Genomic DNA, 57,671 nt, shown 5'->3' with positions numbered 1-57,671 from the left:
GCCGGTCGGCGCATATGGCGCGCCGCCAAAGCGGTCGGTGCGGCGCGCGGCAATGTCGAACGGCTCGCGTCCCTTGGTCGGGGTCGTCACTGTGCCACGCCCGAAGGGGAGCAGGAAGGTCTTGGGTTCGGCCTCAAGCAGCGGCCCGCCGCGCGTATCGAGCCGTCCGCTCATTTCGTCTTCGAGCGGATAGCCTTCACGCCGATCCTCGCGGCGCAGGTAGAAAATGAGACAGAGGAAGAACAACACGAAGGCGTAAAACACCACCATCGCGACATCGATGCCGGGGGTCAAAGTGGGATGCATGGTCGTTCTCCCTTTCTCTCAGGCCGGGAATTCAGCGAGGCCGAAGCGCTTTTGGCTGGTATCGGTGACGGGGCGGACGAGCGGCCCGAGCACGACCAGCGTGGCGAGCAGCAAGACGATTTCGAGCGCATAGACCGCGCCGTATCCCGTGGCCGGATTGGCCAGCGTCGCGCCCATGTCGCGCGCCACCGCAGCGGCGGAAACGAGATCGCGCACCACCGCGCCGATCGCGATGGCCGCGCCACCGCAGGTTGCCTGCACCGCGCCCCAGGCCCCGAGCGCGAGGCCGGTGCGACCGTCCAGCTCCTCGCTGTCCGAAATCGCCATCGCCGCCGTCAGCGTGCCGACCGAGAACAGCCCCCCGCCAAAGCCGATGATCGTTGCCCCAATCGCCAGCAGCGCGGTCGCGTGAAGCGGGGCCGAGAAGATGACGCAGAGGAACGCCGCCACCCCGGCGACGCCGCCAAAGCCCGCCAGCCGGTGCGGCTCTCCGCCCGCCGCCAGGCTGCGCGCGGCGAGCGCGAAGCCGCTGAGCATACCGACCGCCCACAAGGCGGTGAGCGAGGTCGTCGCACCGACCGACAGGCCGAGGATCTGTCCGCCAAAGGGTTCGAGCAGCACGTCCTGCATCGAGAAGGCGGCAGCGCCCAGGCCGGTCGCGGCGAGCAGTCGCAGCGTGCGCGGGCGCTTGACGAAGATCGCCCACACTTCGCCGAAGCTCGGCCGGTCGGGCTCGGGCGCGGTGCCGCCGCGCCGCCGTGCTTCCTGCTTCCACAGAGCGGTGATGTTGAGCACCACCGTCAGCAGGCCCGCGCCCTGCACGATCTGCACGAGGTGCGTCGGGGTGAAATGGTCGAGCAGCCGCCCGATCACGATCGCGCTGACCATCATCCCGAGCAGCAGCATGACATACAGCAAGGCGACGACGCGCGGGCGGGTTTCGGGCGGTGCCAGATCGGTGGCGAGCGCGAGCCCCGCGGTCTGCGTGGTGTGCATCCCGGCGCCGACCATCAGGAAAGCGAGTCCTGCGCCGATCTGGCCGATGATCGCCGGACCATGGCCAAGCCCCGTCATCACCAGCAAGGCGAAAGGCAGCAGCGCGAAGCCGCCAAACTGCAGCAGCGTGCCGAACCAGATATAGGGCACGCGCTTCCACCCGAGGAGCGACTGGTGATGGTCCGACTTGAAGCCGATGAACGCCCGCAGCGGCGCGAACAGCAAGGGCAGCGACACCATCGCGGCGACGGCGGAGGAGGCCATGCCAAGTTCGACGATCATCACGCGGTTGAGCGTGCCGGTGAGCAACACCGCCGCCATGCCGACCGACACCTGGAACAGCGACAGCCGGAGCAAGCGCGCGAGTGGCAGGTCGGGGGAGGCCGCATCGGCGAAGGGCAAGAAGCGCGTGCCCAGGCGATTCCAGAAACTGCCGCTCTTGAGTGCAGCGAGCTTGTCCGCAGCGCGGGTGACATCGGTGCGCGGGGCCAGCGAGACTTTCAAGGCGGCGATGTTGCTCATGCCGGGATCAGCTCCAGCGCATGGCTTTTGTAGAAACCCGCCGAAACCTTGCGGTCGCGCCCGAGCTTTGCGCCGGGAACGGCGTTGCGCAGCAAGGTGCGCAGCAAGCGGTCGCGCACCGGCAGGATCGCGGGCGAGCGGTCGGCGCGCGGGAATAGCCGGCCGATGCCGAGCATCGCCATCAGCAGCGGCGTTTGCGGCGCGAAGGTGAAGGCGACCGAGCCGCGCGTGCGCTCGGCCAATTGCTGCACCACGGTGACGATGTCGAACGCGCGGTAATGGATCAGCGAATCCATCGCGACGACATGGTCGAACTGGCCGAGCGTGGGGTCGAGCATATCGCCGACGCGCCAGTCGATCGCCAAATCTGCCGGTGCCCGATTGCGCGCGATCTGCACCAGGCTGGCGGCAACATCGATCGCCACCACACTCGCGCCGCGCTCGGCCGCCGCCACCGCCAGCGCGCCCGTGCCGCAGCCCGCATCGAGCAGCCGCAGCCCGCGCATGTCGGCGGGCAACCACGACAGCAGCGTTTCGCGCATTTCGGTGCGCCCCGCGCGCACCGTCGCGCGAATGCCGCTGACCGGCGCATCCGAGGTCAATTGCGCCCAGGCGCTGGCGGCGGTGCGGTCGAAATAGGTTTCGAGATTGCCGCGAAACTGGGTGTAGCTGGCCGTCGTCATCACTCGAACCCCAGAAACTCGAAGATTTCGCGGTCCTTCATCGGCTGCGCGTCGAGCGGCTCGCAGCCCGCCCACATCTGCGCGGCGAGGCGCTTATATTCGAGACAGGCGGCGTCGACCTCGGGGGTCGAGTCCATCTCGAACAAGGTACATTTCTTGAGGCGCGAGCGCCGGATCGCATCGAGATCGGGGAAATGCGCGAGCCGCTTGAGGCCGGTGGCGGCATTGAAGCGATCGATCTCGTCGGTCGCCGCCGATCGGTTGGCGATCACGCCCGCCATGCGCACGTCGTAGTTCTTGGCCTTGGCCTTGATGGCCGAAACGATGCGGTTCATCGCGAAGATGCTGTCGAAATCGTTGGCGGCGACGACCACCGCGCGCTCGGCATGTTGCAGCGGGGCGGCGAACCCGCCGCACACCACGTCCCCCAGCACGTCGAACAGCACGACGTCGGTCTCTTCGAGCAAATGGTGCTGTTTGAGCAATTTGACCGTCTGCCCGACGACATAGCCGCCGCAGCCCGTGCCTGCTGGCGGCCCCCCCGCCTCGACGCACATCACGCCGTTAAAGCCTTCGAACATATAATCTTCGGGCCGCAATTCCTCGGCGTGGAATTCGACCGTCTCGAGCACGTCGATCACCGTCGGCATCAGTTTCTTGGTCAGCGTAAAGGTGCTGTCATGCTTGGGATCGCAGCCGATCTGCAGCACGCGCTTGCCGAGCAGCGAGAAGGCGGCAGACAGGTTGGACGAGGTGGTCGATTTGCCGATCCCGCCTTTGCCATAGACCGCGAACACCTTGGCGGTGCCGATCCGGTCCTTGGGGTCGAGCGCGACTTGCAGCGAACCTTCGCCGTCGAGGCCGCGGGCGGGTGGGTCGAGCAGTGCCATGGTCAGATCCTTTATGCCGCCACCGCGACGATGCCCTCGAGACGATCCTCGAGTTCATCGCTGGCGACATGGAGTGCGGCGAGCGTCGCCGCGTCGGGAGTCCAGTAATTGCGTTCGCTCGCCTCGATCAGGCGCCCGGCGACGCGCGCGGCGGCCTTGGGGTTAAGCGCGGCGAGTCGCTCGCGCATGTCGCGGTCGAGCACATAGGTTTCGCCGATGCGCTGATAGACCCAGGGGTCGACCTCGCCGGTCGTCGCCGACCAGCCCATCGTCGTGGTGACGCTGCCCTCGATCTGGCGCACCCCTTCATAGCCGTGCCGGAGCAGGCCCTCGGTCCACACCGGATTGAGGATGCGCGTGCGTGTTTCCAGCGCGACTTGCTCCTGCAAGCTGCGCACCTTGCCAGCACCCTGCGTCTGATCGCCGATATAGACGGGCGCGGTCTGCCCGCCGCGCGCGCGCGTCACCGCGCGGCTGATGCCGCCCAGCGTATCGACATATTGGTCGATGCTGGTGATGCCGAGTTCGACGCTTTCGAGATTTTGATAGGCGCAATCGACCGTCTTAAGCGCAGCGGTGAGCACGGCGGCCTGGCGGACCGGGGGGCCTTGCACGCCATAAGCAAAGCCCTTTTGCCGTTCGAAACTGTCGGCCAGTTCGTCGGGGTCGGTCCAGGTGCCGGTGTCGATCATCAGATTGACGTTGGCACCGTAAGCCCCTTCGGCATTGGAGAAAACGCGCAGCGCTGCGGTCGGCAGATCGCCGCCCTGTTCGGCCAGATGCGCGAGCGCGTGGCGGCGGATGAAGTTCATCGCCTCAGGCTCATCGGCCTCGGCGGCGAGCAAGGCAGCTTGCGCCAGCATCCGGGTTTGCAGCGGCAGCAAGTCGCGGAACACGCCCGAGAGGGTGACCACGACATCGATGCGGGGGCGTCCGAGCGCCTCAAGCGGGATCAATTGCGCCCCGGCGAGCCGATTATAGCTGTCAAAACGCGGCTCTGCGCCCATTAGCGCCATCGCCTGCGCGATTTGCGCCCCTTCGCTCTTCAGATTGTCGGTGCCCCACAGCACCATCGCCACCGTCTCGGGCAAATGCCCCGAATCGGCGAGGCTGCGCTCGATCAGTCGCTGCGCCTGCGCGGCACCATCCTTGACGGCATAGGCGCTGGGGATGCGGAACGGGTCGAAGCCATGGATGTTGCGCCCGGTCGGCAGGATCTCGGGCGAGCGCAGCAGGTCACCGCCGGTTACCGGATGGATATAATGGCCGGACAGCGCGCGGACGAGGCCATCGATCTCGCCATTGCTGGCGAGCGCACGGTCGAGCGCGGCCATGTCCTTCAGCAAGGGCGTCTCGGGCTTGATCGCGCCGTCGACCAAGGCGACGATCGTATCGCGCGGCAGCGGTTCGCCGCGGGCTTCGGACGAGGCCGCGATCATATCGATCCGCTCCGCGCGCGTCGCCGCTTCGCCCGCGACGTGCAGCCCTTGCGGGATCAGCTCGCGCTCGATTTCGTAGAGCTTGGCGGCGAGCGTCGGCACGTCGCCGTCGAGATCGAGCGCTGCCGCCTGATCGCGGATCAGTTCGGCGAGGTCGCGCAGTTCATCGCTGTCGGGCGGGGCGGCACGCCAGCGCTCGACCGAGGCTTTCAGCGCGGCCAGGCCCTTATAGACGCCCGAATTGGTCAAGGCCGGGGTGAGATAGGACACCAGCGTCGCGCCCGAGCGGCGCTTGGCCAGCACGCCTTCCGACGGGTTGTTGGCGGCGTAGAGATAGATATTGGGCAGGTCGCCGATCAGCCGGTCGGGCCAGCATTCGGCGCTCAGCCCGCTTTGCTTGCCGGGCATGAATTCGAGGCTGCCATGCGTGCCGAAATGCAGCACCGCATGCGCGCGGAAATCCTCGCGCAGCCAGCGATAGAAAGCGGCAAAGGCGTGCGTCGGGGCGAAGCGGCCCTCGAACAGCAAGCGCATCGGATCGCCTTCATAGCCAAGTGCTGGCTGCAGGCCGACGAAGACATTGCCGAATTGGCACCCAAGGATCTGCGCCGCGGTGCCATCGGCTTGCAGCTTGCCGGGTGCTGGCCCCCAATTCGCCTCGATCTCGGCCAGCCAGGTTTCGCGCGCGACGATGCTGTCGGCGGTAACACGGGCATGGACGTTGGCTTCGGTGCCATAGCGCGCGGCATTGCCGTGCAGGATCGCGTCGCGCAGCGCATCCACGCTGGCGGGCACCTCCACACTATAGCCTTCGCGCGCCAGCCGCTGCAGCGTCGCGTGGAGCGAGGCGAACACGCTGAGGAACTGCGCGGTGCCCGCCGCCCCGGCATTGGGCGGGAAGTTGAACAGCACGACGGCGACGCGCTTCTCGGCATTGGCAGCGCGGCGCAAGGCGATGATTTTGGTGGTGCGCGCGGCGAGCATTTCGGCGCGCTCGCTGCAGCTCTGCATCGCACGCACTTCGCTTGCCGCCGGGAAGGTGCAGCGGCGCTGGCAGCCGGTGCAGGGCGTCGCGCTGCCATCCGAACGGCCACCGAACACCATTGGTACAGTGCCGCCGTCCAGCTCGGGAATCGCGATCATCATCGTCGATTCAAGCGGCAGCAGGCCCTGGCGGTTCGCCCCCCACGCCTGGAGCGTCTGGAACTCGACCGGATGCGCCGCGATATAGGGCACGTCGAGCGCGGCGAGCGTCGCCTCGGCGGCGGCGGTGTCGTTATAGGCAGGACCACCGACCAGGCTGAAACCGGTGAGGTTGATGACGGCATCGACCGTGGTCACGCCATCGCGGCGGAACAGCGCGTCGATCGCGGGGCGGGCGTCGAGACCGGCGGCAAAGGCCGGGATCACGTCGAGCCCGCGCGCCTCCAGTGCGGCGATCACGCCGTCATAATGGCCGGTATCCTTCGCCAGCACATAAGAGCGCAGCATCAGTACGCCGACCGTGCCCTTGGGCGCGCGGTGGCGCGGCAGCTCGGTCACGGTGTGGGCGATGCGATCGGGCAAAGCCGGGTGATAGACGCCGATTTCGGGGTAATCGCGCGGGGCCTGCGCCTTCATCGTGCCGCGCAAGGCCCGGCGCGGGCCATCGGCATAGCGGTCGATCAGGCCGCGCACCATGTCAACGACATTGTCGTCCGACGCGGCCAGCCAATATTGCATCGTCAGGAAATAGACGCGCACGTCCTGCGCGGTGCCGGGAACATATTTCAGGATCTTGGGTAAACGCCGCAGCATCGCCATCTGCCCCGCCCCGGAACTGGCACCGGGTTTGCGGCTGCCGCGCAATTTCTTGAGCAGCGCCATCAGCCCGGTCGAGGGCTTGTCCATGCGATAATCGCCCATGCGCGTCAGCTTGACGATGTCGCCCGCCGACATCAGCCCGATCATCGCGTCGCACGCTTCCTGGCGCGCCTGTAATTGCGGCAGCACCGCGCGGATGTGATCCTCCAGGAACAGCATCGTCATGAGCACGATGTCGCCGCGCAGGATGTCGGCGCGCGCGGCGGCCAGCGCTTCGGGCTTTTCCTCCCAATCGGCTGCGGCGTGGAAGCCAATCGTCACCCCCGGATTTTCGCGCGCGAGCCGCGCCTGCGCGCGCAGGACGGCGCCCGAAAGATGGTTGTCGAGCGTCACGATGACGACACGCACCGCAGTGGCGGCGGACGGGCGGGCGGGGGCGGGCGCGCTATCGGGCATAATGCGCCTTCGCGTCATAGAGGGTGTCGAGCGTGATCGCGCGGACGCCGATCTCGGCGGCATATTTCTCGGTATTGCGGCGGGCCTTGCCGCGCACGAAGAACGGGATTTTGAGCAGTTCGCGCTCGGCCTCGGGGGACCAAGTCCCCCTCCCGCTTGCGGGAGGGGCTAGGGGAGGGGAACCGTTCGCCTCTTCCGGCGAAGGGTGGAGGGAGATTGCCACCGGAGACGTGGTCGCTTGGGGCACGCCCCCTCCACCGGCTTCGCCGGTCCCCCTCCCCGTGCCGGGGAGGATTGCAGAGGCACCATGCCCCAAATGGCTTGCGCCAGCGGCGTCGGAAAATTCGAAATCGTCGCGGAACATCGTCAGCAGATGTTCCTCCAGCCCCATCACCAGCGGGTGCACCCAGGTGTCGAACAGCACGTTCGCCCCTTCAAACCCCATTTGCGGGCTGTAGCGCGCGGGGAAATCCTGCACGTGGACCGGGGCCGAGATCACCGCGCAGGGAATGCGCAGGCGTTTGGCGATGTGGCGCTCCATTTGCGTGCCCAGCACCAGTTCGGGCTGCAGCGTGGCGATCGCCTCTTCGACTTCGAGATAATCGTCGGTGATCAGCGGTTCGAGCCCATGGTCCGCCGCGGCGGCGCGCAGATCGCGGGCGAATTCGCGATTGTAGCAGCCCAGGCCGACGACTTCGAAACCGAGTTCGTCGCGCGCGACGCGGGCGGCGGCGATGGCGTGGGTGGCGTCGCCGAAGATGAAGACGCGTTTGCCGGTGAGATAGGTCGAATCGACCGAGCGGCTCCACCAGGGCAGGCGTGAGCTATCCAACGCGGCGGCGGGATCGACGTCGGCCAGCGCGGCAACCTCGGCGATGAAGTCGCGCGTTGCATTATGGCCGATCGGCACGGTGCGCACGGTCTTCTGACCGAACTGCCGCTCCAGCCAGCGGCAGGCGGTGTCGGCGATTTCGGGATAGAGGCAGATGTTGAAATCGGCGTCACCCAGCCGCGCCAAGTCTGCCGGAGTCGCGCCGAGCGGCGCGGTGACGTTGACCTCGATGCCAAGCGTGGCGAGCAAGCGCGTGATCTCGGCCACATCGTCGCGGTGGCGAAAACCGAGTGCGGTCGGTCCGAGCAGATTGACGCTGGACCGCCGACCTTCGCGCGGTGGCCGCGCCCCGGTATCGGCAAGCGCGCGCACCAATTGGTAGAAGGTCTCTGCCGCGCCCCAATTCTCCTTGCGCTGATAGCTTGGCAGTTCGAGCGCGATCACCGGGATCGGCAAGCGCAGCGCTTCGGCGAGGCCAGCGGGATCGTCCTGGATCAATTCGGCGGTGCAGGAGGCACCGACCAGCAGCGCCTGCGGGGCGAAGCGCGCATAGGCGTCGCGCGCGGCGCTCTGGAACAGGTCGGCGGTGTCCTTGCCGAGATCGCGCGCCTGGAAGGTGGTGTAGGTGACCGGCGGGCGCTTGCCGCGCCGTTCGATCATGGTGAACAGCAGATCGGCATAAGTATCGCCCTGCGGCGCGTGCAGCACGTAATGCACGCCCTCCATCGCGGTGGCGATGCGCATCGCGCCGACATGCGGCGGGCCTTCATAGGTCCACACGGTCAATTGCATCGCGGCCTCCGCGACAGCAGGAAGCGGGCGACGGTCATACGCGCAACACGTCGCGGCGACGCAGCGGCCGCGCGAACAGTTCGGCGAGATCGCCCGCCTGGTCGAAGCCGTGGATCGGCGAGAAGACCAGTTCGATCGCCCATTTGGTCGTCAGCCCTTCGGCTTCGAGCGGATTGGCGAGGCCGAGGCCGCAAATGGTGAGGTCGGGCCGGGCCGCGCGGACGCGGTCGAGTTGGCGCTCGACATCTTGGCCCTCGCTGATCACCGTCGTGCGCGGCAGCAGCGCCAGTTCCTGCGCGAGGTGGCGGCGGTGCAGATAAGGCGTGCCGACTTCGAGCGGCACCATGCCGAGTTCCTGGGTGAGAAAGCGCGCGAGCGGGATTTCGAGCTGCGAATCGGGCAGGAAGAACAGCGTCTTGCCGACGAGCCGCTCGCGGCAATGCGCGATCGCGCGCTTCGCCCGTTCGCGGCCCGGCGCAATCACCGCGCGGAAGTGCATTTCGTCCACGCCAAAGGCGCGGGCGGCGGCGTGCAGCCAGTCGGTGGTGCCCTCCGCGCCGAACGGGAACAGCGCATCGAGTCGTACAGCACCACGATCTTCCAGCGCGCGCGCGGTCTCACCCAGAAAGGGTTGTGCCAGCAGGAAGCGGGTATTGGGGCCGACTGGCGGCATAGCGTCCGCGCGCCGCGCCGGGAGCGCATGGACGGTGGCGATGCCGAGCTGTGCGAACAGCCGCTGGAACTGGTCCTCCACCACATCGGGCAAGGTGCCGACGATCATCAATTCCGGCGCAGCGCCCGGCGCGGTGGCGGGCAATTCGGGGACAAGCGCGGCGAGGCAGGCGTCTTCGCCTTCGGTGAAGGTGGTCTCGATGCCGCTGCCCGAATAATGCAGGATGCGCCGTGCGCCATTTTGCGCGGCCGACAGCCGCTTTGCCGCGCGGCCGAGATCGAGCTTGATCACCTCGGACGGGCACGAGCCGACCAGGAACAGCAAGGTGATGTCGGGGCGGCGATCGAGCAGGCGCGCGACGATCCGGTCGAGTTCGGCATTGCAATCGACCATGCCGGCGAGATCGCGCTCCTCGATGATCGCGGTGCCGAAGCGCGGTTCGGCGAACACCATCACCCCCGCCGCCGATTGCAGCAAATGCGCGCAAGTGCGGCTGCCGACGACGAGGAAGAAGGCGTCCTGCACCTTGCGATGCAGCCAGATGATCCCGGTCAGCCCGCAAAACACTTCGCGCTGCCCACGTTCGCGCAGCACCGGCGCGCATTCGGGCGCGGTCGGCAGCGCCAGGGGCAGCGCGGGGGTCATGCTGCCATCGCCATGCTGCGGGTGGGCTCGGCTGCCTGCAGCCGGGCGGCGCGCAGCTTGAGCAGGAATTGCGTCGCGTTGACCGCATAGGTTGCATAAGCGGCGAGCGCGAGCAGCATACGGCCGCGTTCGGTGCCAAGATCCCCGATCAGCATGACGAGATAGGCGGTGTGCAGCGCCAGCACGAGCATGCTGAACACGTCCTCCCAAAAGAAGGCCGGCACGAACAGCCATTTGCCGAACACGACCTTTTCCCAGATCGAGCCGGTGACCATGATCGTGTAGAGCGCGATCGTCTTCACCACGATCGACACCGTCGCCGCGAACGCGCCTTCGCCGGTTGCGAGATAGCGCAGCACCAGCGCGGCACTGACCAGGAAGATGAGGAATTGCAGCGGGGCGAGCAGGCCTTGCACCAATGTCCAGCGAGTCGAGTCGCGGCGGCGGCGTTGCTCGGGCGTGTAGAGCGGCGTGCCCGGGTTACGCGGGGTTTTGCTGTCCGATGGATCGATTGTCCGCATCGTTCGGGTCCGCCTCTCTGCCAGGGAAGGTAGGTCCGACCGCGTTTAAGTGTCAACAAGATTTGACGTAAAATAAAATGGACACATGCTGCAGCGCGGCATCGTTAGTGCGTTGCCAGACGCTTTCAAGAGGCATACGGTGCGAGTCGCCGGATCAGCCAAACGATGGTGATCCATGCCGTAACTGCGTGTTCAACCAGACCGGGAGGGTCGGGCATGGCTTCGGTGATGAGGATCGACCACATTGGTGCCAGCGCCCATCCACAGCGCCGGACCGGTCCCGGTCGGGAATCGGCACCGGCGCATGATCTGGCAGGCTTTCGCCATCGCGCCGACATGGAATATGCCCGATCGCTGACCCGTTTGATCGAGAGCGAGATCATCCCCCGCCTGCTGGTCGCGCATAGCAACGGCGCGCACGGGGTGCCAGCCGACCCGCGTGGCGGTGCCGTGCTGCCCGATGACGTCGCCACCTTTGCGCCGCTCACGTTGCAAGTCGAGGCGGACGAGCTGCTGGAACATGTCGATCGCTTGATCGCGCGGGGCGTGTCCCACGAAACGCTGCTGGTCGATTTGCTCGCTCCGGCGGCGCGGCTGCTGGGGGAGTTGTGGGAGGATGACCGCTGCGATTTTGTCGATGTGACGATGGGCCTTTGGCGGCTGCAACAGGTCGTCCATGAGATATCGGGCCGATCGGCCTACGGGCTGCAGCAAGGGCCCGGCCCGGTGCGTCGGGCCTTGTTTGCCTCGCTGGAGGGGGATCAGCACAGCTTCGGCACGGTCGTGATCGACGAACTGTTCGGCTCGAACGGCTGGACGACGCACCGCATCAACGAAGCCTCCACGTCCGAGTTGATGGACCGCGTCCGTAGCGAATGGTTCGATCTGGCCGGATTGACGATCACCTGTGACTGTCATATCGCGCCTTTGCCTTCTATCGTCCGCGCCCTCCGGGTGTCTTCGCGAAACCCCAGGATTTGCGTGATGGTCGGGGGGCGGGTGTTCATCAACAACGCTGAGCTGGCCGTGTCGGTCGGCGCGGACGGAACGGCACCCGACGCGAGGATTGCGCTAGGGGTCGCCAGCGATTTGGTCGACGCCGTCGCGCGGGAGGCGGTTTCGCCAATGTCCGGTTGATCTCGCTATGAGGTCTCGCGGTCCTGGGTGGGAGCCGTGGGGCATAGGACGTATTGGAGCATGAGCGGTTCGTCGATGAGCGATCGTCCCCCCCTTGGCGCACCGGATGCTTTTGACAACCCTGCCTTGCTGTCTGACGCGCTGTCTCCCCAGGTCGCTGTTGCGCTGCTTGCCGCTGTGGGCGACGTTGCGCTCGTGCTGGATGGTGATGGGACGATCCGCGATGTCGCGGTCGCCAATCCGGATTGGCTGCGACAGGGGTTTGGCGATTGGCAAGGCAAGCGCTGGGATTCGCTGGTCGGGGTAGACAGTACCGGCAAGATCACGGAAATGCTGGCCGATATTGGCGATGCCGGACCGCGGCGCTGGCGGCAGGTCAATCATACGACGCCCAATGGCGATGTGCCGATCCGGTATCTCGTGATGAAGATTGGTCACGACGGTGGTGCGATTGCGATCGGGCGCGATATGCGCGCCGCCGCCGCCATCCAGCAGCGGCTGCTGCAGACCCAGCAATCGCTGGAACGCGATTATATCAAGTTGCGCCAGGCAGAAGCCCGGTATCGCTTGCTGTTCGATCTGGGCAGCGAACCGGTGCTGATCGTCGATGCCACCACCCGCCGCATTCGGGAGATCAATCCGGCGGCGCAGCGCTTGCTCGGCGCGGGCGACGGCGAATGGGTGGATCAACCCGTCGGCGCAATCGTACAACCCTCCGATCGGGATGGCTTTATCGCGCATCTCGGCGCGGCGAGCGCCAGCGATGATCTGGTCCCCTTTGCGGCGCGGCTTGCGGGCACCATGGCCGAGGCGCGGATGTGTGCACGGCTGTTCCGTCAGGGGCGCGCGGCACTCTTGCTGGTGCGCATCCTTTCGGCGGAGTCGGTCCGGACGGGCACCGATCACGCGGCGGCGCTTGGCGACGTGGTCGAGCATATGCCCGACGCCTTTGTGCTGGTCGATGCCGATCTGAACATTCTCGTCGCGAATGCGGCCTTTGTTGAACTGTCGGGTGCAGCGTCGGTGCATCGGGTGACCGGGCAACCGCTGGCGACCTGGCTCGGTCGGCCCGGCATTGATCTGCAGCTCATCCTGGGCCAGTTGCGCGAGCATGGCTCGGTGCGCAACGTCGCCACCATTCTGCGCGGCTCCGCCGGTGCGCGGGAGGAGGTCGAAGTCTCGGGCGTGGCGGCCCCGCGCAGCGAAGGCGATTGCTATGGCTTCACGATCCGCAATGTCGGGCGGCGGTTGCGCAGTGTCGCGACGCCGGAGCGCGATCTGCCGCGGTCGGTCGAACAATTGACCGAATTGGTCGGTCGCATGTCGCTCAAGGACATTGTGCGGGAATCGACCGATTTGATCGAGCGGTTGTGCATCGAGGCGGCGCTTGCCTACACCTCGGACAACCGCGCCTCAGCGGCGGAGATTTTGGGGGTAAGCCGCCAAAGCCTCTATTCGAAGCTGCACCGTCACGGGTTGGGAAATTTGGTCGCCGGCGGCGAGTGACCGAATTGTCGGCGACGACTGTCAAATAAATTTGACGGCATAAAGTGTCAAGTATAGCCTTATGGGATGGCGCGCGCGACGACTCATCCGCTGGCACTGGTCCCCGTTCCGCGCTTGCGCGACGTTGCCGAACTGCTCAAGCCGATCACATGGTTTCCGCCGATCTGGGCGTTTGTGTGCGGCGTCGTTTCCTCGGGCGTTCCCATCGGGAGCCGCTGGCCGTTCGTGCTGGCGGGGATGCTGCTGGTCGGGCCGCTGGTGTGTGGCACCAGCCAAGCCGTCAACGATTGGTTCGACCGCCATGTCGATGCGATCAACGAGCCCAATCGCCCCATTCCCTCTGGTCGTATCGCCGGGCGCTGGGGGCTGTGGATCGCGCTGATCGGGACGGCGGTCGCGCTCGCGGTTGCGGCGGGCACGGGCCAATGGGTGCTGGCGGCGACCTGTGTCGGCCTCGTCTTTGCCTGGGCCTATAGCGCGCCGCCGTTTCGCCTGAAGATGAGCGGCATATGGGGGCCGGCTGCCGTCGCGCTGACCTATGAGGGGCTGACCTGGTTTACCGGCGCAAGCGTGATGGCGGGGGCACTGCCCTCCGCCTCCATTCTGACGATCCTGATTTTGTACAGCGCGGGCGCGTTCGGCATCATGACGCTCAACGATTTCAAAGCGGTCGAGGGGGATCGCGCGATGGGCATCCGCTCGCTGCCGGCGATGCTGGGCGTCGACCGCGCGGCGCGGATCGCGTGTCTGGCGATGGCGCTGCCACAAATCCTCGTCATCGCGCTGCTCGCGTCTTGGGGGCATGCGATCGTCGCCGGCGTCGTGGGGGGATTTTTGATCGGACAAGTGGCGCTGATGCGGCGATTGCTGCGCGATCCGCTGCAGTTCACGCCGTGGTACAACGCCACGGGCACCAGCCTGTATGTGCTGGGCATGCTCGCGGCGGCCTTCGGGCTTGGCGGGGTCCTGGGGCTGTGACCCCGCGCGGCCTGAGCTGGCTTGGCATCGCACGGCTCGGGCTGGTGCAAGCCGCGATCGGTGCGATCGTGATGCTCGCGACATCGTTGCTCAACCGCGTGATGGTGGTGGAATATGCCCTGCCTGCCGCCCTCCCGGCCGGGCTGGTGGCGTGGCATTATGCGGTGCAGCTGTCGCGCCCCTTATGGGGGCATGAATCGGATAGCGGGCGTCGCCGGACGCCGTGGATTATCGGCGGGATGGGCGTGCTGGCGGCGGGTGCGATGCTGGCGGCCGAATCGCTCCGCGTGATCGTCGCGCACGGCTGGGTGGGGTATGCGCTGGCGATCCTCGCTTTTTCGCTGATCGGCGCGGGCGTGGGTGCCGCGGGAACGTCGCTGCTGGCGCTGCTCGCCGCGCAGGTTGCGCCCGCCCGGCGCGCGGCGGCGGCCTCGCTCACCTGGATCATGATGATCGCCGGAATCATTGTGTCCTCGGCGGCGGCGGGCCACTGGATCGATCCCTTCTCGCTGGCCCGCCTTGAAGGCGTCGTCGCTGGCGTCGCGGGCATGGCCTTTCTGCTGTCGACGGTCGCGGTGCTCGGCGTGGAACGCGGGGATGCGGCACGCGTCGCCGCAGGGCCCCCGTCTCCGCCATTCGCGGTGGCGCTGGCGGAAATCTGGGTCGATCCGGAACACCGGCGTTTCACGATGTTCGTGTTTCTCTCGATGCTCGCTTATTCCATGCAGGATTTGATCCTGGAGCCGTTTAGCGGCCTGCGCTTTGCCATGACGCCGGGCCAATCGACGCAGATGTCGAGCGTGCAGCATAGCGGCGTGTTGCTGGGCATGGTGTTGGTGGGCGTTGGCGGCAGTGCGTTCGGCGGGCGTGACGCGGCCACGCTCGCACGCTGGATCGTCGGCGGGTGCATCGGGTCGGCCTTGGCGTTGACCGGGCTGGTGCTGGCGGCGCGCTACGGGCCGGGTTGGCCGATTGTCGGTACGATCTTTTTGCTCGGTTTTGCCAATGGCGTCTTTGCCGTGGCGGCGATCGGCCGGATGATGGCGCTGGCCGGAGACGGTGGATCAAGCCGGGCCGGGCTGCGGATGGGCGTGTGGGGCGCGGCGCAGGCGATTGCGTTCGGGCTGGGCGGGCTGACCGGTGCAGTCGCGGTCGACGCGGCCGAAGCCCTGACCGGATCGGTTCCGGAAAGCTTCATGCTGGTCTTCGGGGCCGAGGCGTTGCTGTTCCTGTTGGCCGCCGCCCTCTCGCTGCGCGCGCCGCCACGCGTCGCCCATCTTGGTGGGGAGGTTGTGATATGACGATCGCGGACTTTGATTGTGTCGTCGTCGGCGGCGGCCCGGCCGGTGCCACCGCCGCCACGGATCTGGCGCGCGGTGGCCACCATGTGCTGCTGCTCGATCGGGCGGGGCGGATAAAGCCCTGCGGTGGGGCAATCCCGCCGCGCGCGATCGCCGATTTCGCGATTCCCGACCATTTGCTGGTCGCCAAGGCCAGCGCCGCGCGGATGGTCGCGCCTTCGGGCAAGACGGTCGACATGCCGGTCGGGGACGGCTTTGTCGGGTTGGTCGATCGCGAGGTGTTCGACGAATGGTTGCGCGCGCGCGCGGCGCTGGCTGGTGCTGAACGCCGCAGCGGTACCTTCGTCCGGATCGAGCGCGAAGCCGCTGATGTCGCGACCGTTGTTTATCGCGACGCCCGCGGTGCGGATGAGCGCCGGGTGACGACACGCTGCGTCATTGGTGCCGATGGTGCGCGCTCGGGAGTGGCGCGCGACGAGGTGAAAGGGGGCGGCACCGTACCGTGCGTGTTCGCCTATCACGAAATCATCGCGGCACCCGCGACCGGCGCGGGCGAGCGCGTCGATTTCGCGCCAGAGCGGTGCGATGTCTTCTATCAGGGCAAGCACTCCCCCGACTTTTACGCCTGGGTTTTCCCGCATGGCGCGACTGCCAGCATCGGGGTGGGCAGCGCGCAGAAAGGCTTTGCACTGCGCGAGGCGGTTGCGGCGCTGCGCACGCAGACCGGCCTTGATGGCTGTGCGACGCTGCGGCGCGAGGGGGCCCCGATCCCGCTCAAGCCGCTCAAGCGCTGGGACAATGGTCGCGATGTCGTGGTGGCAGGCGATGCCGCAGGCGTGGTGGCACCGGCCTCTGGCGAGGGGATCTATTATGCAATGGCGGGCGGCCGCCATGCAGCCGAAGCGGTGACGGTGTTCTTGGCGACCGGCAAGGCCTCCGCGCTGCGCCTTGCCCGCAAGCGCTTCCTGCGGGCGCATGGCCGCGTGTTCTGGATCCTCGGGATTATGCAATATTTCTGGTATTCCAGCGACACGCGCCGCGAACGCTTCGTCAAGATCTGCGAGGACCCCGATGTCCAACGGCTGACCTGGGACGCGTATATGAACAAGCGCCTGGTCCGCGCCAAGCCGGGTGCGCATTTGCGCATCTTCTGGAAGGATATGCGGCATTTGCTCGGGCTGGCATCGGCGTGAGGGCGGGGGCACCCATGCTGCATCGCTCCTGGGGGTTGCCGATTGTCATTGCCGCCCTGATGGCTCTGGTCGTCGCGGTGATGGGATCGACGATTACCGAAGTCGGGCCCTGGTATCGCACCCTGCTCCAGCCGCGCTGGGCCCCGCCCGAGGCGGCCTATAGCGTCGCCTGGACCGCCATCTATGTGTGCACGGCGATGGCGGCGGTGACGGGGTGGCGCGCAATGCCCGATCGATCGGGCGCGGACTGGATGATCGGGCTGTTCGCGCTCAACGGCTTTCTCAATATCCTGTGGAGCTTTTTGTTCTTTCGCCTGCATCGGCCGGATTGGGCGGCGGTCGAGGTGGTCGGCCTGTGGGTGTCGATCGCGGTCTGGATTTATCTGGTGTGGCCGCGCTCAATGTCTGCCGGGCTGTTGTTGCTCCCCTATCTGGGATGGGTGACCTTTGCAGGCTATCTCAACATGACGATCGTCCGGCTGAACGGACCGTTCGGCTGAACCCGCTGGCCACATGGCTGTTCGCGCAGGGCCATGCGGTCGACATCATTCTTGTGATCCTGCTGCTGGAAGGGGGCTGGCTGATGCGGTCGCGTGGCTGGTCGGCCGTTGCGGTTGCGCTGCGGCTGGTGCCGGGGGCGTGCATGGTGCTTGCGGTGCGCGCGGCCTTGACCGGGATGCCATGGCCGTGGGTCGCGTTGCCACTTGCGGCGTCCTTTCCGGTGCATGTCGCGGATCTGGTGCGTAGCCGTCGCGCATGAAAAAGGCCCGGCATCGCTGCCGGGCCTCGGGTTGATCGCGCGCGCAGGGTTCAGGAATTGCTCTTGAGATAGGCGATCACATCGGCGCGCTTTTGCGGATCGGTTGGCCACCCGGCGAAGGTCATCTTGGTGCCGGGCACAACGCGCTGCGGATTTTCCAGATATTGGAACAGCTTTTCCTCAGTCCAGGTGATGCCGCTATTCTTGTTGGCGGTCGAATAGGTAAAGCCCGGAATGCTGCCGGCCTTGCGGCCAACCACGCCGTGCAGCGATGGCCCGATCTTGTTCACGCCGGCTTCGATCGCGTGGCACGTCTTGCACGTGATAAAGTCGGTCTCGCCCTTCTTGGCGTCGCCGGTATAGGCGGCGAGCTTCACCCCGGCGATGGTGTCGGTATTGTCGGCGGCGACGGCGGCAGGCTTTGGCGCTGCCGGTTCCGCTGCGGGTGCGGCGGCTGGCGTGGTCGTCGCGGCAGTGGTGGTGGTCGTCGTCGTGCTGCTGTCGCTTTCGGCTTTCTTGGCGCAGGCCGTGAGCGCGAGGGTGGCGCATGCCACGCCAAAGGTCACGCGGCCGAGACGCTTGATGGGTCCTGTTTGCATCAGTCCTGCTCCTGCTTTTTATCGACTCTCCCGAACGCACATTCGACACTATCGTGCCATGACTGTCCAGAAAAATTGACACCGCCGACGGCCCGGTCGCGCTTTCGCTCCTCCGTCCAGAGCGGTTTAGAGCGCGGTAAACCGGAAGTCGCGAAAGCGCGCGGTACCGGTGCCCGCTGCATAAAGGCCGGGCCTGAGCATCAGGAAGCCGCCACGCACATTGTGGTGATAGCCCGACACTTCCATCCCGCGATCGAAGCGCGTCCAATGGCGTCCGCCATCGCCACTGGTATCGAAGGTGACGATGTGGCGATCATTGGTGACGCGCAGCCGCATTTGGCGCCCGTGCGGATTATGCGGGCGACCGCGCTCCTGCCCATATTGATGCGTGACGAAGCGCTGCTGATCGAAGCCGAGGCCGCAATAGAGTTTGTCGTCATAAAAGAGGATAAGCCCGGCGGTGGTGCCGGGATCGATTTCGATGTCGCAGTCGAAGCGATAGCCGGTGTCGCCCGCGATCAACAGCAAGGGTGCCGAATCGACCGGTGCGGTACCGCTGGCGGTGAGCGTCAGCGTGCGGTTGGCGAGCGACAGGCGATCGGCCTCGTTCGGGCGCGGGCGGAAGAAGCTCCAGCGGGTGCCGAGCGCGAGCGTCTGGAAATCGTCGGACAGCGCCATGCCGTGCGGCACCGCGCTGCCGCCCCTGGGCTTGGCGAGCGGGCGCGACAGATCACCGCCGGTCATTTTGAACCAGCCATCGGCGGTCCAGGCGACGGGATCGAGCAGCGTCTGCCGCCCGAGCGTCCAATAGTCCTTCTCATAGCCGTGATAGAGCGCCCACCAGTCACCCGCCGGCCCTTCGACCAGCGAGGCGTGACCGCGCGACCACCAGCGCTCGGACCGGTCGCGCGTGCGCACCAGCGGGTTGGCGGGGCAGTCTTCCCACGGCCCGTGGATCGAGCGTGCGCGGGCGGCGATCACCATATGGCCGGTCGGTGGCCCGGCGGTGCCGCCGACGGCGGTGATGAGGTAGAAATAGCCGCCGTGGCGGACGATCTTGGGGCCTTCGGGCGAGAAACCCTCGACCACCCAGTCGCTCGGATACCGCCACGGATCATAGACATGTTCGGGCGTGCCGACGGTCGACAGGCCATCGGCGGACAGGCGCACGCGGTCGCCGCCCGACAGGAACAGCCAGCGCGAGCCGTCCTCGCCGACGACATGGCACGGATCGATATGCGCGTGCAGGCCGAGATCGATCGGCTCGCTCCACGGCCCTTCGATGCGATCGGCATGGATCACCCAGATCGAATTGGGCGAGGCTTTGGTCGGGATATAGAGGAAATAGCGCCCGTCATGCTTGGCGAGGCTCACCGCCCAGACCGAGCCGATGTTGCGGTGGAGCGCGGGGCCGATCGGCCGCCAGTTCACCAGATCGCGCGAATGCCACAGGATCAGGCCGGGATAGGAATCGAAGCTGGAGAAGGTCAGGTAATAGTCCTGCCCGTCTTTCAGGATGGCGGGGTCGGGCCGATCGCCCGACAGCACGGGATTGAGGAAGCGCCCGTCGCCAAGATCGGCGATGCGTTGCTGGTCCAGCTCGCGCCGATACGCGGCGGGGGTGTCGGGTGCGGCGGCGGTGCTGGTGGGGAGCAGCAATGCAGCGCTGCCGCCAGCGGCGGCGAGCGCGTCGCGGCGCGTGAGGCGCATCAAACCCTCCGGGCGCGGCGCGCCAGTGCGCCGCTGCGCATCCGACCGTGATCGAGCAGCAGATGGTGATAGCGGGCCAGCGCCGTGCCCGATCGCCCGCGCGCGCTGTCTTCGATGGCGAGCGCGAACAGCATTTCTGCAGCGCGCGTCATCGGCTCCTGCACGATCCGCGCGAGATCGGCGTCGAACGGCGCGAAATACGCGGGTTCGCCCTGCCAGGCGACCAGCCGCGCGCGTGCCTCGGGCAGCGACAGGCCGTGCAGATGGATAGCGAGATCGACCAGCGCGCGCCCGATGCGGAACAGCCGCCAATGGAGATAACCGAGTGCGGCCAGCGGATCGGCGGCGTAGAAGCCCGCATCGGCAACACGGCGTTCGGTATAAATCGCCCACCCTTCGGCAAAGCCCGGCGCATAATCGAGCCGCAGCGGGTGCGGATCGGCAGCGGCCTCCAGCGGCAGTTGCACCATATGGCCGGGGAGCAATTCGTGCGCGACGACGCTCGGCAGCGTGAACGCCGGGCGATCGGCGAGGCGCTGAAGATCGGGCACATAGCCGCCGGGCTGCGTGGGCGTGGGTAGCGTGCGATAGCCGTAATGGGCGGCGGTGCGGTCGGCGGCGGTTGGCGGATTGGCGGCGACGTTCAGGCACCAGGGCGGCACCGCGCCGACCAGGGCCGGGACATGCGCGCGCATCACGGCCAGCCAGCGGTTCATATCGGCCACAGCGGCGTCGGGGCTGGCATAAGCCTGGCGCGGGTCGCGCCACAAAGCGGAGAAGCGCGCGCCGGTGGTGGCCCCCGCCACCCCCAGTCGCGCGAACAGCGCATCGGCGCGGGCGGCGCAGCGGCGGCGTTCGGTCTCCAGTTGGCCCTCGAGCGCGCGCGGATCGAGGTCATCGCCGAACTTGCGGCGGAGCAGCAGGAGGGCGTGCTCCGGGTTGCGCGGTGGCCCCTTGGCGCGCGGGTCGACCGCGAACCGCCGCACAATCTCACCGTCGATCGCCAGCCCGGCGCGGGCGGTGTCGAGGTCGAGCTGCGCGGCGAGGGGCAGGCCCTTCCGGTCAAATCCCGCCAGCAGCGCCAGCGCTGCCCCCGGATCGTGCGGCATCGCCGCCGCCGCATCGAGCGCGGCGCGCAAGGGCGCAGGGGAGGAGGCCCGCACACCGCTGGCGAGCGCCAGCGCCGCGCCCCCGGCGAGCAGCGCCCGCCGCGTCGTCATGGCGTGCGATCGGCGATGGCGACGGCGTTGTTCTGCTGGGTGACTTCGGCGGTGCCATCGCCCTGTTCGACGCGCACGAGCAGGTGTTCGGGATCGATGCCTGCGGGCACGGCCAGCGTCACGCGCGCGGTTTTGGGAGTGAGGTCGCTTGGCGCGGGGAGCGGCGGCACCGGGGCGGTGGCGATCACGCGGTTTCCCTGCCACAGCGCCACGCGCCCCGCCGGTGTCGGCACCGCGCCCAGGCTATGGACGGTGACCGTGACGCGCTGCCCCGCAACGGCCACATCGTCGCGACCGATACCGAGGTCAGGGCGGGTCTCCACCGGGGTGGCGGGTGCCACCAGCGCAAAGTCCAGCACGGTTTCGCCGGGCGCGAAGGTCAGCGGGATCGCGGCACTGCGCTCGAGCGGGATCGTTATGGGCGACGACACCGCGCCGCGTGCGACCGTCATCGACCAGCTTCCGGCGGTGACGTTCCACGCCGTCATCGTCGCGGCTTGCGGGCGGTCGCTGGTGTTATAGGCAATCACGCGGAAGCGGTCGCGCGTCGCACCGGGCAGCAGGATCGCGACCTGTTCGGCAGCACCCGGCGTGGCAAAACGCCAGCTTACCGTATTGCCGGGCCAGGTCTGGTTGCGCTTCAACGCGATGCCGCCGAGCCGTTCGCGCTGGAGGATGTCGCTCGGCTGTTCGACGCGGTCGCTCCACCAATGGCCTTCGGTGTACATCGCCATGTGCTGCATCTTGTCGGCGATCGCCTCGCCGTGCAGCGTGGCCAGCACGGCGAGGTCACCCGTCGCCGACCAGGCGGCATAGCGTCCGAACGGCTCCTCGCTCTTTGCCGCACGCGCGCCCAGTGCCGCTCCATCGGGCAAGGCGGTGAAGGCGTTTTCGTTGAATTCCGCCAGCCCCGCCGGACTTTTGGCGACGCGCGCCTCGATCGGGCGCAGATATTTGGCGTCGCCGGTAAAGCGCCATGCCGCCCAGCTTGCCTGGAGCGGCGTGCTCACCCCGCCACCATCGCCAACGCGCTCGGCATCGCTGCGCCAGTTGATCTCATTGGGGTAGGACCACGCGCCATCGGCACCCTGTTTGCCGTGCGCCATCCAGCCGTCGATCACGCCGGTCACCAGGGCGCGCGCGGGTGCGCTGCCATTATACAGGCCGAGCAGGATCGGCGCGTGCAGCACGGTGAAGCTATAGGGTTTCTGCCATTCCCACGCCCCCTCGCGGTACATCGTGCGCCCGCCATACCAATTGCTCGCGAAATGCAGATGGCCGGCCGGGTTCTTCAGGATCACGCCTTGCAGCGCCTTGGTGGTCGTCATCAGCCGCTCGATCGAGCGCGGTTCGCCCCAGTTGAGATAGAGCCGCTCGGCATCCGAGTTGAGCCCCTCCTCATACGCGTGAAGCTCGTCGGTCGTGATATAGCCGAGGCCGTTTACCCGCATCCCGTTTTTGTATGCGGCATCGGCGAGGGCGCGCAGCGAGGCGTTGATCTTGTCAGGCTCGACCCCCATCAGCGCGAGGCCGGGCCATTGCTGCGTCAGATCGGTATCATCGGAAATACCGCCGCCAAAATCGCCATAAGGCACCTGGCGATGGTCGATCCACCAGGTGACGAACTGGCGGACCAGCTTCAAATCCTCAAGCTGGCGGAACGCCCAGAGCGGCACGCCGGGTGGCGCGGTCGGCTGGGTGACGGTGGGCATGTTTTCGGGGCGGTAATTGATGTCGGCCCAATATTGGCGGGCCGTCACATTGTCAGGGTCGACGCGCAGCAGGTCGGTAATATCGCCGAACAGGCGCGCATAGAGCGCTTCGCGCTTGGAGGCGGTATGCTCCTCGACCAGAAAGCCCCAATTGTCCTTCACCTGGTTGAGCCGGTCGGCGATATGTTCGGGCAGCGCCGCCGCACGATCCTTGAACACCAAACGGATTTTCGCACCGTTGAGCGCGGCGGCATCGAAGCTGGGCAGGGCCGAGGCGATGCTGAGATAGAGGCTGTCATTCGACAGGATGCGGTCGCGCAGATCGAGCCACAGCGTGCGCGGCGTGCCTGCCGGCACGCTGACCGACAGGTCGATCAGGTCGCGCGCGGGCCAGATCGGGTCCTTGACGCGGAGGTTGAGCGGGATCGCGCCGCTTCCCTTAAGCGCGGGCAGGTCGATCGCGATGCCATCGAGCCCGTCATGCAGATTCTGCCAGCCATAATCGAAGGCGCGCGCCAGCGGCTTGTCGGCATAGGCATCGCCCAGGCTCGCCGGGATCAGGATGTGGACGATCGGCAGGCCGCGCGTCCGTGTCTGCGCTGGCGCGCCCGCCCCCGCTGCCGCGGCGCCGACCGCCGCCTTGATGCCGGAGCTGGGCAAGGCGACGACCATGCTGCGCTCATCGGGGGCATACCGACCAGCGATGAAGGATTCGAGGGTGGCGAGCGCGGCGATCCGGGTCGAGGCGGTGGCGTCCACGGTGTAGGAGAGTTTGAACGATCCCGCCGGTTCCGCGCCCGGCCTCACGTCATAGGCCCATAGCTCCTGGATCGGCTGCTCCTGCACCGTGTTGACGAAGCTGAGCGTGCCGCCTTGCCGCTCGGGTATCGCGCTGACGCTGCGGACGGTGCCTTGCGCGCGGGTGGCGAGCGTTGTGGTTTGTCCACCGTCCGACCATAGCAGCGATCCATAAGCCGCGCCGCGAATTTCAACGCGGTTGAAGCGTTCGCCGGGCGGCACGGTCAGGTCATAGCGCTTGCCGCCTTCGACATAGACGTTCCAGTCGGGCAGCTCGAAATAATCGTCGCGGCCGGGCAGTTTGGAGCGGTTATAGACGCCGGGCCAGGTCGTCTCGGCGATGCCGTCGACGCCCTTCCACATCCATTCCTTCAAATCCTTGGCGTCGGCGAACTCTACCTTGCGCACGGTGGTGACGGGGGCATCGAGCACGGGCGGCACGCCTGTGTCCCAGCCATAACGGTGCAGCCAGGCGGTGCGGCGGGCGGGGGCGTCCTCGGAAGGGGCGGGGGCCGGATCACGCTTGTCGGCCAAGGCGGCCATGTCGCTGGCGGCCAGCATCCGGTCGTACACGCGAATCTCGTCGAGATCGCTGCCGCGCATGAAATGGTAGCGGCTCTGCACTTGGTGGGGGGATAGCACGCGCCCGGCGAGGCCGAACTGATCGAGCCCCGAATCGAGATCGACGACCTGATCCTTGCGCGCGACTTCGCGGCCATCGACGAAGAGCCGAACGCCCTTGGTCTCATCCCAGGCGAAGGCGATGTGCTTCCACGCATCGGCGGCGGGCGTGCTGTCGATCGTCCAGGAGACGCGGATGCGCGACAGGTTGGCGTCGGTGACGAAGGCGTCGAAGCCGTGGCCGTTCCAGTCGATCCGCAGGAAGGCCATGTCCCAACTGCTGTGATCGGCAAAGCCCGCGCGGAAGATCACGAAGGGCGCGACGCCGAGCGGTTCGCGTGGTCGCCAGAAGAAGCTGAGCGTGCCGCGCTGCGCGCGCATATTGCCGGGTGCCTTCCACGCGACATAGCCATCATCGGCCCAGCGCGCCGCGCCGCCGATCGCGCCATCGGGCACGACGCTGACACCGCTGCGGAAATTGGGCACGGGATCGCCTGCGGCAACGTCTGCGGTCAGGCTCTTGTCGGCGGAGACGCGGAACAACAGGCCATTGGCATCCTGCGCGCAAACGGGTGTCGCGATGGCAATGGCGAGCAGGCTCGCCAGCCCGAGCTTACAGCGCATCGACACGCGCCAGTCGCGGTGAGAGCAGATGGATAACGCCGACGGCGATGAGATACACGCTGCCCGCGACCGCGAAGATCAGCGTGTAGCTGCCCGTCGTCTGCAGGATGTAACCGGTGAACTTGGCCATCCCCATGCCGCCAATCGCGCCGACCATGCCGCCAATGCCGACCACCGACCCCACCGCCTTGCGCGGGAACATGTCGGATGGGATTGTGTAGAGATTGGCCGAAAACGCCTGATGCGCCGCCGTCGCCAGCCCGACGATCGCCACTGCTGCCCATAGATTGGCGATATATTGCGCAAAGAAGATCGGCATCACCAGAAAGGCGCAGACCAGCATCGTCGTCTTGCGCGCGGCATTGGCCGACCAGCCGCGCTTCATCAGCCGTGAGGAGGACCAGCCCCCGGCAATGCTGCCAAAGTCCGAGATCAGGTAGATCACGACCAAGGGCGGGCCGAAGCTCTTCAAATCGAGATGATAGGCCTTGGACAGGAAATCGGGCGTCCAGAACAGGAACAGCCACCAGATCGGGTCGATCAGAAATTTGCCGAGCGCATAGGCCCATGTCTCGCGATAGCCGAGCAGCCGCGCCCATGCGATCTTCTGTGCGGGGTCGGCGGGGTCGCTTTCGATATGGGCGAGTTCGGCAGCGCTGAGGCGCGGCTGTTCGCGCGGGCGGCGGTAGATGGCGATCCAGGCGACCAGCCACACCAGGCTGGCGACGCCAGTGACGATGAATGCCATCCGCCAGCCAAAGGCGAGCGTGACAGCGGGGACGATCAAGGGCGTCACCACCGCGCCGATATTGGCCCCGGCATTGAACACGCCCGTCGCCAGCGCCCGCTCGCGCGCAGGAAACCATTCCGACACCGCCTTGATGCCTGCCGGGAAATTGCCCGATTCGCCCAGACCCAGCACCGCACGTGCTGCCGCAAACTGCAAGGTCGATCCGGCAAAGCCGCACAAGGTATGGCCGAGCGTCCAGATGATGAAGGCGATCGAATAGCCGATGCGTGCGCCGACCCGGTCCACGATCGAGCCGAAGCTGATATAGCCGATCGCATAGGCCGCCTGGAACCAGAAGACGATGTCGGCATAGGCATTTTCGTCCCAGCCGAATTCGCTCGAAATGTTGGGCTTGAGCAGCCCGATCATCTGCCGGTCGACGTAGTTGATCGCGGTTGCGGCAAAGAGCAGGCCGCAAATCACCCAGCGATAGCGCCCGACCGCGCTTGCGTCGGCCGTTTTGGTCCCGCTTGCACCCGTGTCGATCGGAAGTTCGGCCGTCGCCATCATCTCTCTCCTGTCGGCGGCCCTGTTTCGAACCTTTGCCGGATCCTAATCGCGGTTATTGCGCTGCGATGCTACACGCCACCATCAGCCGGTCGTCGAAAATGGCCGCGATTTGCGCGCCGATTTCAACCTGGTGAACCCCGCTGACCGCACCCGTTGAAATCCACTGGCCCGGGGTCAGCGCGATGCCACGCTGCGCCATCAATTCGAACAGGAAGCGCGCGGCACCAAATGGGCCGTCAAGCATCGTCGCGGCGGTGGCGATTCCGGTCGACGCGCCGTCGATGGTCAGCTCGACCGGCCATTGATTGAGGTCGAGGTCGCGCCAGTCGGCAATATCGGGGCCGATTACCAGCCCGTTATTGTTGCCGAAATCGGAAATGGTGACACCGGGGCCATGGTCATTAATGCCGCCAAAGGGCGAACTAGCGATCTCGATGCCGACACACACCCGATCGATCAGCGCGGTCGCTTCGGCCAGCGTATAATGGGTTTTGGCAGGATCGGGTGCAGCGCCGATCCGCAGCAGGAATTCCGCCTCGGCCGCCGCGAATCCACCGGCATAGACGGTCATTGCGCGTGGGGTTTCCCCGGCGTCGAAGGTCTGGTCGGCGAAGATCGGCCCGGCAAGGCGGTCGGCCCCCTCCAGTGGCGGGTTGATCCGCCCGACCTTCCAGCCGGCGATCACGCGGTCGGCGAGCGCGATGGCGGCGTCCTGCATCGCATAGGCTTCGGCAAGCGCGGCGGGCATGGTACCGGGGTAATCGACGAGTGCAGACGCGCTGCGCCGTGCGCTGACAAATTCGGTTGCGACTCGCGCGATATTGTCTTGACGTTTCTTGGCCGGCACGTGGCTTTATCCCCTCATGGACCGCTAAGACGATCTCCACGACTGGGTATGGGAAACCGGTGTCATTGACAAGAGGCTGATCGCGGGTTGGCGCGATCAGCCGGGAAAGGCGCTCGCCCAATCGCCCTCAAACGCCGCCTGGGCGGCGCGCGCGATCGACCGCGTCGCGTCCGAATCGTGCGCCAACGCCTCGGAAAACCCCAATTTTGCCGCGATCAGCCGCGCCAGCACCGCGTGCGCGTCGCCGGTTGCTGCGCAATCGGCGAGGGCGGTGCCCGCCGGGTCGAGGATCGGCACGCCCGCCCGTGCGCGCTGCATCAAAAAGGCGATCCAGCAGCCGAGCGCGGCCAGCACATGGCGCGGCAACCGGCCCTGCGCGCGCTGCGCGGCCAGCGTATCGCCGAGTCGATAGGGGATCTTCTGGCTGCCATCGGCGGCGATCTGCTCCAGCCGGTGGACGATCGCGGGGTTGCGGAAGCGGGCCAGCACCGCCGCACGATAGCCATCGAGATCGAGCCCGGCGACGGGCGGCAAGGTGGGGATAATGTCGTCGCGGATCATCGTATCGATGAAGTCCGCCAGCGTGGCATCACCCATCGCATCGGCCACGCTGGCATGGCCACGCAACAAACCGGCATAAGCCAGCGTCGAATGCGACCCGTTGAGGATACGCAGCTTCGCTTGTTCATAGCCGGCAACATTGTCGGTCAGCGTCGCTCCGGCGCGACCCAACGCCGCGCAGACCGGATCGCCCAGATCCTCGATCACCCACTGCGTGAACGCTTCGCGCTGCACGGCGGCGCGGTCTTCGACGCCCAGCACGTCCGCGACATCGGCATAGAGCGCGTCGTCCGCCGCAGGGGTGATCGAATCGACCATCGTGCCGGGCACGCGCACCTGCGTGGCGATCCACGCCGCCAGCTCCGGCGTCTGCGCCTCGGCAAAGCGGATCAGCGCGGCCCGCACTTTGGCTCCGTTATTGGCGAGGTTGTCGCACGGCATAACCATGAACGGTGCTATCCCGCGCGCGTGGCGCGCGGCGAGCCCAGCGACGATCCACCCGATCACGCTGCGCGGCACGGCGGGAGCCGCGAGATCGTGCGCGATGTCGGGATGCGTCAGATCGAGCGTGCCGCCTGCGGCGAGGCAATAACCCTTCTCGGTCACCGTCGTCGTCACCAGCCGCACCGCCGGGTCGGCGAGCAGCGCGAGCGTCTGCTCCGCGTCGTCGGGGCCCAGAAAGCGGCTATGCGCACCGATGATGCGATAGGCAGGCGTGATGTCGCGGACGGCGAGCGTGTACAGCCCTTGTTGCTCGGTCAGCGCCGCCACCGTTGCTGCGCTGCGCAGCGACACCGCAGCAATGCCCCAATCGGGCTCGCTGTCGAGCAGCGTATCGATATACGCCGCCTGGTGCGCGCGGTGGAACGCGCCGGGGCCGAAATGGACGATCCCGGTGGTTGGCGGCGCGGTGCGATTGGGGCGAGTCACGCGTGCTGGTACAAGATCGAGCGTGCCATATCCCAAACGCGTCATAAGGTTACGCCCCGCTTCCAGATTGCGATTTCGCGTTCACCATTACGCTCGGCAGCGGTCGCCGCGCCAGACGCAATCGCGCACACGTGCATGGCCAGCGCCTGCGCCACCGGGTCGAAGCCGTGATCGAGCACTTCGCCCGCGTCGAAATCGATCCAGCCTGGCTTGCGCGTGGCGAGTGCGCTGTTCGAGGCGATCTTGAGCGTCGGCACCGGGAAGCCGAGCGGCGTTCCCCGCCCGGTGGTGAACAGAATGGCGGTCGCCCCTGCGGCGGCCAGCGCGGTGCAGGACACGGCATCGTTGCCCGGTGCCTCGAGCACGGTGAGCCCCCGCCCGCCGACGCGCGCGCCATAGGGTATGACATGCGAGACCGGTGCGCGTCCGGCCTTTTGCACTGCACCCAGCGATTTTTCTTCAAGCGTGGTGATGCCCCCCGCAACATTGCCGGGCGAAGGATTCTCCGACACCGGTTCGCCATGGTCGAGGAAATAGCGTTTGAAATCATTGACCATCGTAACGATGCCGTCGAACACGCTTTCATCGACCGCGCGGTCCATCAGCAGGCGTTCCGCGCCAAACATTTCCGGGATTTCGGTTAGCAACACGCTTCCGCCCGCCGCGACCACGCGCTCGCTGATGCGGCCGACCAGTGGGTTGGCGGTGAGGCCCGACAAGCCATCGGACCCGCCACATTTCACCCCGAGCACCAGCCGGTCGAGCGCGACGGTGCTGCGCTGGCTGCGGGCGAGCGCGACCAGTTCGGCGACCTTGGCCAGGCCCTCGTCAATCTCGTTCCCGGCCAATTGCGTGACGAGCGTGCGGATGGCGGGGCGGCGCGCTTCGGGAATTTCGCGCAGCAAGGCGTCGATCTGGTTCGATTCGCACCCCAGCCCGACGATCAGCACGCCGCCGGCATTGGGGTGGCACGCGAGCGCCGCCAAAATGCTGCGCGTCCCGTCAAGATCGTCGCCAAGCTGCGAACAGCCAAAGGGATGGGTGAAGGCGTGGACGCCATCGACAATGCCATCCGCGCCATCGCCGACCAGGGCGGCATTGGCCTGTGCGGCGATGCGCGTGGCGGTGCGCGCGACGCACCCGACCGTCGGCAAGATCCAGATTTCGTTGCGCGTGCCAACACGCCCGTCGGCGCGGACATAGCCTTCAAAAGTCGCTGTTTCCTCGGGTTCGCGCGTTGGCGCGGGGGCCTTTGGCGTGAAGCGATAGGCGAGCGTCCCGTCGAGCGCGGTCGCCAGATTGTGCGAATGGACGTGCGCGCCGACTGCGATGGCGGCGGTGGCGGTGCCGATCGGAAAGCCGAACTTCACCACCGGCGCGCCCGCCACGATGGGCATGATCGCAATCTTGTGGCCGCTTGGCGTATCGGTCAGCGCCGAGGTGCTGCGCCCGTCGAAGGTGACGGCATCGCCCGCCAGCACGGGCTCGACCAAGGTTACGACGCTGTCGTCGGGATGCACCAGAAGGGCTTTTGCCACGCGCGTCGCTCGCTTGTTGGTAACCGGTATCATCGCTCTGCCCCAGCCGACCGGCGCTTGGCAAGGGGCGCGCGATATCGCGGCGGTGCGCGCCCGGACTAGCCAAGCCCGCCATCCTGGGGTTAAGCCGACCGCATGAAAAGCACCGGTCAACCGACGATCAACGATGTTGCGCGGATCGCGGGCGTTTCCAAAAAGACCGTCAGCCGCGTCATCAACCGCTCACCCTTGCTCAACGACGACACCCGGCGGCGCGTCGAGGATGTGATCGGCGAACTCGGCTATATTCCCAATCCGCAGGCGCGTGCGCTCGCGCTGCGCCGCAATTTCCTGATCGGGCTCGTCCACGACAACCCCAATGCGCAAATGGTGATGAATGTGCAGCAGGGGATTTTGGAGGCGCTGCACGGCACCGAATTCGAACTGGTGGTGCGCCCGGTCGATCGCGGATCGGCGACGATGCTGGTCGACCTGCGGCACTTTCTGGAACGCCAGCGCTTGTTCGGGCTCGTCCTGCTGCCGCCGATCAGCGAGAATGACACGATCGCCAAATTGTGCGCGGAAATCGGCTGCCGCTATGTCCGTATGGGGTCGGCCCCGCTCGACGATAACGATCATATGGTTGCCTCCAATGATTGCGAGGCGGTGCGCGCCGCGACCGAATATCTGATCGATCAGGGGCACCGCCGGATCGGCTTGATCGCCGGGCCGCATGGCTTCCGTTCGGCGCGCGAGCGCCGTTTAGGCTTTGAGGAAGCGCTGAGCAAAGCCGGCATCGCGCTCCCGCGCAGCATGATTGCGGATGGCAATTATACCTTCGAGTCTGGCTTGACCGCAGCCGAGCGGTTGCTCGACCTGATGCCGCGCCCGACCGCCATCTTTGCCAGCAATGATGAAATGGCGGCGGGCGTGATGCATGCCGCACGGCAGCGCGGGCTCGATATTCCGAAGGATCTGTCGATCGTCGGCTTCGACGATACGCCCGTCGCGGCGCATGTCTGGCCGCCGCTTACGACGGTACGCTGGCCGATCGCATCGATGGCGCGCTCGGCCGCGCTAAAGCTGACGGCGGGGCTGGACGGGGAAGCGATTGTCGAGGAACCGTCGCTGTTCCTGTCGACGCTGATTCGGCGCGGTTCGGTGGCGGCACCGAGCGCCTAGCGGGCGTCGATTAACGGGCTTGCGACGCAAGCTGACACCGGTTACCAGAGCCCGCATAAAACAGTGCGGGGAGGGAGAATGACAATGGCACGGCCGCTCGACCTGAACCCCGATCGCCTGTTTCCGAGCGATCCAACGACGCGGGCCATTGCGCGCACGCTTTACGCGGAAATCGCGGACCTGCCGATCGTCAGCCCGCATGGCCACACCGATGCCGGGTGGTTTGCCGACGACACCGCCTGGACCGACGCGACCGCGTTGCTGCTCGCGCCCGATCATTACATTTTCCGGATGCTCTACAGCCAGGGCATCGACCTCGACGCGCTCGCCATTCCGCGCCGCAGCGGCACGCCCGCGACCGATCCGCGCGCGGCATGGCGGGTGTTCGCGCAGAACCTGCATCTGTTTCGCGGTACGCCCTCGCGGATGTGGCTCGACCATGTCTTTGCCGAGGTGTTCGGGTTCGAGGTGGCGCTCGGGGCTGATACTGCCGACCTGTATTTCGATACGATCGCCGAGAAGCTGGCCAGCCCGGCCTTCCGCCCGCGCGCGCTGTTCGATCGCTTCAAGATCGATTTTCTGGCGACGACCGAGGGACCGCAGGACGATCTGGGCGCGCACCACCGCATCCGCGCCTCGGGCTGGGGCGGGCGCGTCGTCACGACCTATCGCCCGGACGGCGTCATCGATGTCGAGCATGAGCACTTCGCGGGCGCAATGGCGCGCTTTGCCGAGCTGACCGGCGAAGATGTCTATAGCTGGAAGGGCTATCTCGCCGCGCACCGCAAGCGCCGGGCGGATTTCCGTGCGGCGGGCGCGACCGCGACCGATCACGGCCACCCGACCGCCGCGACCGCCAATCTGTCCCCGGTCGAAGCCGAAGCTTTGTTCGGCAAAATCGTCGGTGGCCGCTGGACCGCCGCCGATGCCGAGCTGTTCCGCGCGCAGATGCTGACCGAAATGGCGGCGATGTCGGTCGAGGATGGCATGGTGATGCAAATCCACCCCGGCTCGTTCCGCAACCACAATGCCGGGCTGTTCGCGAGCCATGGCCGCGACAAGGGGGCCGACATCCCCATGCGCACCGATTATGTCCATGCGCTGAAGCCGCTGCTCGATCGCTTCGGCACCTCGACCGAGCTGTCGATCATCCTCTTCACGCTCGACGAGAGTGTGTATGCGCGCGAACTGGCCCCGCTGGCCGGGCATTATCCGTGCCTGAAATTGGGGCCATCGTGGTGGTTCCATGACAGCCCCGAGGGGATGCGCCGCTTCCGCGAGATGACCACCGAGACGGCGGGTTTCTACAACACCGTCGGCTTTAACGACGATACTCGCGCCTTCCTGTCGATCCCGGCGCGGCACGATGTCGCCCGGCGCGTCGATTGCGGCTTCCTGGCACGGTTGGTGGCCGAGCATCGCCTTGCGGATTGGGAAGCCGCCGAACTGGCGCAGGAGCTGACCAGCGGCCTCGTCCGCCGCGCTTATCGTATCGATTCCCCCGAAATCGCCGCCAAAGCGGCCTGACCCCCGGAGAGCCCCATGTTCGACCGCACTTATTACGCCACGCATCCCGACATGATGGAATGCGTTTCCAACGACGAATTGCGCGATCGCTATCTGATCCAGGACCTGTTCCGCGCAGGGGAGTGCGTGCTCAATTACACCCATGCCGATCGGTTCGTGATCGGCGGCGTGGCCATTGCTGATGCTGCGGTGAAACTGCCCGACCAGACCGAGCCGGCTTCGGCTGCCGGACACCCGTTCCTGGAGCGGCGCGAGTTGGCGGTGGTCAATGTGGGTAGCGCGCAGGGCACGGTCACGGTCGATGGCGAGGTGTTCACGCTCGGCAATAAGGATTGCCTGTACGTGACGATGGGCGCGAAGGACGTAGTGTTTTCCGGCGAAGGCGCGCGTTTCTATCTGGCGTCGTGCCCGGCGCACAAGGCGTTCGCGACGCGCGTGATTTCGGTTGCCGACGCGACCAAGCTGGAGCGCGGCAGCCTGGAGGAATCGAACGAGCGGACGATCTACCAGATGGTCATCCCCGGCATTTGCGACAGCGCGCAATTGGTGATGGGGCTGACGGTGCTGAAGCCGGGTTCGGTGTGGAACACGATGCCGCCGCACATTCATGAACGCCGCAGCGAAATCTATTTCTACTTCGAACTGGATGGGCCGAACGACCGCGTGTTCCATTATATGGGCGAAGGCGAAGCGTTGCGCCACATCGTAATGGCCAATGAGGAAGCGGTGATTTCCCCGCCCTGGTCGGTGCATATGGGCTCGGGCACCAAGGCCTATGCCTTCATCTGGGCGATGGCGGGCGAGAACCAGGATTATACTGACATGAGCGTGCTGGATATTTGCCAGCTGGCGTAACGCCCCCTCCCGCGCGCGGGAGGGGCTGGGAGGGCATCGTCGCAGGTCCTTCCCAATTCCCTCCCCTAACCCCTCCCGCAAGCGGGAGGGGAAAGGAATGAAACATGACCAATCCCTTCGATCTCACCGGCAAGGTTGCCGTCGTCACCGGGGCCAATACCGGCATCGGCCAGGCGATTGCGGTGGCGCTGGCGGCGGCTGGCGCGGATGTGGCCTGTGTCGGGCGGACACCGGCTGAGGACACCGCGCAGCAGATCCGCGCGCTGGGGCGTCGCGCCGAGATCATTTCCGCCGATCTTTCCACGATCGAGCCTGTGCAAAGGGTTGTGGATGAGGCTGTGGATAAGCTTGGCGGGCTCGATATTCTCATCAACAATGCCGGCATCATCCGCCGCGCCGATGCGGTCGATTTTACCGAGGACGATTGGGATGCAGTGATCGACACCAATCTCAAATCGGTGTTCTTCCTGTGCCAGGCGGCGGGGCGGCACATGATCGCGAAAGGCTCCGGCAAGATCGTCAACATCGCGTCGATGCTGACCTTTCAGGGCGGCATTCGCGTGCCAAGCTATACCGCGTCCAAGAGCGGCATTGGCGGGCTGACCAAGCTGCTCGCCAATGAATGGGCGGGCAAGGGCATCAACGTCAATGCGATTGCGCCGGGCTATATCGCGACCAACAATACCGCGGCTTTGCAGGCTGACGAGACGCGCAACCGCTCGATCCTCGAGCGCATTCCGGCGGGCAAATGGGGCGATCCCTCCGATCTGGGCGGCGCGGCGGTGTTTCTGTGCAGCCGAGCGGCGGACTATGTGCAGGGGCATATTCTGGCGGTCGATGGCGGGTGGCTGGCGCGATAAGGGAGCCTCATCGTCACCCCGGGCTTGTCCCGGGGACCACCGCGCCGCAAGCGTGCGACCGATTTGAGGAGTGGACCCCGGCACAAGGCCGGGGTGACGCGAGAGGGTAGGGTAATGACGTTTCTGGCCTTTGGGGAAATCATGCTGCGCCTCTCGCCGCCGGGGCGTGAGTTGCTGTTGCAGACGCCCAAGCTGGACGTGTGGGTGGCCGGGGCCGAGGCCAATGTCGCGGGTGCGCTCGCCCGGCTTGGCCATGACGTCGCCTTCGCGAGTGCCGTGCCCGACAATGATCTGGGCCGCGCGGCGCTGACCTATTTGCGCGGCGCGGGCGTCGATACCGCCGGCATCCAGCTTCGCGGTGATCGCATGGGGCTGTATTTCGTCACCTCGGGTGCCGGCTTGCGCGCGACCGAAGTGATTTACGACCGCGCCGGATCGTCCTTTGCCGAAATGCCGAGCGATGCCTGGGATTGGGACACATTGCTGCACGGCGTCGACCGGTTGCATTTGTCGGGCATTACCCCCGCGCTCGGGCCGGTGCCCGCTGCCAGCGCGATCGCCGCGGCGCAGGCGGCGGCGGCGCGCGGGATTGCGGTGTCGTTCGACGGCAATTGGCGCGGCAAATTGTGGGAGCGTTGGGATAGCGATCCGCGCGGCATCCTGACGCACCTCGTCGCCGAGGCCGATTTGCTGTTCGGCAACCACCGCGACATCGCGCTGCTGCTCGGCCGCGATTTCGGCGGTGAGGGCGAGGCGCGGCGGCGCGAGGCGGTGGACGCGGCCTTCGCGGCGTTCCCCAAGCTCCAGACGATTGCGTCGACCGCGCGGCATGTCGAGCATGTCGATCTTCATCGGCTATCGGCGCGGGTCGATACCCGCACGGACTCGGCGCAGACCGAGGAGGTGGTGCTGGCCGGGATCGTCGACCGGATCGGCGGCGGGGATGCGTTTGCGGCAGGCGTGTTGCACGCACTGCGGCGCGGCGGCGACAGTGCCGAGGCGGCCCGCACCGGGCTTGCGCTGGCCGCGCTCAAACATTCGTTGCCGGGCGATGCGAGTCTGTTCCGCCAGGCCGATATCGATGCCTATCTCGCAGGCGGGCTGGATGTCCGGCGCTGAGCTGACCCGCCGCGCGCTGCTCGGCAGCGGCGCGGCAGCGCTGGCCGCCGCCGCCACACCGTTGCGCGCGGCGCTGGCCCCGCCGGTTGCGTGCTCGGCGGGGCGCTTCTTCGGTACGGCAGAGGCGAACGGGATCCGCGCCTATCGCGGCATCCGCTACGGGCGGGCCGAACGCTTTCGCGCACCGGCGCCGTTCGTATACGGGCCTGCGCCGCATCCAGCCGACACCTTCGGCCCGGTCGCCCCGCAAGCGGGCGGCACCTATGGCCTGCAAAGCGAGGATTGCCTGTTCCTCAACATCTGGACGGCGCGGCCGGATCGCGCGGCCAAGCTGCCGGTGATGCTCTACATCCATGGCGGGGCCTATTCGGGCGGCAGCGTGACCGATCCGCTCAACGATGGTGCGGCGCTGGCGGCACGCGGCGATGTTGTGGTGGTGACGGTCAATCACCGGCTCAACGCCTTTGGCTACCTCTATCTCGCACGGCTCAATCCGCGCTTTCCCGATAGCGGCAATGCCGGGCAGCTCGATCTGATCCTGGCGCTGCAGTGGGTGCGCGACAATATCGCGGCGTTTGGCGGCGATCCGGGGCGGGTGATGGTGTTCGGCCAATCGGGCGGCGGGGCCAAGATCGCGACGATGCTGGGAATGCCCGCGGCCAAGGGGCTGTTTCACCGCGCCGCGACGATGAGCGGGCAACAAGTCACCGCCTCCGGCCCGCTCAACGCGACCGCACGCGCGCGCGCCTATCTCGCTCGGCTCGGCGTGGATGCGGGCGACCTGTCGCCGTTGCTGACGATGCCGCAGGACCGCCTGGTGGCCGCGCTTGACGCTATCGACCCCATCCTCGGCGGTGGCGTTTATTTCGGGCCGGTGCTCGATATGAAATGGCTCACACGGCATCCCTTTTGGCCCGATGCCAATCCGCAAGGGCTCGGCATCCCGATGATCCTGGGCAATGTCCGCGATGAGACGCGCGGCTTTCTCTCGCCCGATTCGGACAAGGTGCGCGGGCTCACCTGGGACAATGTCGCCGCGCGGATTGCGCCCGAATTGCGCATCGACATCCTGCCCGAATGGGTGGTGGCGCAGTATCGCGCGCACTTCCCCGATTGGTCGCCGACCGAAGTGTTTTACGGCGCGACCACCGCCGGGCGGAGCTGGCGCGGGCAAGTGATCGAGGCGGAATCGCGCGCGCAGGCCGGGGCTCCGGCCTTTGTCTATCAGGTCGATTTCACGTCGCGGCTCGACCCTCGGCGCGGTGCCTTTCACACCATCGACATCCCGCTGGTGTTTGGCACGATCGGCGCGAAGGGCTCGCACACCGGCACCGGAGCGGATGCGCAGGCGGCGTCGCAGGCGATGCAGAACAGCTTCGTCGCCTTTGCGCAAACGGGTGACCCCAATCACACAGGGTTGCCGCAATGGCCCCGCTACGATCTGCCGCGACGTGCGACGATGGTGTTCGACACGGTGGCGCATCGCGAGGATGATCCCCGCCGCTGGCAGCGCGAACTGTTTGCGCGCGTTCCGTATATTCAGCCGGGCACATAAGCCAAAAAGCTGATTGACACCGGTTACCAAACGCGACATTTAAGCGTCAGGACGAGTTGCCAGAGAGCGACCGTTGGGCAGGAGAGGAGCGATGCGCCGCGAAAGTGCGCCTTTCCCTTCTTCCGCCCGCCACTCCGCCGCTGATTCGTCGGCGCGGCCTGGCTACCGGTGTCAATCGGCGTCGCACGGCTGCGACGCCAAGGGGGGATGAAGAATGCGCAAGATTTCTGCGGCAGCGACGGTGCAGCACGGTGTCTCGGCAGGCGCGCTTGCGCTCGCACTGTTCTTGCCGGGCGTTGCCCTGGCGCAGACCGAGCCAACGCCGCGTGCGCCTGCGACCGAGGATACCGGGCAGGACATCGTCGTCACCGGCTTCCGCCAGTCGCTTCAGGCTGCACTCAATGTGAAGAAAAACTCGGTCGCTGCGGTCGATTCGATCGTCGCCGAAGACATCGCGAAGTTCCCCGACCAGAACCTGGCCGAATCGCTGCAGCGCATCCCCGGCATTTCGATCCAGCGCGATGGCGGCGAAGGCCGCGCGATCACTGTGCGCGGGCTTGGCGCGCAATTCACCCGCGTCCGCGTAAACGGCATGGAGACGGTGGCGACCTCGACCGACGGTGCCAGCGCCAACCGCGACCGCGCGTTCGACTTCAACGTGTTTGCGTCCGAACTGTTCAGCTCGCTGGTGGTTCACAAGACGGCGGAAGCCTCGCTCGACGAAGGGTCGCTGGGCGCGGTCGTCGATCTCAACACCGGCAACCCGCTTGGCGGCAAGAAAGCCGGCTTCTCGGGCGCGCTGTCGATGCAGGGGTCGTATAACGATCTCGCCAAGACCGTCGGACCGCGCGTTGCCGGGCTATTGTCGTGGCGGAACGAGGCGGGCACCTTCGGCGCATCGGTGTCGGCGGCCTATTCCAAGGTCAACACGCTCGAACTCGGCAACAACACCACGCGCTGGGCGCAGGCGCAGTTCGACTCGGTCAATGGTACGCCATGCTATTACAACACCACCGGCACCGGCGCGGCACAGGCCTTCACCACCCCCGCCGCCAATAGCGGCGGCGTCTATCGGCAGAGTGCGGCGTGCGACAAAGCGGCCCAAGCCTTCCATCCGCGCATCCCGCGCTACGGCGTGATCAAGCATGATCGCGAGCGCCTGGGCATCACCGCCAGCGTGCAGTTCGCGCCGACCGACCAGACCAAGATCTCGATCGATGGCCTCTATTCCAAGTTCAAGGAAACCCGCGAGGAGCAATGGCTCGAAGTGCTGGCGCGCAGCAACGAGCGTTCGATCGACCTCGTCAATCCGGTCTATGATGCGAACAACAACATCGTCTCGGCGACGCTGAACGACGCGTATAATCGCAACGAGCATTATCTGCGCAAGTCGAGCACCGAATTCTATCAGATCGGCGGCACCTGGGATCAGGATGTGAGCGACAAGTTCCGCTTCACGCTGTTGGGCGGCCTGTCGAAATCGGATGCGAACATCCCGGTCGAAACGACGATCCTGCTCGACAACAAAGCGGCGCAGGGCTTCACATACGACTATACCAACATGTCGAGCCCGACGCTGACCTATGGCAGCAGCGTGACCGACCCGAGCGCCTATCAGCTGTCCGAAATCCGCGATCGTCCGTCGGATACCGTCAACAAATTCCGCACCGTGCAATTGCGCACCGAATGGGATGTGGCCGAGGGGTTCCAGGTCAAGGCGGGCGGCGTCTATCGCAAGTTCACCTTCGATACGGTCGGCTTCACCCGCGATACCGTGGTGTGCGGCAATGGCGGCAAGGATCTGGTGCTTGGCACGCTGACCTGCTCGCCGACATCGGCGATTGCGCCGGGTTCGGTCTATGGCTTCCCGGTGACGGCGGCGCTGACCGATCTCGTCAATCTCGGTTCGGCCGGGCAATCGGCGGGGACGACCTCGCAATATGTCGTGGCCAATATCCCCGCCGCCGCCGCTTTGACCAACCTCTATAGCCGTGCGTTGAACCCCGATGCCGGCAATACCCGCAGTGTCTCGGAAGAGGTGAAGGGCGGCTATCTCGAATTCGATGCCAAGGGCGAACTGTTCGGCCTGCGCTATGCTTTCAATGCGGGCGTGCGCTATGTGAAGACCAACCAGGTTTCGACGGGCATCATCAACAGCGCGACCCTGACGGTTAAGCGGGACTATGATGACTGGCTGCCCGCACTCAACCTGGCCTTTTATCCGACCGAGAACATTATCGTGCGCGGCGCGGTGGCCAAGGTGATGACGCGCCCGACGCTCGGCAACCTGACGCCGGGCGGATCGGCGGATGGCAACAATTACAAGATCACCAACGGCAATCCGTTCCTCGATCCGTTCCGCGCGACCGCTTATGATCTGGCGATCGAATGGTATTTCGCGCCGCAGTCGATCGCGTCGATCGCGGTGTTCAAGAAATCGATCGACAGCTTCCCCGTGTCCAACAGCGTCACGCAGACGCTGGCCGAGGCGGGGCTGACGCGCGACGTGCTGCTGCCGAGCTCGGCTGGCTATATCAAGAACGATCCGAACCAGCTCTACACCGTCTCCAATACGATCAACGGCACCGGTGCCTCGCTTAAGGGCATCGAGCTTTCGGTCCAGGCACCGTTCAAATTCCTGCCGGGCTTCCTGAAGAACTTCGGCGGCATCGCCAACGCGACCTTCATCGACAGCACGGCCGGCTATGGCGTGGTTGGGCCATCGACGCTGGTCTGCGCAACGCAGTTTACCTGCAAGCTCGTCGCGCCGAGCGCGGTTCAGCGGACCTCGACTCTGTTCGGCCTGTCGAAGAAAGCGTTCAATGGCACGCTCTATTATGAGGACGCCAAGTTCAGTGCGCGCGGTTCGATCAGCTATCGCGGGCCGTATGTTGACCAGAATAGCGGCACCGGCAACGTGTTCGAGGGCTATGCCGCGACCACCAATTTCGATGCCTCGGTGCGCTATCGCCTGACCAAATGGCTCGAGGTTTCGGTCGAGGGCACCAACCTCACCGACACCTATCGCTATCGCTACACCGATCTCGACGCGAACCGGAATTATGAGAACAACCATTTCGGTCGCACCATCCTGTTCGGTGCGCGCGTGAAGATGTAAGTCTGGACCACCCTTCCTCTCCGTTCGGGCGTTGCCAATGCTGGCGACGCCCGTTCGTTTTTCAGGAGCATGCCCGTGATCGACCGCCGCAGCGCCATCCTCGGAACCTTGGCGAGCGGGTGGGCGGCGCGCGGGCTGGCGCAGACGCCGCCGCCGCGAGTCGGCGGTGCCGCACCGGCGACGGCGCTGCCCGAACCCGACGAAACGATCGACCTGTGGCCCAAGGGTGCGCCGGGCGCGCCGCCGACGCTGCCGGTGGAGACGGTCGACGAACGCAGCAAGGATCACGCGCTGAACGACCGTGCGGTGCAGGGCATCAGCCGACCGCGCCTGGTCGTGTTTCGCCCGAGCACGCCCAATGGCGCGGCGCTGCTGGTGACGCCGGGCGGGGGCTATCGTTTGGTGGTGATCGACAAGGAAGGCTATGAGATCGGGCGCTGGCTCGCGGCGCGCGGGTTCACGGTGTTCGTGCTGTTTTACCGGCTGCCTGGGGATGGCTGGGCGGCAGGGCCGGACGTGGCGCTGGCAGATGCGCAACGCGCGATGCGGCTGATCCGGGTACGGTCGGCGGATTATGGCATCGTGCCCGAGCGGGTGGGCGCGATGGGCTTTTCGGCGGGCGGGCATGTCTGCGGCGATCTGGCGACACGCTTCGACACGCCGGTCTATGCACCGGTCGATGCCGCCGACCGCCTGAGCGCGCGACCGTGCCTCGCCGCGCCAATCTATGCCGTGCAGTCAATGGCGGCGGAAGTGGCGCATGCTGGGTCGCGCGCGCTGCTGCTGGGGCCATCGCCGAGTGCTGCGCTGGAACGCGCGCACTCGACCGCCGCCAATGTCTCGCCACGCACGCCGCCCTGCTTCCTGCTCCATGCCGAGGATGACGGGGTGGTGAAGGTGGAGAACACGCTCGCCTTTCGCGCGGCGTGCGTGCGCGCGGGCGTGCCGGTGGAGATGCATCTGTTCGCCCAGGGCGGGCACGGCTTTGGCCTGCGCGGCACGGTTGGCAAGCCAGTGGCGGCGTGGCCGGAGCTGTTCCTGGGCTGGGCGCGGACGCAGGGGTTTGGGTGACACCTCCTGCGGAAAGGTCAGGGAAATGCGCTCGGTTTTTGCGCGACCCCGGCGCAGCGCAGTTTATGGAGCGGCGGCGGCCTGTCGCTTGGGCTCCCACAATTCGATCTTCGTGCCATCGGGATCGAGGATCCACGCGAACTTGCCGCTTGGATCCGTGTCGTCGCGCTTGAGCACCGTCACCCCTTTTGCCTTAAGCCGGTCGAGAAAGGCCGCTAAATCGTCGACGGCAAAGTTCAGCAAGATGTCGCGTTGCGAGGGCTCGAAATACGCCGTGGTTTCGGAAAAAGCGTTCAAGATCACGGCCGGTGGGTGGCCAGCAGCCGCGTAAGGCAGGCTGGCACCGCCCCATTTCTCCAAGGGAATCCCCAGAACGTCGCGATACCAGGCCATCAACGCCTTCGGGTTCTTGCTCTTTAAAAAGACCCCGCCGACACCGGTTATGTGGCCGACGGGTTCAGCCGACGCGACGACCGGGACCACCGCTGCGGCAAAGGCCAGCATCGCGCGCAGCCACCGCATCTTCCCCATGACGTAGCGCTCCCCTGTTTCGTGCCCTGTGAGAAAGTATCATGGGGTGGAGCATGCTTCAATGACGCCCGGTGAGGAAGACTGGGCGCGCGATCCTGGCCAAATGTATGCTGAGGACGGGGCGGCTCGTTTTTACCCCGCCAACAGCCCATGCTCGATCTTCGGCAGCACATGCCGCGCGAACAGATCAGCTTCGGCGGCGTGGGGGTAGCCCGAGAGGATGAACGCCTCGATCCCCATCGCGCGATAGGCGTTGAGCTTGGCGAGCACCTGATCGGGATCGCCGACGATCGCCGCGCCGCAGCCGGAGCGGGCGCGACCGATGCCGGTCCACAGGTTGGCCTCGGCATAGCCGTCATCACCCGCATTTTCACGCAGGGCGGCTTGGGCGGCGACGCCGACCGATTGCGAATCGAGCGATTTGGCGCGGATCGCGGCACCTTGCGCGGCGTCGAGCTTGGACAGCAGGCGCTCGGCGGCGGTGCGGGCTTCGGCTTCATGCTCGCGCACCACGACATGCGCGCGATAGCCGAATTTCAGCGTGCGGCCGTAAGCGGCGGCGCGCGCGGTCATGTCGGCGATGATCGCGGCGACGGCTTCCTGCCGGTCGGGCCACATCAGGAACACGTCGGCCCCCTTGGCGGCGGCATCGCGCGCGTCGGGCGAGAGGCCGCCGAAATAAAGCAACGGGGCCTTGCCCGAGACGGTACGCAGGCGCGGCGGATCCAGCTTCAGTTTCCAGAAATCGCCATCATGGTCGAGCGGCTGGCCGTTGAGCAGCGTTTTCAGAATGTGCATCGCCTCGACGGTGCGGGCGTAGCGCGGCGCGGAGCCGAGCGTCTCGCCGGGCATGTCCGACGAGATGATGTTGACGCGCAAGCGACCGCCCAGCATCTGGTCGATCGTCGCGATCTGGCGGGCGAGTTGCGGCGGCCAGCTTTCGCCGACGCGCACCGCCATCAGCAGCGCGAGGCGGCGCAGCAGCGGCGCGATGCCGGCGGCAAAGGCGGTGGTGTCGATGCCCAGCGCATAGCCCGAGGGCAGCAGGATATTGTCGAAGCCGCCGGTCTCCGCCTGCAGCACGATATCGCGGCAATGCGCCCAGCTCGATTGCAAATGCGCATCGGGGACGCCGAGAAATTCGTAATCGTCATCGCACAGCGCAGAGAACCAGCTGATTTCGCAAGGCGGCAGCGCGGTCATGGCAGGCGCTCCCCACGCGATGCGACCAGCACATCATACCAGCTCTGGCGGGTGAAGCGGACCTTATAGACCTCGCCAATCTCGGCGATGCGGTCGAGATTCTGCGTGCCGACGATCGGGATCGGGCGGGTGGGGTGGGCCATGATCCAGGCATAAGCGGCGGCGGCGCGGGAGACTCCGGCTGCTTGGGCGACGACATCGAGCGCGACCGCGACCGCCTTCGACCGGTCGTCCTCGGGCGCGCCGATGCGTCCGCCGCCGAGCGGCGACCAGGCGAGCACCGCGATATCGCGTTCCATCGCCAGATCGAGCAGGCCGGTCTCGATCGGGCCGAGTTCCAGCGGGGACAGTTCGGGCTGGAGGCTGGCGAGCGGGATTGTCAGGAAGGATTCGAGCGCGCGCGTTTGCGCCAGCGTAAAGTTCGACACGCCGACCGCGCGGACCTTGCCGACGCGGACCATATCCTCGAGCGTGCGCGCGACTTCCTGCGGGTGGGCGAGGATGTCGGGGCGGTGGATCTGGTAAAGATCGACCTGATCGACGCCGAGTCGCGCAAGCGAAGCGTCGAGCGCTTGGCCGAGATAGGCCGCGCTCTGGTCATACGGGACGGGCGGGCGGATGCCGCCCTTGGTCGCCAGCACCATTTGTGCGGCGAGGCCGGGGGCTTCGGCGAACACTTTGCCGAGCAGCGTTTCGGCGTCGCCAAAGCCGCCAACGCCATCGAATCCATAGATATCGGCGGTGTCGAACAGCGTCACTCCGGCGGCGAACGCAGCCTCGATTCGCGTCCGTGCTTCTGCCACGGTAGCGGTGGCGAAACGCCACATGCCCCAGGCGATCGGACTGACCTGCACTCCGCTCTTGCCGAGGGGACGCAATTCGGGTGTAAGTGTGATTTCAGACATCGCTGTCATATAAAGGTGAACATGTTGGGAGAGCAAGTCCGATACGGTCTGGTCGGCACCGGGATGATGGGCGTCGAGCACATCACCAACCTGGCGATCACGCCGGGCGCGGTGGTGACGGCGCTGGCCGATCCGGTGGCGGAATCGATCGGTTGGGCGACGAGCGCGCTGGGCGATCGGGCGGGCGCGGCGACGGTGTTCGACTCGGTCGAGGCGCTGGCGGCAAGCGGACTGTGCGATGCGGTGATCGTGGCGAGCCCCAATTACACGCACCGCCGCGTGCTGGAGCCATTGTTCGACGCCGGTCTCCACATCCTGTGCGAAAAGCCGGTGGCGACGACGCTCGATGATTGCCGCTGGATCGTGGAACGCGCCGCGCAGACCGACCGCGTGTTCTGGACCGCGATGGAATATCGCTACATGCCGCCGGCGGCCGCCTTTATCGAGGAAATCCGCAGCGGCGCGATCGGGCGGTTGCAGATGCTGTCGATCCGCGAGCATCGCTTTCCATTCCTGGTCAAGGTCGCCGACTGGAACCGTTTCAACCGCAATACTGGCGGCACGATGGTGGAGAAATGCTGCCACTTCTTCGATCTGATGCGGCTGATCACCGGCAGCGAGGCGGTGCGCGTCTATTGTTCGGGCGCGATGGACGTGAACCACCGCGACGAGCGTTATGGCGGGGAGACGCCCGACATCATCGACAATAGCTATACCACAGTGGATTTCGCGAACGGCGTGCGCGCGTTGCTCGATCTGTCGATGTTCGCCGATGGCGCGGAAAATCAGGAGGAGATTACCGCGGTCGGCGATAAAGCGCGGCTCGACGTGCTGATCCCCGAAGGCGCTTTGGTGCATGCGCCGCGCGTCGGCTTCCGCAATGCCAAGCAGGTTACGCGGCGCGTGGTCGAGGTCGACCAGGCCGCGCTCGCCGCCGGGAGCCATCACGGATCGACCTTCTATGAACATCAGCGTTTCAACGCGGCGGTGCGCGGGGCGGGGCCGGTCGAGGTCACCGCGACCGATGGCATGATGGCGGTCGCGATCGGCACCGCCGCCGAGATCAGCGCACGCGAGCACCGTGTGGTGGAGATGGCCGAACTGGGGTTCTGAGACCAAGCCCAGCTTTACGGCGGAAAAGTATGACAGCGATGTCCGCCGCGCAAAAAGAATAATACCCATCAAAAAGATGGGATTTTTGAGGAGGGATAGGATGAAAGCATTGTACCTGACGGGCGCGGCGGCGCTGGCATTGGTGTCAGCCGCGCCGAGTTTCGCGCAGACCGCGCCTGCCCCTGCGGCGTCCGAGGACGCGCCCGGGGACATCATCGTCACCGCGCAGAAGCGCTCCGAACGGTTGCAGGACGTGCCGCTCGCCGTCACCGTGGTGTCGGGCGATGCGATCGCCGCGCAGGGCAAGACCAGCCTGGAGGGCGCGCAATATCTGGTGCCGTCGCTCAATTTCCTGAAATCGGGCACGACGCTCAACCAGTCGCTGTTCCTGCGCGGGGTCGGCACCTCGACCTTCTCGATCGCGGGCGAGCCATCGATTTCGACCGTGGTCGACGGCGTGGTCTACAGTCGTGCGGGCGAGGCGTTTGGCGACCTGGTCGATGTCGACCAGATCGAAGTGCTGCGTGGGCCGCAAGGCACGCTGTTCGGCAAGAATGCGAGCGCCGGCGTCATCAACATCATCTCGAAGAAGCCGACGAGCACGTTTGGCGGCTATGTCGAGGACGGGTTCTTCAGCGACAGCGAATATCGCGCACGCGCCGCGATCAATGTGCCGCTGGGCGAGCATGTGCGCTCGCGCCTGACCGGCTTCTACACCAATTATGACGGCAACATCCGCAACGTCACCACTGGAAAGCTGGTCAACGGCTTCGAACATTATGGCGGGCGGTTGCAGGTTGATGCCGATGCCGGGCCCAATGTGAAGCTCGCCTTCATCGCCGATTATCACCGCAACAATGACGATTGCTGCGGTGAGGTGATCGCGACCGGGCCGATCAACACCGCAACGGGAGCGGTTACCACCAATGCGTCGACAGCAGCGCTGCCAACGCCACGCGGCACCGACACCCGCGAACTCGCGCAGAATTTGACGACGCGGACCAAGGAGACCGGCTACGGCTTCTCGCTCCAGGCGGATATCCAGGCGGGCACGCAGACGGTCACGTCGATCACCGCCTATCGCAACTACAAGAATACCGAGATCCGCGACGGCGATTTCCTGCCTGCTGCCTATATCGGTTTCAACCAGCTCCACGATTTCGGGCCCCAGACCGGCGACACGTTCAGCCAGGAAATCCGGCTGACCTCGCCGGGGCATCAGTTCCTCACCTATGTGCTCGGGGCCTATTATTCGCGCGCCGCGAGCGAGCGCGTGTTCACGCGCAACGATCAGGTGTGCACAGCAGCGGTAACGCCCGCGCCGACCGCGCTGACGCCGTGCTCGAGCGCGTCGGCCAACCCCTCGACCTTCCCCACCGGCACCGCCGATTTCGGCTCGGTGTTCAAGAATGTCGCGCTGTTCGGGCAGGGCACGCTCAACATCAGCGATCGCTTCCGCCTGATCGGGGGCTTGCGCTACACCGTCGATCAGCTCGACGTGTTCCATTCGCGCGCCACCACGCTGGCGGGGCCGGGGATCAACGCCAATTTCGATCAGGGCGTGTATAACGAATATGTCCGGCTGATCGGGCTCGGCGTCTCCGCGACGACCGCCGCGTCGCAGGCGGTGAGTGCGTCCAATGGCGTGCCGTTCCGCGCGAAAGCGACCAACGAGAATCTGTCGGGCAAGGCGGGCGTGCAGTTCGACATTTCGCATGGCTCGACCGCGTATGCGACCTATGCGCGCGGCTATAAGGGCCCGGCGTTCAACGTGTTCTACAATCTGACCGCGACCGGCACCAATGTGATCGCGCCGGAAACGTCCGATTCCTATGAGATCGGCCTGAAGAACACGCTGCTCGGCGGAAAATTGACGCTCAACCTCGCCGCATTTTACGCCAAATATAAGAATTTCCAGGCGAACAATCCGGATCTGGTCGCGGGCGTGGTCGTCACGCGCTTCACCAATGCGGGCGACGTCTCGACACGCGGTGTGGAGCTGGACGCGACGTTGCGGCCGGTGCGCGACCTGAGCATCACCGGCGGTGCTGCCTATACCGACGCGCATGTCGACAAGTTCAACGCGCCGGCCGGTTCGGCGACGATCCCGGCGGGCACGCCGCTCGGCTTTGCGCCTAAGTGGAAGGGCAATGTCAGCGTCGATTACCGGGTACGCACCGGCGGCTTCGCCGATGTGCTGCTCGGCGCGCAGGGCTCTTATCAAAGCAGCGAGCTTGGCTTGTTCTCGGCCGATGCGGTGCAGCGGCAATTGGGGACGATCGGGGCGTATAGCCTGGTCAACCTCAGCGCCGGGCTGGTCAGCAAAGACGATCGCTACAAGCTGACCTTCCAGGTGCGCAACCTGTTCGACAAGAGCTTTGCCGCATCGATCATCAATGGCGGGCCGGGCCAAGCCTATCGCTACCAGATCCCGCGCGACGCCGATCGCTATTTCGGGGTGACCGGGCGCGTGACGTTCTGATTCTGTGAACCCTCCCCCCGCAGCGCGGGGGAGGGTGTTTCAGTGTGCGACGATCACGTCCGCACTGCGCTCGCCGACCGGTACGATCACCGGGATCAGCAGGTGGATCGCCAGCAGCGCGGTAAGGTACGACCCCGCACAGATCGCGAGCGCGGGCGCATAGCCCCAGCCATGTTCGAGCGCATAGGCCTGGAACGCGATCATCCCGACCGAGCAGAGATTGCCGCAAAAGGCCGCGATCCCGATCCGGCTGCCAACCGCGCGGGCCGGGGTAATGTCGGTCGTCACGCCGAACACGTTGGTCGAAAAACCCTGATGCGCGAACAGTACCAGACCGAGCAACAAGGCCGCCGCCCACGGACTTTCGACCGATTGGACGAACACCACCGGCAGCACGAGCACGGCATAGCCCAGCATCGTCATCTTGCGCGCGCGGTTGACGCTCCACCCGTGCGCGATCAGCCGCGTCGGCAGATAGCCGCCGGTCAGCGCGCCGCACGCCGCCATCCCGTAGACAAGCGCGATCGGTAGCCCCAGCGTGCCCTGCGCCAGCCCGAACAGCCGGTGGAACAGGTCGGGCAGCCACAGCAGCATGAAGAACCACACTTGGTCCGAGAGAATCTTCGCGATCGCGATCGCGGCGGTCTCGCGCGAGCGCAGGATGCTGAGCCACGGCACGGGCGCGGGGGCCACGGCGTCGAGCGCGACCGGCTTGACCCGGAGCGCCAGCCACACGCCGACCCACAGCACGCCGAGCCCGCCCGCAAGCAGGAACGCCGCTTGCCAGCCATAAGCGACCGCGAGCGCGGGGATGAACAACGGCGTGACGATCGCGCCGACATTGGGCGCGATATTGCCGATGCCGAGCGCAAGCTGGCGATCCTTATGGTTGAAATAGGTCGCGGCAGTTTTCACCGCCGCCGGCGTGCCGACCGATTCAGCGATGCCGAGCAAAATGCGGGCAGCGAAGAATGCGGGAACGGTCGCGGCAAATGCATGCGCCATTCCGGCCAGGCTCCAGATCAGCACGCCGAGCGCGAACCCGAGCCGAAGCCCGACCCGGTCGAGGAACCAACCGGTCCCGAGAAAGGCGAAGGCCGTCGCAACCTGAAACGCCATGCCGAGCGTGGCGTAATCCCGGTTGGACCAGCGGAACTGCGCCTCGAGCGTGGGTTTGAGGAGCGCCAGGATCTGGCGATCGACGTAATTCAGCATCACCGCCACGAACACCATCGCCACGATGATCCAGCGTGCTGCGCCGCCGCGTAGTGCCATTTGATCCGCTCCCGGCTCTTATCGGGACAGCGTTGTCACAGATGATCGCTTTGGGCTAGGTCCAAATCAGTGTGTCGCCCCGGGGCTTGTCCCGGGGGCCACCGAGCGGCAAAACCTGTCCGTGCGGTGTGCGGCACGGTGGTCCCTGGGACAAGCCCGGGGTGACGGAAAAGGCGGCGAGTACGATGACGATCCCGCAGCGCACCCGTCCGCTTCCGATGGCGGCGGACCTGTATGGCGACCTGTACGGCGACATGGAGAGCAGCCCAAAAAGCAGCTGGCGCGGCTACGTCCCCGGGCTGCTGGTGGTGGCGATGGGCACGCTCGCCGCCGGGTTCCTGTCGGATCATTACGGCGTGCCGCTGACGCTGATGGCGTTGCTGATCGGCCTGTCGCTCAACTTTCTCAGCGTCGATGGGCGGCTGACGCCGGGGCTGGCCTTTGCATCGCGCTCGCTCCTGCGCTGGGGGATCGTGCTGGTCGGCGTGCGGGTGACGGCGGGGCAGATCGTTGCGCTGGGGCCGGTCGCGTTGCTGTGCGTCGTCGGCATCGTTGCGGCGACGATGGCGGCGGGGGTGTTTGCGGCGCGGCGCTTCGGCTTCGATACCGCCTTCGGGCTGCTGGCGGGCGGATCGGTGGCGATTTGCGGGGCGTCGGCGGCGATGGCACTGGCGACGACCCTAGGCGAGAAGCGCACCACCCAGGCGCAATTAACACTGGTGCTGGTCGGCATTTCGGCGATGAGCGCGTCGGCGATGATGCTGTATCCGCTGGTCGCGCACGCTTTCCATATGAGCGACTTGAAAGCGGGGTTTCTGCTGGGCGCGTCGATCCACGATGTCGCGCAGGCGCTCGGCGCGGGCTATTCCTATTCGGACGGCGCGGGCGCGATCGCCGCAATCGTCAAGCTGACGCGCGTTGCCTTGCTCGCGCCGGTGCTGGCGGTGGTGGCGATGGGGCTGGCGCGCTGGGGCGGCGGGGGCGAGGGCCATGCCAAGGGGCCGGGCGTGCCGTGGTTCGTGATTGGGTTCTTCGTGCTGGCGGGGATCAATTCCTTCGGAGTGATCCCGGCGGTGGTCGCGACCGGTGCCGAGCGGATCGCGGCGGCAATGCTGGCGGCGGCGGTGACCGCGACAGCAATCCGTTCGCCATTGTCGCAATTGCTCGAGGCGGGCCCCAAGCCGTTGCTGGTAATCCTGGCATCGACGCTGGTGGCGTTCGGGCTGGCGCTGGTTGCGGCGTTGGTGCTGATCGGGTGATCGTTTTGCCCGTGGGTAGGCCAGGGGGCTGATGTTCTCCCCTCCCTGGAAGGGAGGGGTAGGGGGTGGGTGGGCCCGTAGTCGGGCGAAACGCTCGCCATCAGCCGACCCACCCCCGGCCCCTCCCTTCCAGGGAGGGGAGCCGTAAGGCGCTTATGCCTTTGTCACCGACCCGGTCGATTCACGCACGATCAGCTCATAGGCCACTTCGCGGCGCTCGATCGCGGCGTGCGCGGGGGCGAGTAGCAGGTCGGCGGCCTGATACGCCATTTTCCGGGTTGGCTGGCGGATCGTGGTAAGCGGCGGCCAGACGAAGCCGGCCAGCGCGGTGTCGTCGAATCCGGCGACCGACAGCTGGCCCGGCACCGACAGGCCGCGCCGGTGCGCCGCCGTCAGCGCGCCCGCCGCCATGTCGTCGCTGGAGGCGAACACAGCCGTTGGTGGCTGCGGCAGCGCGAGCAGGGCCTCGGCCGCCGCTGCGCCCGAGGCGAAATCATAGCTGCCCTCGCGCACCAGTGCGGGATCGAAGGCGATGCCCTGCTGCCCGAGCGCCGAGGCATACCCCTGCAAGCGCTGGCCGCTGGTCGCATAGCTCGGATGTCCGGCGATGAAGCCGATCCGCCGGTGGCCGAGCGACAATAAATGCGCGGTCATCGTCGCGGCGGCGGCGGCATTGTCGATGAAGGTCGACGGTGCGATCTCAAGCGCGGTGCCCGGCGAAACGCGCACGAAGCGCACCCCGCGTCGCTGCAGCAGATCGAGCACTTGCGGATAGTCCGAGACCGGCGGCGTCAGGATCAAGCCATCGACATGCGTCGCGTCGACCAGATTTTCGATATCGTCGAGCAAGGTGGTCGAGTTGCGATCATAGGGCTGGGCGATCATCCGCACGCCGTCCGCCACGCAGCGATCGCGAATGCCCGATTGCATTTCGTAGACATAATAGGGGCTGGGATTGTCGCAGATCAGCGCGATCTGAAAACTGCGCTTTCCCGCCAGCGAGCGCGCCGCCGCATTCGGGCGGAAGTTCAACGCGGCAACCGCCGCCTCGACCTTGGCGCGCGTTTCCTCGCCGACATAGCGCTCCTTGTTGAGGACGCGCGACACGGTTTTGATCGATACCCCTGAAACGCGAGATACGTCCTTGATCGTTACGCGCAACGTCGCCGCTCCCGAATGCCCCGCTGGTGTGGCGCACGGGTGTGCCGCACCAGCGGGGTCTCGGCAACCGTCATGCCATGGTGTTGCGCCCGCGCTGGATCGTGGCGGTGTGGCCGATGCTGGCGGCGGGGGTGTGCGTCTTGATCGTGTCGACCATGATCCAGTCGTTGCTGGCGCTGCTGGGCGTCAACGTCATCGCCATATAGCCGCGGCGCGACGTGTCGCACCATTTGAGTTCGGAATTGGCGCGGACGAGCGTCGCGGCGATCAGCTTGGGGTCGGTCTTGGTGGCGGCTTCATAGCCCGGCGAGGTGACCGAATGGCCGGCAAATTCGACGCCGGCGGGCTTGCCGTCCTGCGCCAGATCATAGGCCCAGGCATTGTGGCTGTCGCCCGACAGTACGATGAGGTTGGCCCCTTGCGCCTGCGCGCCCTTCAGGAAGCGCGCCCGGGCAGCGGGGTAGCCGCCCCAATTGTCGTAATTGAACGGCAAGCCAAGTTTGGCCGCCGCAACGCCCGCGAGAATATAGTTTTTGGCGCGCGCCGGTGCATCGGGGGCGACCCAGCTCAGCGCATCCTGTGGCATCACGGTTGCGCCCATGATCGTGCCGAAGCCGACGACTTGCCAGCGCTGGCCCTGGCGGACCGACTGCGCGAGCGCGTGGTTGAGCCAGCTTTCCTGCTGCGAGCCCATCATTGTTACCGCCGGATCCATCCACGCGCCGTCGCGGAAGGTCTTCAGCGCGGCGATCGGATCGGCCGCCTTGAACAGCGCTGCGACATCGGGCTGCTTGGTGCGCGCGAGCAGGCGCGTTTCGGTGCGGAACAGCGTGGCAAGCGTGCCGATCTCATACGCCTTCCACGGTTCGTCCGACACCGGCATCCATTCGCGATAGGCCTGGATCGCGGCGGCGCGGCGGGCATTCCAGTCGCCTTCGTCGGGCTGGTGGTTTTCGGCACCGCCTTCCCAGCTGTCGTTTGACGATTCGTGATCGTCCCACTGCACGATCATCGGCAATTTGGCGTGCAGCGCCATCAGATCGGGGTCGCTGCGATAGCTGGCGTAACGGATGCGGTAATCGGCGAGATGGAGCAATTCCGTAGCGGGCTGCGGCACGCGTCCGGCGACCTGATCTTTCAGCGCGGGATAATCCCCGGTGCGGTATTCGTAGAAATAGTCGCCGAGATGGATCGTCAAATCGAGATCGTTGCGCGCGGCGGCATGGGCGTATGCGTTGAAATAGCCATAGGGCATGTTCGAGCAGGAGAAGGTCGCGACGCGGAAGCGATCGACCGGACCGACCGGCAGCGTCTTGGTGGTGCCGACCGGCGAGAAGCTGCCATCGGGCGCGATGAAGCGGTAATGATAGACGCGGCCCGGCGCGAGGCCGTCGACGGTGATCTTGGCCGTGAAATCGCGCCATACACCCGTGATTTGCGATCCCCCCGCCACGACATGGGCGAAATCGGGCGTTTCGGACAGTTCGACGCGGACTTCGGCGGTGTCGCCGGTGGCGGGGACATAGCGGGTCCATAGCAGCATCGAATCGCCGGCGGGTTCACCGCTCGCGACCGAGTGGGTGAAGCCCCGCGCACTCGCAACCGTGTTGCTTTGCGCAAAGCCCGGCACCGCGAACGCGCCGAGCCCGAACGAACCGGTGAGCAGGAAGGAGCGGCGATCGATACGAAGGGTCATGGGAACATCTCCAGCTAATGCCGAGCCCCTGCGCCCTCGATATGGCGTCTGCGTGACAGTGCGATCGGCCTTGGCTAAAGCCACTCGATGGACGAGCGAACGACCGATCCGGTGCTATTTCCCTGGCGTTACGGCGCGGGTGTCTTGGTATTTTTCACGCTCTGCGCGCTGATCCGCTCGGTCGACCATGACGAGAGCCAATATGTCGCGGCGGCCGTGCTCACCGCGCACGGATACCTGCCCTTTCGTGACTTTGCCTATTTGCAGACGCCGTTGCAGCCGTTCCTGTTTGCGCCCGTCGCGTGGCTGGCCGGGCCGTGGGTGTGGCCCGCGCTGCGGCTGGTCAATGCTACGCTCGGCGCGGTGTTGGTCAGCTGTGTCTGGCGCGCGGCGCGCGAAGCTGGGGCTTCCGCGCGCGCCGCGCTGATCGCGGCGGGGTTGCTCGCGCTGAGCGATATTCTGCTGTTCAGCATCGCCACTGCCCGCAACGACGCCTTGCCTGCGGCCTTGCTCGCTGCCGCGCTGGTGCCGATCGTGCGGGCACAGCAGGGGCGTGGCAGCGCGGGACAGGCGGTGCTGATCGGGCTGTTGCTAGCCGCAGCCGCAGCGGCGAAAGTGTCCTACGCGCTGCCTGCGGCAGCTTACGGGGTGTATGCGCTCATCGATCGACGGCACCGCCCGCTCGCGGTGTTGGCGGGGGCGATGCCGATGGTGGCGTTTGTCGCCTGGACCTGGGCGATGGCACCCGCCGCCTTTGTGTTCGGCACGCTGCGCTTCCCGGCGCTGGCTCCGGCGGAATATTACACGCCGGGATCGTGGAAGATGTCTTATCTCGCCAAGGCGGTCGATGCGCTGAAGTTCTTCGCGCTCGGGCCTGCTTTGCTCGCGCTGGTGCTGGTGCGCCGCCGTTTGATGCGGCCCGGCGTGGTCGAGTGGCTGGTGCTGGCGGGTTTGGTCGCCGCGCTGCTGCCGTTCCCCACCTGGCGGCAATATCTGCTGCCGGTTCTGCCGCCGCTGTTCGTTGTGCTGGCGTTGGTGTGGGACCGGGCACCGCCGGGGCGGGGGCTGCGGATCTTTACCGTGGTAACGATCTTTGCTGGCCTCGCGCCGAGCGTGGCGGCGGCGGTCCAGGCGCTGGACGGGTCATCGATGCTGGTTGCCTTGCGCGAGGGACGGGCGATCCGCACCGCGCTCGACTCGGCGGGGGTGCAGGGCCCGGTGGCAACGCTGTCGCCGCAGTTTCTCGGCGTGACCGGGCGTTTGCCCGACCGGCGTTTCGCGGCTGGCCCGTTTTATTACCGCACCCACCAGCTCGCCGACCCGGCGATCGAGCCGCGCTTCCATGTCGTGTCGGCCGATCGTCCAGCCGACCTCGATCGCGCGCCCCCTGCCGCCGTCCTGATCGGCGGCGAGGCCCCGTGGACGGCGGGCGACAGCGACACCGATGCCTTGCTCGAACACTGGGCGATCGCGCGAGGGTATCGGACGGTGGCGATCGACAGCACGCGCTTCCGCTTGTACGTCAGGCGACCTTGAGCATCGCTCCATTGCGCTTGGCGTCGACCAGCCCCTGATAATAGTCCATCAGTTCGACGGCATGGTCGCGGTCGCTGCGCACCTTGGTGGCCGCCACCAGCACGGCACGGCGCAGCACGCGCTGGTCGCGCGCGAACAGCCGGTGGATCGCCGCCGCGGCGCTTTGCGCGTCGCGCGCGGTATAGAATTCGGACGCATGGCGGTCGGCAACCTCTGCGCAGCCGCCAGTATCAGGCACGATCAGCGGCAAACCGCCCGCCATCGCTTCGGATGCGACTAGACCGAAGGGCTCCGCTTCGGACCCGTGGATCAGCGCGTCGCAGCTCGCAACGATGCGCGCGAGGCGTTCGCGGTCATAGACCGGGCGGAACATGCGGATGTGCGGCGAACCCGCGATGCGCGCCTCGATCTGGCGGCTTTCGACGCCGGTGCCGAGCAGGATCAACCCGACCGGCAAATCCGAACCGGCGCGCTCGACCGCGTCGATCACCAGCCGCCAGCGCTTTTCGGGATGATGACGGCCAAGCCCCAGCAGCAAATGCCCGCTCGGCGGCAGGGCGCATTGCGCGAGCAAGGCGGCGCGCAAGCGATCGTCGCGCAGATCTGGCGAGAAATGGCCGCGTTCGATCCCCAGTGGCATCGCTGCATCGATCCGCACACCGCGCGCCTTCAAGCGCTTTTCGAGAGCGGGGCCGTTGGTGACGACCGCATCGAAATGCTGGAGGAAGCCGCTCATATAGCGGCTGTACCAGGAGAAAGCGCGCTCGATCCGCTCCTGCGGCGCGAGGCCTTCAAACCAGCGCAGCGCATAGGCCGCCATATTGTCATTGTGCATGAAGAAGCTCTTCACTGCACCGCCCTCATATTTCGGCTGCCACTTGCCGATCACCCAGGGCAAGCGCCACGGCGAGGAGGTTTCGACGACATCGGGCTGCAATTGGTCGAGCAGCTTCAGGATCGGGGCCGATTCCCAGAACAGCCCGTAATTCTGGTCGAGCGGCAAATGCCCGGTCTGGATCCAGATCACCTTGCCGCCGCCGGGACGCTCCTCGACCGCATTCTCGCGACCGGGCGCGAGCACGATCAGCTCATGCCCGAGATCGGACATGATGCCCATCTTGCGATCGATATAGGTGCGCACACCCCCGCCGGTCGGCGAGTAGAATTCGTTGACGTCGACGATCCGCATGGCGTCTATTCGTCCTTGAGCGGCCCGAACCCCCCGAGCCCGCGCAGATATTGCGCCCGAATCTCGGTGGATACCACCCCCTGCGGCACGACGATCCGCGCCATGGCAAGCTTGGGGCGCGACCGGCCGAGCCGCGCGTTGGTCGGGAAGCCCGCGCCATCCTGCCACAGGTTGAACTTGTTCTTGCCGTCGCGATTGTGCGTGAACAGCAAGGCATAAGGGCCAGGCGTCGGCACGCGGATGCACAGCACGATCGGGCCGCTGGCCGGGGTGGGCAGGCGCACGCGGCGGAAGAACTTGCCTTCCTTGATCAGATCGCGATCGTCCTTCAGGAAATCGGCATCGTTGGCGGGGAACAGTTCGAGCTTCAATTCGCCGGTGCGATCCTTCAGCCCGTCGACGGTCACGCGAATCGCGGGCCCGCCCGAGGTGCAGGCTGCGGCGTCGCTGCCCAGAATCTGCGCGGCGCTAGCCGTGACGGGCAGAATCGCTGCGCCGGTGATTGCCGCCGCCATCAAAACCTTGCGCACCATTTTCAACTCTTTCTCACCAAGTCGACCAGCCCGAACATCGCGACGAGCACAACATGGACCAGCAACGGCAGCGCCGCGGTGACCGCGATCAGCACCGACAAGGCTGCATCCTGACCGATCAATAGGGTGGCGAAGGTGGCGAAAAGAAGGTCTTTGTTCGGCACAAGTGGCAGCCGCCCGACGATCAGCCGCGCCGCCGACAGCAGCAGCCACATGCCAAGCGAGACGCTCGGCAGGCCATAATGCCAGGCAAAGGCGATCAGCACCGATCCCGCGATCAAGCGCAGGCAATGCACGCCGAAGATCCACCACAAGGTCGCGCGCGGCAGCGAGAAGACGCGCTTGGAAAAGATCAGGAAGGGCAGCGACATTGCGAACACCACGACCACCGACCAGATCGCATTGTGCAATTGCTGTTCGGTCAGCAGCCCCACGCCGAGCGGCATTGCCACCGCGATCATGGCGAGCGTGACCATGTTGCCGGCAATCGCCGACAGGATGCTGACGTCTTTTACAGCACCGAACGGGGCCGCGACCATTGACGAGCGTTGCCGCGCCCAGGCGTAGAAATACGCCTCGCCCGAATAATTGAGCACATCGTTGGCGATGCGTTTTTTGGTCAGCGCGACGAAGCCCGCCGCCGGAATCCCCCACAATTTGCGGAAGATGATGAAGTCGCCGGTAACGGGGGAGATATAGAGCAGGCCAAAGAAGAGGTAGAAAAGCGGGTTGCTCGGCAGCGCCGAAACCAGATTGTCCACGCCGAGCGCGCGCAGCTTCAGCGCCAGCCACACGATCATCACGACGGTGACGGCGGCCCCCAGATAGGACGGCCAGCGTCGCGTCAGCGGTGCCATCGGCTCCAGACCGGCAAGATCGGGCACCCCGGACAGGCCAGGCATTGGCGGCAAGGTCATATGCGCGGTCACGCTCTGCGTCGAAACGCCGATAGTCGGCCCAGTCGTAATGTTATCCACGTGGCGCGTTTGTCCGCTTTTTGACCGGTTCCGGCGGCTCCATTGCCGCGCATTAGCGGCATAAGTGTGGCGCGGCAAACGCCAAGAAAAGGGGCGGAGCCATCATTCCATCCAATATGATGAGGAGAGCGCGCTGGCGCGACGGGTTTAACGCGACCAGCGCGCGAAGATGGCGGTGGGCAGCAACAGCCCGCGCGCTTCCTCGCGCACCGCCATTTCGCCGACCTCGACCGTGCCACCGAGATCGGCCAGCGCCTGGCGCACTACCTCGCCGATCGCGAGCGCCGACATGCGCACGGCATAGACGGTCAGTACCAGGAACTTGCTGTCCTGGTCCAGCAGGCGGCGGCAATCGGCGATCAGGCCGGGCAGCCCCTCTTCCAGCCGCCACACTTCGCCATCAGGCCCGCGCCCGAATTTGGGCGGATCGAGGAAGATGCCGTCGTACCGCTTGCCGCGCCGCACTTCGCGCGCGGCGAATTTGGCGGCGTCGTCAACCATCCAGCGAATCGGGCGATCGGCCATGTCCGACAGGAAGGCGTTGGTCTTGCCCGCCTCGACCGATTTCTTGGAAGCATCGACATGCGTCATCGACGCGCCCTTGGCGGCGAGCGCCAGCGTGCCGACCCCGGTATAGCCGAACAGGTTGAGC

45 protein-coding genes (1 of these 45 only partly in view) are annotated in these 57,671 nt (G+C 66.2%); 19 read left to right on the top strand and 26 right to left on the bottom strand.

All coding sequences use genetic code 11. From position 1 onward, the window contains the following. The 8 genes in view from puhA to bchF are tightly spaced (at most 34 nt apart) and all read right to left on the bottom strand, a layout consistent with a single transcriptional unit that may run on beyond the window. A protein-coding gene (gene puhA, locus ON00_RS09175) for a photosynthetic reaction center subunit H (protein ID WP_010405216.1) crosses the window boundary here: on the bottom strand, nt 1-306 show its start. The gene continues 468 nt to the left of window position 1, outside the view; the window shows 306 of its 774 coding nt (coding positions 1-306); it begins with the start codon at nt 304-306; its stop codon lies beyond the left edge, outside the window. Between the two features lie 18 nt (nt 307-324). Then, a complete protein-coding gene (locus tag ON00_RS09170) occupies nt 325-1,824 on the bottom strand; it encodes a BCD family MFS transporter (protein ID WP_010405214.1) in 1,500 nt (499 codons plus the stop codon). Then, the gene (gene bchM / locus ON00_RS09165) at nt 1,821-2,507 is read right to left on the bottom strand and encodes a magnesium protoporphyrin IX methyltransferase (protein ID WP_010405210.1); all 687 of its coding nucleotides are present in this window, start codon (nt 2,505-2,507) and stop codon (nt 1,821-1,823) included. Before bchM ends, ON00_RS09170 begins: the two co-directional genes overlap by 4 nt. Beyond that, a complete protein-coding gene (gene bchL / locus ON00_RS09160; RefSeq protein WP_010405207.1) occupies nt 2,507-3,397 on the bottom strand; it encodes a ferredoxin:protochlorophyllide reductase (ATP-dependent) iron-sulfur ATP-binding protein in 891 nt (296 codons plus the stop codon). The genes bchM and bchL overlap by 1 nt, the downstream gene beginning before the upstream one ends. Before the next feature lie 11 nt (nt 3,398-3,408). Next, nucleotides 3,409-7,095: a magnesium chelatase subunit H gene (locus ON00_RS09155; protein ID WP_010405206.1), complete on the bottom strand. Its 3,687-nt coding sequence runs from the start codon at nt 7,093-7,095 to the stop codon at nt 3,409-3,411. Further along, entirely contained in the window at nt 7,085-8,719 is a 1,635-nt protein-coding gene (gene bchB / locus ON00_RS09150) for a ferredoxin:protochlorophyllide reductase (ATP-dependent) subunit B (protein ID WP_010405204.1), read from the bottom strand. Before bchB ends, ON00_RS09155 begins: the two co-directional genes overlap by 11 nt. 34 nt (nt 8,720-8,753) lie before the next feature. Further along, nucleotides 8,754-10,037, bottom strand: a complete 1,284-nt coding sequence (locus tag ON00_RS09145) for a ferredoxin:protochlorophyllide reductase (ATP-dependent) subunit N (RefSeq protein ID WP_010405202.1) — start codon at nt 10,035-10,037, stop codon at nt 8,754-8,756. Beyond that, nucleotides 10,034-10,558, bottom strand: a complete 525-nt coding sequence (gene bchF, locus ON00_RS09140) for a 2-vinyl bacteriochlorophyllide hydratase (RefSeq protein WP_010405200.1) — start codon at nt 10,556-10,558, stop codon at nt 10,034-10,036. Before bchF ends, ON00_RS09145 begins: the two co-directional genes overlap by 4 nt. Before the next feature lie 216 nt (nt 10,559-10,774). Between bchF and ON00_RS09135 the strand changes: the two genes are divergently transcribed. The 7 genes from ON00_RS09135 to ON00_RS09105 all read left to right on the top strand — a co-directional run bounded on the left by ON00_RS09135 (nt 10,775) and on the right by ON00_RS09105 (nt 17,433). Then, nucleotides 10,775-11,695, top strand: a complete 921-nt coding sequence (locus ON00_RS09135; RefSeq protein ID WP_010405198.1) for a cobalamin B12-binding domain-containing protein — start codon at nt 10,775-10,777, stop codon at nt 11,693-11,695. 75 nt (nt 11,696-11,770) lie between these two features. Next, nucleotides 11,771-13,201 carry a transcriptional regulator PpsR gene (ppsR, locus tag ON00_RS09130; protein ID WP_010405197.1) on the top strand — a complete coding sequence of 477 codons (1,431 nt, stop codon included), beginning with the start codon at nt 11,771-11,773 and terminating at the stop codon, nt 13,199-13,201. A 66-nt stretch (nt 13,202-13,267) separates the two neighbouring features. Beyond that, complete coding sequence (gene chlG / locus ON00_RS09125; RefSeq protein ID WP_010405194.1) at nt 13,268-14,179, top strand: chlorophyll synthase ChlG; 912 nt, start codon at nt 13,268-13,270, stop codon at nt 14,177-14,179. Further along, complete coding sequence (locus ON00_RS09120) at nt 14,176-15,480, top strand: BCD family MFS transporter (protein ID WP_010405192.1); 1,305 nt, start codon at nt 14,176-14,178, stop codon at nt 15,478-15,480. Before chlG ends, ON00_RS09120 begins: the two co-directional genes overlap by 4 nt. Continuing rightward, nucleotides 15,477-16,673, top strand: a complete 1,197-nt coding sequence (locus tag ON00_RS09115) for a geranylgeranyl diphosphate reductase (RefSeq protein ID WP_010405190.1) — start codon at nt 15,477-15,479, stop codon at nt 16,671-16,673. Before ON00_RS09120 ends, ON00_RS09115 begins: the two co-directional genes overlap by 4 nt. Nucleotides 16,674-16,687: 14 nt before the next feature. Then, the gene (locus ON00_RS09110) at nt 16,688-17,173 is read left to right on the top strand and encodes a TspO/MBR family protein (protein ID WP_010405188.1); all 486 of its coding nucleotides are present in this window, start codon (nt 16,688-16,690) and stop codon (nt 17,171-17,173) included. Nucleotides 17,174-17,226: 53 nt separating this feature from the next. After that, nucleotides 17,227-17,433, top strand: coding sequence for a hypothetical protein (locus ON00_RS09105; protein ID WP_010405186.1), 207 nt, complete (start codon nt 17,227-17,229; stop codon nt 17,431-17,433). Nucleotides 17,434-17,483: 50 nt separating this feature from the next. Here the strand turns inward: ON00_RS09105 and ON00_RS09100 are convergent, their stop codons facing one another. The 8 genes from ON00_RS09100 to ON00_RS09065 all read right to left on the bottom strand — a co-directional run bounded on the left by ON00_RS09100 (nt 17,484) and on the right by ON00_RS09065 (nt 29,926). Further along, entirely contained in the window at nt 17,484-18,032 is a 549-nt protein-coding gene (locus ON00_RS09100) for a c-type cytochrome (protein WP_010405185.1), read from the bottom strand. A gap of 126 nt (nt 18,033-18,158) precedes the next feature. Beyond that, on the bottom strand, nt 18,159-19,742 hold the full coding sequence (locus ON00_RS09095; protein ID WP_010405184.1) for a family 43 glycosylhydrolase: 1,584 nt from the start codon (nt 19,740-19,742) through the stop codon (nt 18,159-18,161). After that, nucleotides 19,742-20,962: a DUF885 family protein gene (locus ON00_RS09090; RefSeq protein WP_010405183.1), complete on the bottom strand. Its 1,221-nt coding sequence runs from the start codon at nt 20,960-20,962 to the stop codon at nt 19,742-19,744. Before ON00_RS09090 ends, ON00_RS09095 begins: the two co-directional genes overlap by 1 nt. Beyond that, on the bottom strand, nt 20,959-24,717 hold the full coding sequence (locus ON00_RS09085; protein WP_010405182.1) for a LamG-like jellyroll fold domain-containing protein: 3,759 nt from the start codon (nt 24,715-24,717) through the stop codon (nt 20,959-20,961). Before ON00_RS09085 ends, ON00_RS09090 begins: the two co-directional genes overlap by 4 nt. Continuing rightward, complete coding sequence (locus ON00_RS09080) at nt 24,707-26,014, bottom strand: MFS transporter (protein ID WP_010405180.1); 1,308 nt, start codon at nt 26,012-26,014, stop codon at nt 24,707-24,709. Before ON00_RS09080 ends, ON00_RS09085 begins: the two co-directional genes overlap by 11 nt. A 55-nt stretch (nt 26,015-26,069) precedes the next feature. Further along, a complete protein-coding gene (locus ON00_RS09075; RefSeq protein WP_010405177.1) occupies nt 26,070-26,864 on the bottom strand; it encodes a 2-keto-4-pentenoate hydratase in 795 nt (264 codons plus the stop codon). A 96-nt stretch (nt 26,865-26,960) separates the two neighbouring features. Beyond that, on the bottom strand, nt 26,961-28,400 hold the full coding sequence (locus ON00_RS09070) for a mannitol dehydrogenase family protein (RefSeq protein ID WP_010405175.1): 1,440 nt from the start codon (nt 28,398-28,400) through the stop codon (nt 26,961-26,963). Then, a complete protein-coding gene (locus ON00_RS09065) occupies nt 28,397-29,926 on the bottom strand; it encodes a UxaA family hydrolase (RefSeq protein ID WP_010405173.1) in 1,530 nt (509 codons plus the stop codon). Before ON00_RS09065 ends, ON00_RS09070 begins: the two co-directional genes overlap by 4 nt. Before the next feature lie 102 nt (nt 29,927-30,028). Here ON00_RS09065 and ON00_RS09060 point away from each other — a divergent pair, with 102 nt between their 5' ends. The 8 genes from ON00_RS09060 to ON00_RS09025 all read left to right on the top strand — a co-directional run bounded on the left by ON00_RS09060 (nt 30,029) and on the right by ON00_RS09025 (nt 41,159). Then, nucleotides 30,029-31,054 carry a LacI family DNA-binding transcriptional regulator gene (locus tag ON00_RS09060; protein ID WP_010405172.1) on the top strand — a complete coding sequence of 342 codons (1,026 nt, stop codon included), beginning with the start codon at nt 30,029-30,031 and terminating at the stop codon, nt 31,052-31,054. 84 nt (nt 31,055-31,138) lie between these two features. Further along, nucleotides 31,139-32,581 carry a glucuronate isomerase gene (gene uxaC / locus ON00_RS09055; RefSeq protein ID WP_010405170.1) on the top strand — a complete coding sequence of 481 codons (1,443 nt, stop codon included), beginning with the start codon at nt 31,139-31,141 and terminating at the stop codon, nt 32,579-32,581. A 15-nt stretch (nt 32,582-32,596) separates the two neighbouring features. After that, nucleotides 32,597-33,436 (top strand): 5-dehydro-4-deoxy-D-glucuronate isomerase, encoded by an 840-nt coding sequence (gene kduI, locus ON00_RS09050; protein WP_010405168.1) that lies wholly within the window; start codon nt 32,597-32,599, stop codon nt 33,434-33,436. A gap of 104 nt (nt 33,437-33,540) precedes the next feature. After that, complete coding sequence (gene kduD / locus ON00_RS09045) at nt 33,541-34,296, top strand: 2-dehydro-3-deoxy-D-gluconate 5-dehydrogenase KduD (protein ID WP_010405167.1); 756 nt, start codon at nt 33,541-33,543, stop codon at nt 34,294-34,296. Nucleotides 34,297-34,410: 114 nt separating this feature from the next. Next, a complete protein-coding gene (locus ON00_RS09040; RefSeq protein ID WP_010405166.1) occupies nt 34,411-35,415 on the top strand; it encodes a sugar kinase in 1,005 nt (334 codons plus the stop codon). Next, nucleotides 35,402-36,970 carry a carboxylesterase/lipase family protein gene (locus tag ON00_RS09035; protein WP_010405165.1) on the top strand — a complete coding sequence of 523 codons (1,569 nt, stop codon included), beginning with the start codon at nt 35,402-35,404 and terminating at the stop codon, nt 36,968-36,970. The genes ON00_RS09040 and ON00_RS09035 overlap by 14 nt, the downstream gene beginning before the upstream one ends. Nucleotides 36,971-37,184: 214 nt before the next feature. Then, nucleotides 37,185-40,088, top strand: coding sequence for a TonB-dependent receptor (locus ON00_RS09030; protein ID WP_010405163.1), 2,904 nt, complete (start codon nt 37,185-37,187; stop codon nt 40,086-40,088). A 75-nt stretch (nt 40,089-40,163) separates the two neighbouring features. Further along, nucleotides 40,164-41,159, top strand: coding sequence for an alpha/beta hydrolase (locus tag ON00_RS09025; protein ID WP_010405160.1), 996 nt, complete (start codon nt 40,164-40,166; stop codon nt 41,157-41,159). A 63-nt stretch (nt 41,160-41,222) separates the two neighbouring features. Here ON00_RS09025 and ON00_RS09020 read toward each other — a convergent pair whose 3' ends face one another. From ON00_RS09020 to ON00_RS09010, 3 genes are all read right to left on the bottom strand, one after another. Continuing rightward, nucleotides 41,223-41,681 carry a VOC family protein gene (locus ON00_RS09020; protein WP_245535551.1) on the bottom strand — a complete coding sequence of 153 codons (459 nt, stop codon included), beginning with the start codon at nt 41,679-41,681 and terminating at the stop codon, nt 41,223-41,225. A gap of 141 nt (nt 41,682-41,822) precedes the next feature. Continuing rightward, on the bottom strand, nt 41,823-42,893 hold the full coding sequence (locus ON00_RS09015) for an LLM class flavin-dependent oxidoreductase (RefSeq protein ID WP_010405156.1): 1,071 nt from the start codon (nt 42,891-42,893) through the stop codon (nt 41,823-41,825). Beyond that, entirely contained in the window at nt 42,890-43,798 is a 909-nt protein-coding gene (locus tag ON00_RS09010) for an aldo/keto reductase (RefSeq protein WP_029622582.1), read from the bottom strand. The genes ON00_RS09015 and ON00_RS09010 overlap by 4 nt, the downstream gene beginning before the upstream one ends. A 21-nt stretch (nt 43,799-43,819) precedes the next feature. On the opposite strand from ON00_RS09010, the gene ON00_RS09005 reads away from it, so the two are divergent. Continuing rightward, nucleotides 43,820-44,911: a Gfo/Idh/MocA family protein gene (locus ON00_RS09005; RefSeq protein WP_010405152.1), complete on the top strand. Its 1,092-nt coding sequence runs from the start codon at nt 43,820-43,822 to the stop codon at nt 44,909-44,911. Nucleotides 44,912-45,011: 100 nt separating this feature from the next. Further along, a complete protein-coding gene (locus ON00_RS09000; RefSeq protein ID WP_010405150.1) occupies nt 45,012-47,393 on the top strand; it encodes a TonB-dependent receptor in 2,382 nt (793 codons plus the stop codon). Nucleotides 47,394-47,432: 39 nt separating this feature from the next. On the opposite strand, the gene ON00_RS08995 is transcribed toward ON00_RS09000, so the two are convergent. Continuing rightward, nucleotides 47,433-48,668, bottom strand: a complete 1,236-nt coding sequence (locus tag ON00_RS08995; RefSeq protein ID WP_010405149.1) for an MFS transporter — start codon at nt 48,666-48,668, stop codon at nt 47,433-47,435. A gap of 185 nt (nt 48,669-48,853) precedes the next feature. Between ON00_RS08995 and ON00_RS08990 the strand changes: the two genes are divergently transcribed. Further along, a complete protein-coding gene (locus tag ON00_RS08990; protein ID WP_010405147.1) occupies nt 48,854-49,927 on the top strand; it encodes a YeiH family protein in 1,074 nt (357 codons plus the stop codon). Between the two features lie 153 nt (nt 49,928-50,080). Here ON00_RS08990 and ON00_RS08985 read toward each other — a convergent pair whose 3' ends face one another. Next, the gene (locus ON00_RS08985) at nt 50,081-51,088 is read right to left on the bottom strand and encodes a LacI family DNA-binding transcriptional regulator (RefSeq protein WP_010405145.1); all 1,008 of its coding nucleotides are present in this window, start codon (nt 51,086-51,088) and stop codon (nt 50,081-50,083) included. A 70-nt stretch (nt 51,089-51,158) separates the two neighbouring features. After that, on the bottom strand, nt 51,159-52,784 hold the full coding sequence (locus ON00_RS08980; RefSeq protein ID WP_010405142.1) for an alkaline phosphatase D family protein: 1,626 nt from the start codon (nt 52,782-52,784) through the stop codon (nt 51,159-51,161). Between the two features lie 87 nt (nt 52,785-52,871). On the opposite strand from ON00_RS08980, the gene ON00_RS08975 reads away from it, so the two are divergent. Further along, nucleotides 52,872-54,320 carry a hypothetical protein gene (locus ON00_RS08975; RefSeq protein WP_010405140.1) on the top strand — a complete coding sequence of 483 codons (1,449 nt, stop codon included), beginning with the start codon at nt 52,872-52,874 and terminating at the stop codon, nt 54,318-54,320. Here ON00_RS08975 and ON00_RS08970 read toward each other — a convergent pair. From ON00_RS08970 to ON00_RS08955, 4 genes are all read right to left on the bottom strand, one after another. Continuing rightward, nucleotides 54,307-55,509 (bottom strand): glycosyltransferase, encoded by a 1,203-nt coding sequence (locus ON00_RS08970; protein WP_010405138.1) that lies wholly within the window; start codon nt 55,507-55,509, stop codon nt 54,307-54,309. The genes ON00_RS08975 and ON00_RS08970 overlap by 14 nt on opposite strands. A 5-nt stretch (nt 55,510-55,514) precedes the next feature. Then, entirely contained in the window at nt 55,515-56,042 is a 528-nt protein-coding gene (locus tag ON00_RS08965) for a DUF2141 domain-containing protein (protein ID WP_010405136.1), read from the bottom strand. Nucleotides 56,043-56,044: 2 nt separating this feature from the next. Continuing rightward, on the bottom strand, nt 56,045-57,019 hold the full coding sequence (locus ON00_RS08960; RefSeq protein WP_010405135.1) for a hypothetical protein: 975 nt from the start codon (nt 57,017-57,019) through the stop codon (nt 56,045-56,047). Nucleotides 57,020-57,166: 147 nt separating this feature from the next. Continuing rightward, on the bottom strand, nt 57,167-57,671 hold a 505-nt coding region (locus ON00_RS08955), incomplete at its 5' end, for a class I SAM-dependent rRNA methyltransferase (RefSeq protein WP_010405133.1).

The organism is Sphingomonas echinoides ATCC 14820 (assembly GCF_000241465.1).
GTDB classification, from domain to species: Bacteria; Pseudomonadota; Alphaproteobacteria; order Sphingomonadales; family Sphingomonadaceae; genus Sphingomonas; species Sphingomonas echinoides.
This window is presented reverse-complemented; position numbering and strand designations above follow the sequence as displayed.

Coding starts and splice junctions, on each gene's coding strand:
- ON00_RS08965 (WP_010405136.1), bottom strand. CDS start 56,042: ATGGTGCGCAAGGTTTTGATGGCGGCGGCAATCACCGGCGCAGCGATT.
- bchB (WP_010405204.1), bottom strand. CDS start 8,719: ATGCAATTGACCGTGTGGACCTATGAAGGCCCGCCGCATGTCGGCGCG.
- ON00_RS08975 (WP_010405140.1), top strand. CDS start 52,872: ATGGACGAGCGAACGACCGATCCGGTGCTATTTCCCTGGCGTTACGGC.
- uxaC (WP_010405170.1), top strand. CDS start 31,139: ATGGCACGGCCGCTCGACCTGAACCCCGATCGCCTGTTTCCGAGCGAT.
- ON00_RS09015 (WP_010405156.1), bottom strand. CDS start 42,893: ATGACCGCGCTGCCGCCTTGCGAAATCAGCTGGTTCTCTGCGCTGTGC.
- chlG (WP_010405194.1), top strand. CDS start 13,268: ATGGCGCGCGCGACGACTCATCCGCTGGCACTGGTCCCCGTTCCGCGC.
- ON00_RS08990 (WP_010405147.1), top strand. CDS start 48,854: ATGACGATCCCGCAGCGCACCCGTCCGCTTCCGATGGCGGCGGACCTG.
- ON00_RS09070 (WP_010405175.1), bottom strand. CDS start 28,400: ATGACGCGTTTGGGATATGGCACGCTCGATCTTGTACCAGCACGCGTG.
- bchM (WP_010405210.1), bottom strand. CDS start 2,507: ATGACGACGGCCAGCTACACCCAGTTTCGCGGCAATCTCGAAACCTAT.
- bchL (WP_010405207.1), bottom strand. CDS start 3,397: ATGGCACTGCTCGACCCACCCGCCCGCGGCCTCGACGGCGAAGGTTCG.
- ON00_RS08995 (WP_010405149.1), bottom strand. CDS start 48,668: ATGGCACTACGCGGCGGCGCAGCACGCTGGATCATCGTGGCGATGGTG.
- ON00_RS09110 (WP_010405188.1), top strand. CDS start 16,688: ATGCTGCATCGCTCCTGGGGGTTGCCGATTGTCATTGCCGCCCTGATG.
- ON00_RS09020 (WP_245535551.1), bottom strand. CDS start 41,681: ATGCGGTGGCTGCGCGCGATGCTGGCCTTTGCCGCAGCGGTGGTCCCG.
- kduI (WP_010405168.1), top strand. CDS start 32,597: ATGTTCGACCGCACTTATTACGCCACGCATCCCGACATGATGGAATGC.
- ON00_RS09035 (WP_010405165.1), top strand. CDS start 35,402: ATGTCCGGCGCTGAGCTGACCCGCCGCGCGCTGCTCGGCAGCGGCGCG.
- ON00_RS09115 (WP_010405190.1), top strand. CDS start 15,477: ATGACGATCGCGGACTTTGATTGTGTCGTCGTCGGCGGCGGCCCGGCC.
- ppsR (WP_010405197.1), top strand. CDS start 11,771: ATGAGCGATCGTCCCCCCCTTGGCGCACCGGATGCTTTTGACAACCCT.
- ON00_RS09170 (WP_010405214.1), bottom strand. CDS start 1,824: ATGAGCAACATCGCCGCCTTGAAAGTCTCGCTGGCCCCGCGCACCGAT.
- ON00_RS09030 (WP_010405163.1), top strand. CDS start 37,185: ATGCGCAAGATTTCTGCGGCAGCGACGGTGCAGCACGGTGTCTCGGCA.
- ON00_RS09135 (WP_010405198.1), top strand. CDS start 10,775: ATGGCTTCGGTGATGAGGATCGACCACATTGGTGCCAGCGCCCATCCA.
- ON00_RS09080 (WP_010405180.1), bottom strand. CDS start 26,014: ATGGCGACGGCCGAACTTCCGATCGACACGGGTGCAAGCGGGACCAAA.
- ON00_RS09090 (WP_010405183.1), bottom strand. CDS start 20,962: ATGACGACGCGGCGGGCGCTGCTCGCCGGGGGCGCGGCGCTGGCGCTC.
- ON00_RS09060 (WP_010405172.1), top strand. CDS start 30,029: ATGAAAAGCACCGGTCAACCGACGATCAACGATGTTGCGCGGATCGCG.
- ON00_RS09000 (WP_010405150.1), top strand. CDS start 45,012: ATGAAAGCATTGTACCTGACGGGCGCGGCGGCGCTGGCATTGGTGTCA.
- ON00_RS09155 (WP_010405206.1), bottom strand. CDS start 7,095: ATGCCCGATAGCGCGCCCGCCCCCGCCCGCCCGTCCGCCGCCACTGCG.
- ON00_RS09095 (WP_010405184.1), bottom strand. CDS start 19,742: ATGCGCCTCACGCGCCGCGACGCGCTCGCCGCCGCTGGCGGCAGCGCT.
- ON00_RS09085 (WP_010405182.1), bottom strand. CDS start 24,717: ATGCGCTGTAAGCTCGGGCTGGCGAGCCTGCTCGCCATTGCCATCGCG.
- ON00_RS09010 (WP_029622582.1), bottom strand. CDS start 43,798: ATGTCTGAAATCACACTTACACCCGAATTGCGTCCCCTCGGCAAGAGC.
- ON00_RS08970 (WP_010405138.1), bottom strand. CDS start 55,509: ATGCGGATCGTCGACGTCAACGAATTCTACTCGCCGACCGGCGGGGGT.
- ON00_RS09005 (WP_010405152.1), top strand. CDS start 43,820: ATGTTGGGAGAGCAAGTCCGATACGGTCTGGTCGGCACCGGGATGATG.
- kduD (WP_010405167.1), top strand. CDS start 33,541: ATGACCAATCCCTTCGATCTCACCGGCAAGGTTGCCGTCGTCACCGGG.
- ON00_RS08980 (WP_010405142.1), bottom strand. CDS start 52,784: ATGACCCTTCGTATCGATCGCCGCTCCTTCCTGCTCACCGGTTCGTTC.
- ON00_RS09100 (WP_010405185.1), bottom strand. CDS start 18,032: ATGCAAACAGGACCCATCAAGCGTCTCGGCCGCGTGACCTTTGGCGTG.
- ON00_RS09040 (WP_010405166.1), top strand. CDS start 34,411: ATGACGTTTCTGGCCTTTGGGGAAATCATGCTGCGCCTCTCGCCGCCG.
- bchF (WP_010405200.1), bottom strand. CDS start 10,558: ATGCGGACAATCGATCCATCGGACAGCAAAACCCCGCGTAACCCGGGC.
- ON00_RS09145 (WP_010405202.1), bottom strand. CDS start 10,037: ATGACCCCCGCGCTGCCCCTGGCGCTGCCGACCGCGCCCGAATGCGCG.
- ON00_RS09065 (WP_010405173.1), bottom strand. CDS start 29,926: ATGATACCGGTTACCAACAAGCGAGCGACGCGCGTGGCAAAAGCCCTT.